The 41,552-nt window shown below is 40.3% G+C and carries 41 protein-coding genes and 1 pseudogene; 20 read left to right on the forward strand and 22 right to left on the reverse strand.

Translation table 11 applies throughout. The annotated features are described in order from the left end of the window. The first annotated feature begins 550 nt into the window (after nt 1–550). Nucleotides 551–691: a hypothetical protein gene (locus tag RRG12_RS31350; RefSeq protein WP_420761894.1), complete on the forward strand. Its 141-nt coding sequence runs from the start codon at nt 551–553 to the stop codon at nt 689–691. On the opposite strand, the gene RRG12_RS31355 is transcribed toward RRG12_RS31350, so the two are convergent. Beyond that, nucleotides 688–1,044 carry a hypothetical protein gene (locus tag RRG12_RS31355; RefSeq protein ID WP_420761929.1) on the reverse strand — a complete coding sequence of 119 codons (357 nt, stop codon included), beginning with the start codon at nt 1,042–1,044 and terminating at the stop codon, nt 688–690. The two genes, RRG12_RS31350 and RRG12_RS31355, sit on opposite strands and share 4 nt — an antisense overlap. 166 nt (nt 1,045–1,210) lie before the next feature. Here RRG12_RS31355 and RRG12_RS31360 point away from each other — a divergent pair, with 166 nt between their 5' ends. Continuing rightward, nucleotides 1,211–1,495, forward strand: coding sequence for a hypothetical protein (locus tag RRG12_RS31360; RefSeq protein ID WP_420761895.1), 285 nt, complete (start codon nt 1,211–1,213; stop codon nt 1,493–1,495). A gap of 81 nt (nt 1,496–1,576) precedes the next feature. Here the strand turns inward: RRG12_RS31360 and RRG12_RS31365 are convergent, their stop codons facing one another. After that, nucleotides 1,577–1,975: a hypothetical protein gene (locus RRG12_RS31365; RefSeq protein WP_420761896.1), complete on the reverse strand. Its 399-nt coding sequence runs from the start codon at nt 1,973–1,975 to the stop codon at nt 1,577–1,579. Nucleotides 1,976–2,617: 642 nt separating this feature from the next. On the opposite strand from RRG12_RS31365, the gene RRG12_RS31370 reads away from it, so the two are divergent. Continuing rightward, on the forward strand, nt 2,618–2,968 hold the full coding sequence (locus tag RRG12_RS31370; RefSeq protein ID WP_420761897.1) for a hypothetical protein: 351 nt from the start codon (nt 2,618–2,620) through the stop codon (nt 2,966–2,968). A 95-nt stretch (nt 2,969–3,063) separates the two neighbouring features. On the opposite strand, the gene mobV is transcribed toward RRG12_RS31370, so the two are convergent. Then, nucleotides 3,064–4,797, reverse strand: coding sequence for a MobV family relaxase (gene mobV, locus RRG12_RS31375; protein ID WP_420761898.1), 1,734 nt, complete (start codon nt 4,795–4,797; stop codon nt 3,064–3,066). A 440-nt stretch (nt 4,798–5,237) separates the two neighbouring features. Between mobV and RRG12_RS31380 the strand changes: the two genes are divergently transcribed. From RRG12_RS31380 to RRG12_RS31400, 5 genes are all read left to right on the forward strand, one after another. Continuing rightward, on the forward strand, nt 5,238–5,750 hold the full coding sequence (locus RRG12_RS31380; RefSeq protein ID WP_104902322.1) for a hypothetical protein: 513 nt from the start codon (nt 5,238–5,240) through the stop codon (nt 5,748–5,750). A gap of 1,277 nt (nt 5,751–7,027) precedes the next feature. Beyond that, nucleotides 7,028–7,204: a hypothetical protein gene (locus RRG12_RS31385; RefSeq protein WP_420761899.1), complete on the forward strand. Its 177-nt coding sequence runs from the start codon at nt 7,028–7,030 to the stop codon at nt 7,202–7,204. A gap of 732 nt (nt 7,205–7,936) precedes the next feature. Continuing rightward, a complete protein-coding gene (locus RRG12_RS31390) occupies nt 7,937–8,257 on the forward strand; it encodes a hypothetical protein (protein ID WP_420761900.1) in 321 nt (106 codons plus the stop codon). A 193-nt stretch (nt 8,258–8,450) separates the two neighbouring features. Beyond that, entirely contained in the window at nt 8,451–9,113 is a 663-nt protein-coding gene (locus RRG12_RS31395; RefSeq protein ID WP_420761901.1) for a hypothetical protein, read from the forward strand. 82 nt (nt 9,114–9,195) lie between these two features. Further along, nucleotides 9,196–9,885, forward strand: a complete 690-nt coding sequence (locus tag RRG12_RS31400) for a hypothetical protein (RefSeq protein ID WP_420761902.1) — start codon at nt 9,196–9,198, stop codon at nt 9,883–9,885. Nucleotides 9,886–10,011: 126 nt separating this feature from the next. Here RRG12_RS31400 and RRG12_RS31405 read toward each other — a convergent pair whose 3' ends face one another. After that, a complete protein-coding gene (locus tag RRG12_RS31405) occupies nt 10,012–10,389 on the reverse strand; it encodes a hypothetical protein (protein ID WP_420761903.1) in 378 nt (125 codons plus the stop codon). 333 nt (nt 10,390–10,722) lie between these two features. On the opposite strand from RRG12_RS31405, the gene RRG12_RS31410 reads away from it, so the two are divergent. Next, on the forward strand, nt 10,723–11,328 hold the full coding sequence (locus tag RRG12_RS31410; protein WP_420761904.1) for a GIY-YIG nuclease family protein: 606 nt from the start codon (nt 10,723–10,725) through the stop codon (nt 11,326–11,328). Nucleotides 11,329–11,459: 131 nt separating this feature from the next. Next, on the forward strand, nt 11,460–11,663 hold the full coding sequence (locus RRG12_RS31415; RefSeq protein ID WP_012409800.1) for a hypothetical protein: 204 nt from the start codon (nt 11,460–11,462) through the stop codon (nt 11,661–11,663). Nucleotides 11,664–11,738: 75 nt separating this feature from the next. Here the strand turns inward: RRG12_RS31415 and RRG12_RS31420 are convergent, their stop codons facing one another. Together RRG12_RS31420 and RRG12_RS31425 are read right to left on the reverse strand one after the other, a co-directional pair. Further along, the gene (locus RRG12_RS31420) at nt 11,739–12,530 is read right to left on the reverse strand and encodes a hypothetical protein (RefSeq protein WP_420761905.1); all 792 of its coding nucleotides are present in this window, start codon (nt 12,528–12,530) and stop codon (nt 11,739–11,741) included. A 17-nt stretch (nt 12,531–12,547) separates the two neighbouring features. Then, on the reverse strand, nt 12,548–13,291 hold the full coding sequence (locus RRG12_RS31425) for a ParA family protein (protein ID WP_420761906.1): 744 nt from the start codon (nt 13,289–13,291) through the stop codon (nt 12,548–12,550). Between the two features lie 148 nt (nt 13,292–13,439). On the opposite strand from RRG12_RS31425, the gene RRG12_RS31430 reads away from it, so the two are divergent. The 3 genes from RRG12_RS31430 to RRG12_RS31440 all read left to right on the forward strand — a co-directional run bounded on the left by RRG12_RS31430 (nt 13,440) and on the right by RRG12_RS31440 (nt 15,511). Continuing rightward, the gene (locus RRG12_RS31430; protein WP_420761907.1) at nt 13,440–13,835 is read left to right on the forward strand and encodes a hypothetical protein; all 396 of its coding nucleotides are present in this window, start codon (nt 13,440–13,442) and stop codon (nt 13,833–13,835) included. A gap of 36 nt (nt 13,836–13,871) precedes the next feature. Beyond that, nucleotides 13,872–14,300, forward strand: coding sequence for a type II toxin-antitoxin system VapC family toxin (locus RRG12_RS31435; RefSeq protein WP_373526006.1), 429 nt, complete (start codon nt 13,872–13,874; stop codon nt 14,298–14,300). A gap of 191 nt (nt 14,301–14,491) precedes the next feature. Further along, on the forward strand, nt 14,492–15,511 hold the full coding sequence (locus RRG12_RS31440; RefSeq protein ID WP_420761908.1) for a tyrosine-type recombinase/integrase: 1,020 nt from the start codon (nt 14,492–14,494) through the stop codon (nt 15,509–15,511). 230 nt (nt 15,512–15,741) lie between these two features. On the opposite strand, the gene RRG12_RS31445 is transcribed toward RRG12_RS31440, so the two are convergent. Continuing rightward, nucleotides 15,742–20,088 carry a hypothetical protein gene (locus RRG12_RS31445; RefSeq protein WP_420761909.1) on the reverse strand — a complete coding sequence of 1,449 codons (4,347 nt, stop codon included), beginning with the start codon at nt 20,086–20,088 and terminating at the stop codon, nt 15,742–15,744. A 136-nt stretch (nt 20,089–20,224) separates the two neighbouring features. Beyond that, nucleotides 20,225–21,862, reverse strand: coding sequence for a pentapeptide repeat-containing protein (locus tag RRG12_RS31450; protein ID WP_420761910.1), 1,638 nt, complete (start codon nt 21,860–21,862; stop codon nt 20,225–20,227). A gap of 112 nt (nt 21,863–21,974) precedes the next feature. Here RRG12_RS31450 and RRG12_RS31455 point away from each other — a divergent pair, with 112 nt between their 5' ends. From RRG12_RS31455 to RRG12_RS31465, 3 genes are read left to right on the forward strand one after another with little or no spacing between them, the layout of a single operon-like run. Continuing rightward, nucleotides 21,975–22,286: a transposase gene (locus RRG12_RS31455; protein ID WP_420761911.1), complete on the forward strand. Its 312-nt coding sequence runs from the start codon at nt 21,975–21,977 to the stop codon at nt 22,284–22,286. Between the two features lie 33 nt (nt 22,287–22,319). Then, the gene (locus RRG12_RS31460) at nt 22,320–24,074 is read left to right on the forward strand and encodes an ATP-dependent nuclease (protein WP_420761912.1); all 1,755 of its coding nucleotides are present in this window, start codon (nt 22,320–22,322) and stop codon (nt 24,072–24,074) included. Further along, nucleotides 24,031–25,824: a UvrD-helicase domain-containing protein gene (locus RRG12_RS31465; protein WP_420761913.1), complete on the forward strand. Its 1,794-nt coding sequence runs from the start codon at nt 24,031–24,033 to the stop codon at nt 25,822–25,824. The genes RRG12_RS31460 and RRG12_RS31465 overlap by 44 nt, the downstream gene beginning before the upstream one ends. A gap of 158 nt (nt 25,825–25,982) precedes the next feature. Here the strand turns inward: RRG12_RS31465 and RRG12_RS31470 are convergent, their stop codons facing one another. Further along, nucleotides 25,983–26,183 carry a hypothetical protein gene (locus tag RRG12_RS31470; RefSeq protein ID WP_420761914.1) on the reverse strand — a complete coding sequence of 67 codons (201 nt, stop codon included), beginning with the start codon at nt 26,181–26,183 and terminating at the stop codon, nt 25,983–25,985. A 554-nt stretch (nt 26,184–26,737) separates the two neighbouring features. Further along, nucleotides 26,738–27,031, reverse strand: a complete 294-nt coding sequence (locus RRG12_RS31475) for a TRADD-N-associated membrane domain-containing protein (RefSeq protein WP_420761915.1) — start codon at nt 27,029–27,031, stop codon at nt 26,738–26,740. Nucleotides 27,032–27,200: 169 nt separating this feature from the next. On the opposite strand from RRG12_RS31475, the pseudogene RRG12_RS31480 reads away from it, so the two are divergent. After that, nucleotides 27,201–28,052, forward strand: a pseudogene (locus RRG12_RS31480) (pentapeptide repeat-containing protein); the annotation flags it as partial. Between the two features lie 24 nt (nt 28,053–28,076). Further along, complete coding sequence (locus tag RRG12_RS31485) at nt 28,077–29,237, forward strand: sugar phosphate nucleotidyltransferase (protein WP_420761926.1); 1,161 nt, start codon at nt 28,077–28,079, stop codon at nt 29,235–29,237. A gap of 446 nt (nt 29,238–29,683) precedes the next feature. Here the strand turns inward: RRG12_RS31485 and RRG12_RS31490 are convergent, their stop codons facing one another. From RRG12_RS31490 to RRG12_RS31535, 10 genes are all read right to left on the reverse strand, one after another. Then, nucleotides 29,684–30,355, reverse strand: a complete 672-nt coding sequence (locus RRG12_RS31490; protein ID WP_420761916.1) for a response regulator — start codon at nt 30,353–30,355, stop codon at nt 29,684–29,686. Between the two features lie 208 nt (nt 30,356–30,563). Further along, the gene (locus RRG12_RS31495; protein WP_420761917.1) at nt 30,564–32,462 is read right to left on the reverse strand and encodes a hypothetical protein; all 1,899 of its coding nucleotides are present in this window, start codon (nt 32,460–32,462) and stop codon (nt 30,564–30,566) included. After that, nucleotides 32,459–33,007: a hypothetical protein gene (locus RRG12_RS31500; RefSeq protein WP_420761918.1), complete on the reverse strand. Its 549-nt coding sequence runs from the start codon at nt 33,005–33,007 to the stop codon at nt 32,459–32,461. Before RRG12_RS31500 ends, RRG12_RS31495 begins: the two co-directional genes overlap by 4 nt. A gap of 21 nt (nt 33,008–33,028) precedes the next feature. After that, a complete protein-coding gene (locus tag RRG12_RS31505; protein WP_420761919.1) occupies nt 33,029–33,745 on the reverse strand; it encodes a hypothetical protein in 717 nt (238 codons plus the stop codon). Between the two features lie 12 nt (nt 33,746–33,757). After that, on the reverse strand, nt 33,758–34,201 hold the full coding sequence (locus RRG12_RS31510; RefSeq protein WP_420761920.1) for a hypothetical protein: 444 nt from the start codon (nt 34,199–34,201) through the stop codon (nt 33,758–33,760). Nucleotides 34,202–34,297: 96 nt separating this feature from the next. After that, nucleotides 34,298–34,492, reverse strand: a complete 195-nt coding sequence (locus RRG12_RS31515; protein WP_179076066.1) for a hypothetical protein — start codon at nt 34,490–34,492, stop codon at nt 34,298–34,300. A gap of 7 nt (nt 34,493–34,499) precedes the next feature. Beyond that, nucleotides 34,500–34,736, reverse strand: coding sequence for a hypothetical protein (locus RRG12_RS31520; RefSeq protein WP_420761921.1), 237 nt, complete (start codon nt 34,734–34,736; stop codon nt 34,500–34,502). Beyond that, a complete protein-coding gene (locus RRG12_RS31525; protein WP_420761922.1) occupies nt 34,733–34,957 on the reverse strand; it encodes a hypothetical protein in 225 nt (74 codons plus the stop codon). Before RRG12_RS31525 ends, RRG12_RS31520 begins: the two co-directional genes overlap by 4 nt. Beyond that, nucleotides 34,954–35,187 carry a hypothetical protein gene (locus RRG12_RS31530; RefSeq protein ID WP_420761923.1) on the reverse strand — a complete coding sequence of 78 codons (234 nt, stop codon included), beginning with the start codon at nt 35,185–35,187 and terminating at the stop codon, nt 34,954–34,956. Before RRG12_RS31530 ends, RRG12_RS31525 begins: the two co-directional genes overlap by 4 nt. 3 nt (nt 35,188–35,190) lie before the next feature. Continuing rightward, nucleotides 35,191–36,306: a ParM/StbA family protein gene (locus RRG12_RS31535; protein ID WP_420761924.1), complete on the reverse strand. Its 1,116-nt coding sequence runs from the start codon at nt 36,304–36,306 to the stop codon at nt 35,191–35,193. A 231-nt stretch (nt 36,307–36,537) separates the two neighbouring features. Here RRG12_RS31535 and RRG12_RS31540 point away from each other — a divergent pair, with 231 nt between their 5' ends. Both RRG12_RS31540 and RRG12_RS31545 read left to right on the forward strand, forming a co-directional pair. After that, entirely contained in the window at nt 36,538–36,735 is a 198-nt protein-coding gene (locus tag RRG12_RS31540) for a ribbon-helix-helix domain-containing protein (RefSeq protein WP_190944420.1), read from the forward strand. Nucleotides 36,736–37,319: 584 nt separating this feature from the next. After that, nucleotides 37,320–40,598: a plasmid replication protein, CyRepA1 family gene (locus RRG12_RS31545; RefSeq protein WP_420761927.1), complete on the forward strand. Its 3,279-nt coding sequence runs from the start codon at nt 37,320–37,322 to the stop codon at nt 40,596–40,598. Between the two features lie 303 nt (nt 40,599–40,901). Here the strand turns inward: RRG12_RS31545 and RRG12_RS31550 are convergent, their stop codons facing one another. Continuing rightward, nucleotides 40,902–41,345: a hypothetical protein gene (locus tag RRG12_RS31550; protein ID WP_420761925.1), complete on the reverse strand. Its 444-nt coding sequence runs from the start codon at nt 41,343–41,345 to the stop codon at nt 40,902–40,904. A gap of 53 nt (nt 41,346–41,398) precedes the next feature. Beyond that, on the reverse strand, nt 41,399–41,552 hold a 154-nt coding region (locus RRG12_RS31555; RefSeq protein WP_420761928.1), incomplete at its 5' end, for an HNH endonuclease.

Consider the following 41,552-nt stretch of genomic DNA (forward strand, 5'->3'; position numbering starts at 1 on the left):
TCCCTGTTAGCGCCAGTGTCAACCCGCAACGGTCGTCTGATTGCGCCCTGTTCCCAGCTTCACTCTACAAGAACCGAGCTTGTTCGGTGTGGGCAGATAAGGAGTCAATTCTGAGTCTGAATGGCAAGACTTGCACTTGCATCTGACCGAGAGTTCAGCCCTTAGTGACAGTAATCTGCTGTCAGGCTGGTTTAGTTATGTACGGACTGGTTACCGTGATTCACTAAACAACGAATCGCACACGTCGTTTAGCCTCTCCCATTTTTTATACCCTTCGCCAAATATTTTGACCTCTTCCATCTATTGTTATCAGAAACAGGGAACTGTTCACCCAGCAGGTATTGGATGGAGTATTGGCATCCATAGCATCACCGTGCCAAAACGGTAAACTGTACGTCCTTGGCTGAAGCTTTGTCCAGCAAGCATCTTAGCTACTGATTTTTGATGCTTACGCTATCTTATTGACAAAAAAGCTCCAAAGTTACAGGAGAGGTCATAAAAAAGAAGCCAATTGGCTTCGCTTTTGGTAAACTTACTGATTTAGGAAGCTTTGACCCTTGTAATTCCTCCAGAATTAAAAGGGAGATGGGGTGCTTGGGGTGCGATCGCCTTAAGAAAAGAACTGGAAGCAATGCGATCGCACAGAACTAATAACCTGTTAAAAGTTATTTACCGTGGAGGAGCCAGCTAGTTTCCACCTCCTTTCGGCATCAGTAAGCCGATGTATGCCCCCACCGTAACTTTTGCTAAATCGGCAAAAGTTGAGCGGGCGCTTGGATCAATGAGTGCAAGCGTAAATAAGCCCAAAACCGATATGAGGACGACAATTGCGAGAATTTCATCTCTGGTGATTCGATGATTTGGTAACATAGTCTTTCTTGCTTCTAAATTAAGTGGAATTGATTTAGGAGAAATGTTTGAGTGCCTAACTGGTAGGTTGCAACTACCAGATGGGCATTTACTTTTTGTTTGCAGGGGATTAGCAGCCGGTGCAGTTTCGGGAAACTTTGCACTTTGGCGTTTTCTTTCGAGTTCTCGAACCATATACTAAGGGACTTGCGTGTGGATGAATTATGACTATACGCTAAGTAGTTTTAGTATTAAAGATTGTCAAATTGTCCACTTTACGCTAGCTCTAGCCCGTACTAATTACAACATAAATTTATGATGTATAATGTCCCTTCGTTCTGGTTGAAGGTTCTATACTGAGTTGCAATTTGCGATCGCCCCCCTTCCCTCAGAACTGGTATATACACTTTCTACCCAGGCAAGTACAACCCACTACTATTACTCGGCTTGGCGTGGGCATAGCGGCTGGTGGTATGCAGAGATGTATGTCCCAAGGTCTGCTAGGCATAGTCAGCGTTTCCGAGAACACCCAGGTTTTATTAAACCCCATTGCGGTGATGGGGTGTCGCTTCGCTTCTTAATTCGGCATCTCGATCGCTGCCAACACTCGCGCGATGCTTGCCGCCGCAGGCATCGCTTGCTTTGATGTGGACCTCCAGTCGGTAGTGTCGTCATAGCTAACTTTGAAAAGTTCAGCACCTAACCACACGCGACAAAATAACACGCATTACAAGTTGAAAAATCTAGCAATTAATACAACAAACCAAGAACAAATAAATATAAATGGAATGGATTTCCACGGAAGTATCATCAGAATAAGCTTTGCAATCTCTTGATCTTCTAGCCCAATAACTGGCGGACCATCATAATTGTTTTGTTTTTTCTCCCACCACTTTAATAATCTGGTAATAGCTTGATTTGATAACTGCAAATACCTCAGCAGCATAAAGGAGAAGAATAAACCGAGAAAAATAAGGAGGTAAGTCAATAAACGACTTTTATCCCAAGAAAAAGCAAGTGATGCAAACAATAAACCTTGAAGTGTAATTAACCAATTTAGGCGATTAATTGTTAAATTGTCTTCATGACGAATCATCTCCCTAATAATGTTGGCATCTTCATTCATATATTATTTTCCCTAAATTAAAGACCTCAACAGAGAAAAATAACCAAAACTAAAAACCTTCTATAAATCAGGAGGTTTCAAGGAATTTATGTTGAACTGGAAACTACTAAAATAGTAATGTACTTGAATCATTTTTACTAATAAAAATTAATTACCACCTTAACGGGTGGTTTCTCAAGGCTTACGTTAATCCAGCAGCGCCCTTTACCGTCCGAACTAACATATTATTACGACTGGAGGGGTTAGACACGCTGTATAGGCTTAAAGGTGATCGCCCAATCAAGACACGACTTCGCAATAGAGATACACCACATTGGCTCTCAAAACCATTGATACGGGGTATGAGAATCATTGGATACTGTTGGCGAAAGTGTTACAACTAAAAGCCGCAACCACAGATGAAGGTTTGAACTTACGTAATACTTAAAAATACAAGTATGTATTACATTCTCCATATCAGCATCGATTGCTCATTTACCCCCCTCAGCACCTGTTTTACCCCGATGTCGGGATTTGATAGTTTCACGACATTACAGCAAAATCACCAAATAACCCACGTACAAGCAAAAGTTCATGAATCGCTATTAATTCCGCTTAAGCATCTGGGAATACTAATATAAGCGGTTATTGGTTTTAAAACTAATGGGAATATTCGATATATTCAAGGATGCTAAAGATTTTGGGAAAGATTTTGACAATGTATTTAATGAAGTAATGCACAGTGGTAAGGAATACTTTGGAGAAGTTTGTGTACAAGACAGTTCAGGTAATTTATGGAAAATAAGAATACGTCACACAGGCGACCGTGGGAGATATCTTAAAATTGATTCAAAAACAAATAGCTCGCATCAGATACGAGCAACGGCTGACAATTATAAAGATTATGTACGAATAACGTCTGACGATTGGGAAGTTTTTCGCCTATTAGCAGGTAATCCAAACCATATAGACCTTTACTATAAAGCAAAATCTATTTTATCTCGAATAGTTTAATAAGCTGACAATTTTTAGTTTTCTTAACCATAGTTTGCACGGATCTAGAGAGCAGATGGAAGCAACTGTACAGTTCACTACTAGAACGCTGACTATTAAAGACTCAATTCACCATCCTGCTCCTGCTGGCGTTGCTGCTGTTGCTGTCGCCTCAACTGCTGCCTATAATCGAGTAGCTGCTGATTCCAATCATGTGCCTGAGATTTTTTGATTTGGGACTGTGGCAGTAGTTCTAATACACGCTGTGCTGCCGCATCAGTGCTTTTATCGTTACCAAACGCCACCAGTATATTAGGAACTTTCTGCAATCGCTCAAGTGGTAAGCTCTTGATGTCATCAATAGCCATATAGACTGTTCGTTCGGGTGGAACATCGCCCCTGATCAGATATTCCAGCATGGCTCTTGAAATAGCATCGATGGGGGACTTGCACAGAATCGCTGTTGAGGTTTTATCGGTAGCCTTTCCCCCCAAACTGAAGTAAAACCAGCTATCACTGCGTTTAGTGCCTTTAGAGTATCCAAGAAAGCTGTTGTTCTCTCCCCTAGTTCCTCGTAAGAATGCACCGTTACGTTTACCATCAAGATTCCGCATGACGAACACAGCATTTTGTTGCTGATCAGCGTAAACTAGCCCCTGGTTATGAAGCATTTGCACACAATCAGAGGGAATGCCCCGAAATTGATTGAGGTAACGCTCTACGGCAGTCCAATTGCTTTTATCTTCAACGGGTGGGGTGAATTGGGGACGGGGTTCAGTCTGGATAATGTCAGCCGCCCTGTTCTTAACGTGAGCGATCGCTGCACGTTCCACCGAGGCTGACCCAAAACGCTCATGTAACCAGACAACCGCCTGCCGAAAATTGCAATTGTTAACGTGCATCACTAAGTCAATCGCACCCCCTGATCCCTTTTGTTGATCGGGGGCAAAGTCGTAGAATTTGGGCCCATCTATATTAATGATGTGTCCGTGACCCCTCCAGCGTTGCTGATCATAATCTAGCCCCAACTCCCAGGCGACATCCTCTAAGTCCAAGTCGCGCAGTTGTTGAGTTTGCTGCTGCCAAAAAGCTACTTGTGCCTCTAATTCTTTGATGCGCTTGTCTTTGAGTTCATTTTCAAGCGCCAAAGCCTTGGCTGTAGCTTCCATCTGTTGTTTTTTGGCTTGCGCCCTATCTCGGTCAGCTGCTTTGGCTTGCAATTGCAACTGGGTGAGGCTGGTATCTGGTTCTATGCCAGCATTAACAATGCTGTAAAAGTCCTTGATTTCCTGGTGTTGCGCCCTACTGCCCTTAATGCCACGCTCTAACCCCAGATGTTCTGTAGCCTCGGAGTAGGAATCTTGAAACTGCCTCATCTTCAAGCGACCGTCGAAGAAGTGCTTGGCCCTCAATTGCCCTTTCTCATCGAGGGGGACAAAATAAGCGTGAATATGGGGTGTCGCTTCATCTAAATGTAATTCTGCCCTGACAATGCGCTCACCGTACCGCAAATCTAACCATTGTTTGGATGCAGTTAGCCAGGAATCAACTTTGTCCTGTTCATAGTATCCTGCTTGTGTTGGGCAGTTGGGACGGAAATATTCGGGGCTGGCAGTCAATAAAATCTCAGTGCAGTAAACCGCATCGGGGCGAATCTTCCGTTTCTGCTCCCCTATTTTTTCCATCACCAACTGGTCTAATGTCACAGTTGGGTTGTTAGTGCCGATGAATCTGATATTTTGTTTATCTGAATCAGCGTTGGGGGTTTCTCGCTGACGTGCGGTGTGCGCTTCACTGCCAGCCAAGTTACTGCGCTTGAGCTTTTTAATCCGTGCAATAGCGTAAGCCATGCCACTTTTGAGTGATTGAGTGCAATTGCGTCGCAGACCCCACGGAATCTTTTTGTTTCGACCGTCAGGGAGAAATGGCGCAAGCCACCCGTCAGGGCAAAAAGGTGTAGTGGGTACACCTAAATCATAGCCAACCAGCGCGAAATTTGGCGGACACAAAACCCCCTCTGCTGCTAAAAAGCCTGCTGTGTAGGTTTTTTAGCCCTCTGGGGCGCATTTAGGGAATTGTTTGATAGTTTGGCGTTATACACCACAATAGCACTCATTAATTGCACTATTGGGGGGAAACCTAACGCCAGTAACTTGACATTTTTTCGGCTAAAAACACCACATTTAGACACAATATTATCGCTATTATCGTTAAGGTAGACACATTTATACTCATGCTACATATTGATTTGTTTTTATACTAAAAAAACTTTTCATACTGAGGAGAAGATATGAGTCAACAACACAATTCCTATGTTGAGTTACCCAGAATAAAACGCAAGAGTAATTCATGGGAGGGGAAGGTGATTGATTATTTATTGAACCATCCTTCTAATAGATCAGCGACTGAGTTTGCCATAGAAGCGATAACAGCTTTTTGGTTGGCGGAAGCGTTAGAGGGTCAAGTCAATCAGCCTGAATTACAGTCCGCTTGTTGGTCAGCGATTGAACGTCTAGAAGCGAAACTGGCAACTATTAGGCGTATTGCTCGAATTGAGCCTCAGTCAATAGTTGTGTCTGGTGGCGCTAATGCAGCGACTACTGTGACAAGCAATAGTCAGCCTCAAAGTGGTGCTAATGCAGCGACCACTGTGACAAGAACTAGTCAGCCTCTTATTTCTGATGATGATGGCGATGATGTTGACTCTGATGAGGATTTTGATGAGGATGACTTAGGATTGATGAAACTGGAACTTTCAGAAGAACTCAAACTAGCTACTGAGTTGTTGGGTGGGTACGGTTAAATTCAAGAAAGAATTTTTGAAACACAATTGCAACACATCATGATTACGCATTGTCAATAAGACCCCAGCTTATTGACAATAAAAATAGCACCAAAAAGTGGCTGTAATTGAGACTGGATAAGAGTTACAGAAGATTTTTATCAAAAACACTGGACGGCCAAAAGGACAAGAAACCACTGTTTTTGATGTTTTGGACGGCCGTTGACAGGTGGGCATTTGTCAGCAGAGCATGACAATTGAGTAAGGTTGGCGCTCACTGGACGGCCAAAAGGACAAGAAAGCACTGTTTTTGTCCTTTTGGACGGCCAAAAATATTAGTGTCGGATGAGACTGACTTAGTACGGTTAAACTACACTAAGCTTACGGTGTTAAAGGTTTTTAGTAGAGTTGTTGTGTTAGACAAGTTTTTATTTCAGTTAACGCTAAATATATAGAGTGACGGCTGAACTCACAGGAGAAATTTCAGATTCACTTACTGAAGAAGTTGATCGATTGAGCGAAATTTTTGAAGTACAGTTGCAACACAAACGTATTATATGTTCTCAATAATTTTAAAGTTATTGAGAATGAGCCAGTTTGATAAAAATGGCTAAAAGCTAATTGGTGTATGTATTAGATACCAATTTTTTGGTCAAAGCGATGTTCTAAATAGCAGACATTTTGTAGTGAATAATCAAAGTTTCCTGACAGCTATAACAGTTAAAAGCGTGTATAAGCTGTGCAAAATGTCTGCTATTTTGCATAGGAATCGGGGTTTTAGGTGCAAAATGTCTGCTATTTGTAACTGTGATTAATCAGACAACTTCACTACTTAAAACAAGTTTCATCTCTATTAACTTAGTAGAGATTGTAAAATGAACAATTTCTATTCAGGCATGAAGAAAAAAAATCGGATGTTAAGTGGGCTGGCTTAAGTTAATGAAAGAATTATTGAAGCACAATTGCAACATAAGTGTATTATACATTCTCAATAATTTTGAAGTTATTGAGAATGAATCCAGCGATAAAAATTTCCTGTAAGTCATTGTCAGTCAGCATTACGCCAGAATTTTTCTCTAAATGTCTTATGCTCAACTGGTAGCAGTAGGGCTACTCTACTGCTACCAGTTGAGGAATCATCAAATTTTCAACAACTCGCTTTTTTACTACTCAACTGGTAGCTGTGTGTCACCAGTTGAGCTACCCAACAGCTACCAGTTGGGCAAGGTATTTAGAACTACTATTTCAATACTGGCAAACTACATAAAGCCTATGTAATAAGTGATGTTTACATTGTCTTGTCACAGCCAGCGTTGACTGCACCAGTTGTAACTGTCAATGCCCCAAGCTACAAGAGTAATGCTTTATCCGAGCCTGAGCTTTCAGGGGAAGCGGCTGATTCAATCAGACCTGCTTCAATAGTTCAAGGTCAGGCTTCGTCTCAAGAATTAGATGCGATTTTTGGAGGAGATTGAGCGAACAATATCTGAACAATAGCCGCCGCAGTTGTAGCTGTTAACTGTTAGGCGGCTTTTGTCGTGCTTATGTAGTTATTCCGTAGTCTTTTTTGAGGGCTATTTTTTTCTTTTTCGGTTTTGACCCTCAAAAACTTTCCGCCAAATATGGCGTACTGTGCGTCAAAAAAAGATGGATTACAGAGCTTATGCACTAATTAGCGTGTTTAAAACTCGTTGGCAAATATGGGGATAAATCGGGTGACTTTTGGGATTTATTGGGAATTATTGAGCTAATGAGAATTTGGTGACTGGAAGATGTTGAAGAGGTAAAAAAATCAGGGATGAATTTGAATTTGCGTTCTGTAGAATTGGGATATATTGAGTTTAATTGGTAAGAATTGGTAAGAATTGGTGAAAATCGAGAATTTGGGCGATTTTCGGTGTCATTCACAAAACAGCAAAATCAAAGCACAATTGTAATCTTTCACAAGATTTATTTACAAAGGCTGAAGGCATTACGGTATAAGCGTTTTAGCCTTTTCGGAAGAATTCTTAACAAGGGGTCAAAAACGGGGTAAATTTTTGTAGATTTAATGTTGAGTCTTGGTTCTGTTTCAAGGAGAATGCTCAACGTTTACTTTGAAAGTGATCAACTACGATAGTCAAGCGATCGCGCACCTTCTGGTCAACCTAATCCAAGATAAAATCAAGAGCGAAGAATTTTAATTGATGATGAGCCAGGGGTAAGCTATGGAAGCCAAAAGCGAAGTGACAATAAAATTTAGTGGCGAACTACCAACAGCTACACCTCTTGAGAATAAGAAAGTTGCAATCGAGTTCACTGATCAGAATGGTATAGTCTTCACTGCTCAAGTTAATGCCAAAAGTTGGCGTAAGGCGGAAACTAGCGCCTCAGAATTTGCAGACTGGGCTGGGGCTGTATCGGGCAAGCTTGGCGTGCGAACAGAAAACGGGTTTGAGATCATTGACGCGGGAATTCAGCTTTTTGAAAAGAAAGCGAAAGAGCCTAAACCAGATGTAGCGGCGGCTGAAGCTGGCGCTTCTTTATAGATGTGTCTCTTGCATTCATGTTCAATGAAAGGAAGAGCGTGGATGCTAAGGCATTTGTTCAGATGAGGGTATAAGCTCCCATTAAAGATACAAAATGCTTTTGAAGTAGATTGAAAGAAGAATATCTTAGTGGGAGCCGCAGTTTACAATCATAAAAGCAATTCAAAAAATTACAGATTTTAACTTTGTCCGCATGACAATTACGAACGATACACAGCAGTTATTAGTTAATAATCACCATATCAGACCGACAGAGCCACTAGAATCTCGTGCAATTGGTCGGCTCTGGGGGAAGTATGTTCCAAGTAGTGAGCTTATTTATCAAGGGCAACTAATAACTGCTGACGGTGTAATGCTTGAGACAAACCTTGCTAGGAGAGCATCGAAATTAGTTCAACAATCTCAACTTGATTTATCACTTGATTACCTGTGGACTGTTTACCCCAGAACACCATTCAAAGATTCTCCGACCCAACTTCGGGTGACTTTGATAAATGTTCGCAACGAAAAAAAATATACCGACTCAGTAAAAAGCGAATTGCAGTTAGTAGCTGATAACTTTTCTGTACAAGGATTAGTTGTATATCAAGACTTAGCACAAGGGATAGTAGAAGTTAAAATTCACCAAAAACCACAGAGAGACTTTGAGCTACCCAAAGATTTCCAACTAAGACTAATCGGATTTTTACCATCAAATTCGATTAAGAAATTCTGGAATTTTAATGTGCGACGTGTCGGGACTAGCTTAGTAATTCAATCAGGGGAGTGCATTAAATTACAGGAGCGTGAGCAATCTCCAACTTCAGATATATCAACCAACACGGCTGAATATACTACTGAGTTAACTGAAAGCTAAACCGACAGAAAACTGTAATCATTCCCTTCTTCATTACTGATTTAATCAACGTTTCAGAGTGCATTGCTGCCAAAAATTTCTTATGCCTAAACGTAAATCCCCCAAGACGAATAGTTCACCATCACCAGAAGATGCCGCGCCAAATAAATCTGCCATTTTGCGTGTCGTCAAGCAAAAATCTACTGCCACTGACGATAATAACTCTGCACAATCTGAATCACCATCAACTAGCGTACCAACAGAAAATCAACCAGTTGAGCCGGAATTAGAAGTAAGTAATAACCAGAGTAAAAGCATTGAAGTTTCAGAATTAAATAGTAGTCCTGTCCTGACTGATGATGCTATATCTCAAACAATAAAAGTAGATAATGAACAGTCAGATGTACCCCAAATCTTAGAGACAGCACCAGTTAATTCATCATCATCAACTGCTTTGATTGAAAATACCTCTGCTGAACATGAGCAATCAGAGATAGAAACAGAGCAACCGCAATTAGTGAAAAAACCAGCCTATAAAAAGTTATCAACAGCAACTAATAGTTCAGGACAGACCTTTACTGTTAAAGAAAAGATTGAGGTAACTACCTGTAATTTTGGTACACAAACGGTTTTTATTATCTCCTTATATTCAGCACCAGATGGAAGTATTTGGGCTTATTACCATCCTGTAGACGACACTCAAAGACAGCTATGGAAGCGGGGGTGCTGTCGGATTGAGGATTTGAAAAAGCTTTCAATGGGAGCAAATAGCGTTCTGATTGAGCAGTTGTAATGAACTAATCTTGAAAATTTAGTGATCACTCAAGACATCAAGACTTGCTAATTGTAAGATTGGCAATGCTTACAGCGCAATTCATTAAGCTCTTTACTACAAACCTGATTTCAGTAGAGGAAACAGTTAATCCCACCAAGCATATAACTGTTGAGAATTAATCTCTAATTCATCGCAACCCCAGACAAATTTTACAAATTCACCTGCAAAGTCTAAATCTTTCACCCCTTTAACTGTAATTGCATCAATCACCAAATTCGGGTCGTCTGTATCATTGATGACTACACCATCAAAAATTGCTGTCGCTTCTATACTTTTACAACGTTGCCCAAATTCAATAAATGAACCAACTGATGGAGCAGCATTAAAACTCGCATTTAGTGTAGTGTAGGCTGATTGAATAACTTGCTCCAATGATTCTAAAGATAGTCCGTGAAATTTGATTGCGTTGGGAGTATATTCTGTAATTGAGTTACCTAAAATTTCTTCAAGACGTTGAACCATATATTTATATCCATATTAAATAAATTTTCAGTATAAGCATATTCCTTAGTCTAGTAAATGCAGATGGTAATGAACTAAAGGAATACAACGTAAGTTTACCGGCGTTAGCTAAGACCAGAGATATTTACAAAGACTTCAATGGTAAACCTATTATTTTTAAGGATTAATTATGGGTAAACATTTCATTAAGCTAAGTGATTTACTTAATCAATCATAATTAATTTTAAAGCAAATCAAACAGCATCCCGACTACAAAAAGGTAAAATATTTACCAGATTTTACAGTTGCAGACGCGATTGCAGCTTTAGAAGAACTACGAACATAGATACAATAATGAAACCAGGGTACATTTATTTAATTCATAGTGTAGGCACATATAGATACAAAATAGGGCTAACTGTAGCACCACGGACACCAGAGGATAGATTAAAAGAACTGAATAGCCGTCAAAGTCCCTACCCATTGAAACTCATTCATTATGTCTTTGTTGCTGACGTTTACAAAGTAGAGAAAGAAATTCATCAAGCTTGTAAGTCATTTAATGTTTATAGGGAGTGGTTTGAATTTGCAAAGAAAGCATATTTGCAACAAGTTATTCAGTTAATGGAGCGTAGTAATGTAGCGCAAAAATCAAATAATAATTATCAGGATTTCGGTCAAATTCAGAAAAAAATAAATGTTTCTTTACCTATAATTCCTAGAGATATTGAACGTGCAAGTCAAGAGAGAGAGGAAATCCCAAAATATTTAATATCCAGAGGATATGAACCCCACAATCGTTTGAGACAAGGCATAGTCGGGGAGAAAAACAAGAAGAAGAAAATTAAGAAAAGGAAACCTACTGTTTTAGGTAAAGTTTTCAATAATAATTTTTTATTTTTAGTAGCAATAGTCATTTGTATTATTTTATTTTTATATGTTGTGAGTAGATTGATTTAAAAGGGTGTGATGGCGTAACCGCCCTTTCCGGTGGAGATCGCAGCAATTAACATGGCTTTCACTGAAGCTAAAAGGCATCTCAGCTTTATGCTTGCTATTGCTGCTGTTTCCTCTCTTGAAAATTTTGATCTATGTCAAACTTAATCGACGCTCAACCATTGCCATGTAAAACTATCTGTAATGACTGTGCCTTTCATGTTTTAGAGGGCGTTGTGCAATGTATTCACCCCGATGAAGCAGGTGTTAATTGTGCTACTGTAAATTTCTGCAATTCATTCCAACCGATGCAGGAAGTTGATAGTCCTTGTGTGACATACGGCAACGATCAGGAATAACGGCTTCTGGTTAGATGTCGCCTTAAGTGCGATCGCCACCGGCTCATGGCGGTTACGCCATCGCACACTCCTCTTTCAAAGTTTGTCCCTGCTTTTCTGCCTTGACATCAATATCTCTATCAAAGTCGCACGATCAGAGTTAAACGACTCTAAAAGTTGTACTAAAGCTTCTTCTACAATCACTTCTTTATAAGGAGCATTGGCTTTTCCTAGCTCTAACTGGAGTGTAAGGTGCAGTTTGTCTAGCTGATGCAGTACCTCTTCACTGATTTGAAATGTAGATTTACGCAATGAAACTTTTTCTAGGTTGACTTGTTGACTTGTTAGCAAGTTAGCTTTCTGGCTTGTTGAATTGCTGTTTAGTTGAATGATTGGCGTGTTATTTTGCTGACTTGTTGAAGCTTCAAATGTATGTTCACTTTTGGATTGCTGACTGGTTAACTTGTCAGCTTCCTTACTGGTTGACACTTCATCTTGCTGACTTGCTGACTTGTCAGATTTTCGACTGCTTAGTAATTTATCTGGTTGACTGGTTGACTTGTCAGCTTCCTTACTGGTTGACACTTCATCTTGCTGACTTGCTGACTTGTCAGATTTTCGACTGGTTAGTAATTTATCTGGTTGACTGGTTGACTTGTCAGCTTCCTTGCTGGTTGACACTTCCTCTTGCTGACTTGTTGGCTTGTCAGCTTCTTGACTTGTTAATAGTTTGTCTGGTTGATTGGTTAACTTATCAGCTTCTTGACTGGTTGACACTTCATCTTGCTGACTTGTTGACTTGCTAATTTGCTCAAACCCAGCTAAAACTTTATCGGTCGAGGACAACGGATCATTATCATCATTTAATCTGGCGCGTCGTTTTGTCATCTGTCTTTTCACCTTAATTAGATTGCAGCAATTAAATTAGCGATTAACTGGTAAGGCTGCACTAATTTGGGTTCTTTAGCATAGATGTGAATGGGTTCACCTGCCAGATTTGACTCAGAGAACTTGATTGACTTCGGAACGGCTTCAAATATCTGAATGTTTTGTAGTCTTTTATTTAAGGAGGCTAAGACATCTTGAGTCATGACCGTATTTTCAGCCATTGTTGGCAATACTCCCAGTATTTGTAATTGGGGATTAAGACGTTTTTGAACACTTGCAACTGTTTCCAACAGTGCAGCCAGCCCTTTTAAAGCGAAAAATTGACACTGCACTGGGATAAGAACTGCATCCGCAGCTGCCAAGGCATTAACCGTTAACAGTCCCAAAGAAGGTGGACAGTCAATTAAGATGTGATGGAATTGCTTGAGTACGGGAGCTAGTCGCTCTTTAAGGATGTAAAAGTTACCTACTTTCATGAGTATCTCCGTTTCTCCCTTAGCTAAGTTGATGTCAGCAGGCAGTAAGCTGAGTCCAAATTTAGTAGAAACTACTCCATCGATGACTTCTGCTTTTTCTGTAATTACGTCGTAGCAGCTAATCTGGTCGTCAGCCACTTCTACTCCCAGCCCTGTAGTGAGATTGCCTTGAGGGTCAAGGTCAACAGCGAGGACAGTATCCTTAAGAGCCAGTAGTCCCCCTAAAGATATAGTGGAGGTAGTTTTAGCTACCCCTCCTTTTTGATTTGCTAGTGCAATAATCATTGAATTTTAGGCTAAACATTTTGCCTATGAGCTTACTGGCAAGTCATTAATATAGCAAGTTAGGTTTACAACCAGGCAACTTGCTAAAAAGTTGGGTTGTCAACCAGCTAACTTGTTGGCAAGTTAGAAAGTTATACTCCTGCCCTGTATGCTAGATGTAGAAGAGTACATTATTGTTCAAGGCTTGTTAATAATTAAATATATGGTTATCAATTTCTCCTCCGTAACGTTACCTCAGTCTGAAAACTTGAAGTTACATATCCTACTGGAACGTAATCATGAAGGAAATGTAATAGCTTCTGTCCTGGAATTTCCCAACACTCAGGTTGAAGCACCTACTCAAGAACTTGCATTACTTGAATTGAAAAAACTTTTGTCAACTCGTCTTGAGAAGATAGAAATTATGAGTGTAGAAATTCAATTGTCTCAAAGCGAAGCAGAAAATCCTTGGATGAAATTTGCGGGTGTATTTAAAGACGATGCAGATTTTGCTGAAATTGCTAATAATCTCAGAGCAGAACGTAACGCAGTAGATGAAGATTAAAAGGTTGAGGATTAGATTCAGATTGAGAAATGCAGGATGAGTTTTTATATACTCGACACAGACCATGTTTCGCTTTTACTTCAAGGAAACCAAGCCGTTATATCTAAAGTTGCTCAAGTTTATCCCAATCTGGCTATCACCATTGTCACAGTTCAAGAAATTTTTAACGGATGGGTAGTCAAAATTAATGACCGGACTGAATCTGCCAACTTAGTAAACCTTTACACTAAACTGTGGACTACTCAAGAGTATTTCAAAGGAGTGAGAATACTCAACTTTGATACTGCTGCCTACACTTGTCACCAAGGTTTACTTAGAGAAAACCAGCAACTAAACAAAAAAAGACTACAGAAAGATTTGCGAATAGCTGCGATCGCTCTAAGGGCGAATGCAGTGATGGTTACTCGTAACCAAAAGGATTTTGCTCAAATTCCCGATTTGGTGCTGGAGGATTGGACACATTGACTACATCCTCTGCTATCAATTTTGATATCAAAGCCGGAAATTACAGAATTAGCATTACTAATTGACACCATTAAACTTCCGCAAGTAGTATTTTGCTCTCTACTCCATGTTTTGATTGATGCTCGCCCTTGCGGTTGTATGATGAACGTTATTGGAAACTTGTATTATCAATAACGAATTAGTGAGCATTTATGCCTAATCAGCCAGGTTGGGGGGAGATCGTCAAGGTAGAGTTAGAGGCGTGTTTAGATGCACCGATCGCTCGGTATTTTGATGCACAACTTGACAAAGACCCGGATGTGTTGGCGCAGCTGTTGGCAGATAAGCGCAACCCCAATACCAAAAGGGCTTACGAGAAAGATTTGAGGGATTTCTTTCTGAAGATGACTTTATTGCCGCCGACTGGTGATAGCGTGCTGGAGTTTCTGCACTTGCAGCGAGAACAAGCGGTGATGGTGGTGTTGAAATATAAGGCGATGTTGATTAAATCTGGGCTGCGGGAGGCAACCATCAATCGGCGGTTGGCGGCGATTAAGTCATTAGCGAAAATGGGGCGGAAGTTGGGAGTGTGCAACTATTCCCTGGAAGATGTTTCAGGGGAGAAGGTCAAGGCTTATCGAGATACGCGGGGTGTTGATAGCAAAGCGATAGCAGTTGTGATTCAGCAGTTTGATAGAGAAACTTTGATTGGTAAACGCAACTATGCGATTTTTCTGGTGCTGTGGGGTTTAGCGTTGCGTCGCCAGGAGGTATGCCATCTTAATGTGGGGGACTTTGATTTTTATGGACGCAAGTTGAGAGTTTTGGGGAAGGGTAAGGGAACGAATGAAGAATATTTGGATATGTCCAAGGATGTGGCTCATGCTCTTGCTGATTGGTTAATTGCCAGGGGTGATTTGAATGGCAATTTACCGATATTTACAGCGTTAGATTTTCATAATGAAGGACATCGCTTAACTACGGATGCCATCTATAAAATAGTGGCGACGGCTTTTAAGAAGGCGGGGGTTAAGAAACCCATGTCACCGCACAGGGTCAGGCATTCGGCGATTACGGCGGCGCTCGATGCCACTGATGGGAATATCAGAAAGGTGCAGAAATTGAGCCGTCATGCAGATCCGCGAACGTTGATGATTTATGATGATAACCGGAATAAAGACTTGTGGGAGATGTCGGAATTGTTAACGGGTATGTTGAAGAAGGATGATTAATGGTAATTGAAAAATTAACCATTTTAAAACTATTTTTTTGTTAGCTTACAAGATACACAGTATTAAATAGAAAATGTAAATGTCCGAAACGAGTACAAATATTAAGAGATTTGTGCGTAATTATTTATTAATGTCATAGCCGCTTATCTGCTAAAAAAACATACGTGCTTCTCAGAGGATAGCCTTTTTGTAACAGATAGTAAGCAATGATTTTAGTACTCAGCAATGCTTCAAAAATGAAAGTCTCTATATGCTTTTATCTCCTGAAAAACTTTATAGTATTCATGCTGACTTGCAAAACCACTGCGCCGACTTAAATCCCCGTGAAATTCTCTCTCACCCCAGATGGCCCAAATCAGCTCACTATCTGTTTCTGTTAGAAAACGTTCTAACAAATCTTTACGTAAGTAGGTAAAATATTGTGATGAACGCCCGTATTCTCCATAACGAAAAGTGATTGATGCCCGTCTACCATTTGTTTCAAACAGATCGTAAGTTTGAGGTTGACTGCATAAATTAAGGTGTTGTGTAATTTCTTTTGCAGGGATAGCGACACTTCTTCCTGGAGTAATTTCACTGTGGTAATCTTCCCAAGTATTCTCTCTCACAGGAATTAAAACCTCATATTTTTCCTCTCCTTTAAGATGTGTTTTGTCATCAACATCTTTTTCTACAAGTTCTAATCCATTCTTTCGCATTGCAACTTCTATAGCTTCAAAGTCGTTAGCTTCAAAAAGTTCTTCAATACTATCTAAAACTGTACTTGCTTCTTCCTCTGATATAGGTTGACCATTTCGCTGAAGGACAAACTTTAGCTCAAAGCTTAATTCAGTCTTCCCATTTGTCGGATAAGTCTCACACCAAGGTATCTCTCCTGCATAAGTGTAATAATCTTCTTTAATTTCTGGTAGCCACCTTCCTCCTAAAGTTTGTTTTTCTAACCTTTGTAATAAAGAACTAGCTTCTTCGGCTTGAACAATCAAACATCTCAAAAAAGTAAATATACCTCGATTAAATTTAGAATCTTCCTGATTAATATAACCATCTAATAGCACCCAACTCCCTTCCTCTCCCAAAAGTTCATCAACTATTAAATATGATTTAACATCTGGAACTCCACCCGACAAAATCCATTCATGAAGAGGCATATCACGATTTACCAAAAAATCTTCACAAACAAGGTTATGCTCTTGAAGCTTGACTGGAAAACTAGGGTCAATATCCGCTTGCGAAGTTCTTTCGTAAGGTTTATCCCATTCATCCTTTAGGAAATTACTATCGTCTCGATAGCCCATAAGTTCGTAAGTAGCAATTAAGCAGTATTTCCGACCATAATGGTCTGAATAGTGTTCCTTTTGAGAATAACTATTGATGTAGTTAAGATTAACTATCCATTTATCTATATCACCAAAAGTTTCCAACGAATAGCCAAGATTGTAAATGCGCCACCAAAGATTTGCTTTTGCTTGTAGGTATTCTGGAGTCTTTGTTTCATATTTCGAGATAGGTTTTCCTAACCATTGCATTGGGTCATCATCAGCAAAGCCAAATGGGCAATTTCCATCTCGATACTCTCGATAATTTCTATCTTCACTTTTACCCCATTCTCGAATACCACCATCTTGAAATGGTGGTGTAATTCTTTGCCTTTCTTCTGTAGTTAGCAACTCTGGATAATAAAGTAAAGCAATATCAATAGTACGCCTTGCATAGTCACGCACAAGTATGTGTGTTGTTGAGTGAGGCGCATTAGGTTTAAACATTGCCTCATATAATTCCCGTCCGTATAATGGAAGAAATTTTTGAGTAAAGCTGGCATCTTTAAAATCATATTGGCGTGCCATAGCAATGCCGTAAGCAGCAGCTAATATTCTTTCAGAAACATAAGGGTCATTGACCTTTAGTGATTGAAGCAAAAGCTCCAAAAACTTTTCTGGTTTTCTTTGTCCATACCAGTACAATGCCCGTGTGACTTTATCTCGCAAAGGTCTTACTGTAGATGTTAATATCCACATCATGTAGACTGCCAAAAGGTAAAGTCTCTCCTCCATCATTTCGGATAAATTTTCATCACTTTTGCAGATGCCTTCAAATTGACCTATATTTTTTTCAACACGTTCAATATTTTCTCGTATATACTCTGTCCAGCTAATATCTCTCTCTGGCATTGTTAATACCCGGAGTTGCCGAGACCAAAATGTAGCATTAAATGGGTGTTGGGCATATCCTATTGTGGAGGCTGATAAGTTTAGAAGTTTTTCGCGGTTATCAGACTTTTTAAATAAACTTTCTATGAAATTAAGGCATTCCTCACTAATATTTTCCGGTGGTATTTCAAATAGTGCTTGTACAGATAAATTAAAAGCTTTTGAGTCATCGATTATATTATGCAGATATAACCCTGTTTGTACTGGAATTAGCGCCGCTAAACAGCGTCCAATATCATTGTATAAAGGGTGTAGTAGTCTAAAACTATCACTGAAGAGTGCAGCTATTATCTCTTCGGATTGCACCATTGCTTGAATATTATTCTCAGCCTGTTTTATCAGATATTTTGCAATTAAATAACCTCCAAACAAGTCATAGGTGAAGAAAACAAACTCTCCATTAGTTCCCCAATCACGGCATACTAAAAGACCTTCATCTAGGATTGCATTCGTCTTAGATTGCTCCCAATTTAAAGTATCCAGAGGTTGACCATCAACAATTTCAGCTAGGTCAGTCAAAGGGATACTACGCTCCATTGGTTGCCAAAAGCGTTTGGCTATTTTGAGCAGAGCTTGTGTAACTACGGGTGTTCCACGACGAAGACCTAGCCTTTCACTGATAACGCGGTTACACAGGTTTAAATAATCATCAAAAACCTCGAAGAGCGTTTGTTCGCCAACATATATATGCTTTTCTTCTAAACGTTCAGCGTTTTTACTCTTACAAAATATCTGAAGATAAATAGGATGCTGAAATTGCTCTAAAGGAGTGGCTGTTAAATCACCTTTTATTTTATAAAAGTTAAAGTACTTTTCAACAGCTTTTTCTACATCTTCAACATGAAAACCATTAGCATATTTTATATTTGATGGTTTATTATCACTCCAAATAGCATCTTGATAGGTACTTCGACAGGTTGTAATTAAAATAACATTTTTTAATTGCCCAATCTCTTGAATTAAACCAGGTAATCCTTGCCAAACACTCGAAAATTTCCCATTACAAGTTGCTTCATTTAAACCATCAATTGCCAATGGAATACGCGTGCGATATGCCTCGGCAGCAGCATCTAGAGCTTGAATAAAATCATTCCAGCTATAGATAGGAGGAATATCGAGAATTCCTCGAAGTTGTTCTTCTAAAGAACGGTCACTTGTGAAACGACTTCCTAAAACTAATAAAGCAGGTAAACTAGAATTTAAACGCTCATGGCATATGTTGCTAACAATGTGAGTTTTCCCAAAACCCGCATCACCCAATATATGTAATTCTGTTTGGTTGATAGAATTAATTCGAGCAAATATTTCTAAAATCTCAGCCATTAAGCTATATGATAATCTTAAAGGCTGAAATGCTATGTTTTTAACTCGCTGAACCTTGTGAAATATTCTATCTTCTTCTTTCTCTTTCCCAATATAGGGAAGTTCTTTATTATAAAGCTTTCGTTCTAATTCTCCACATATAGCTTGATTGGTTTCTAAGTCAATTTTTATTGTGTTCAAATCTAAGTTTAAACTGCGTATTTCGTTATGTTGATTTTCACTTAAAAAATCTCTAGCAAGATTTATCTGAGAATAAGCATGAGTTAGTAAACTATCTACAGAGTTATTAAAGTCGATAATTTCTGATTTGATAGTATTCCAAGTATTATGTTCAACAATCTCATGACAACTGCTGGTTTCAATTTCTCTGATGGATTTCTTATATTCGTTAATTCTATCTTGAATATTATCCATGATTTGGCCAATTTTTAAGGTAAAAACCTTATCACATAAAACTTCATGAATACAATCGTCAAGATTTGTTTCTATATGTAATATTGGATTGAATTTATTGCTAATTCCTGCTATCTGTTTGGCAACCTGATTGCGAAACCAGTCAATATTTAGCTCTAAGTCACTAAAAAAATAGTTTTTCTTACCACTAAAACGTGGTTCACTCAGCCAGTTGTTAAAATCACTATCACCCCAATGAATAATCTCCACTTCCATATTTTTTGGCACTGATTTCGGAAGTGTTTTATCAAACCAAGCTTGCTCATCAGGTGTGAAGTTAGCTGGAGTGCATAAAAACCATTTCTTTAAAGTTGGATGCACCTTGCAAGCTTTTGCCAATGAGCCTTGTATTGACGATTTACGGTTACTGACACTGAGGCGAGATTCAGGATAATAAAACTTTGCCTGCCATCCCCATACGTCACTATTAGGCAAAGTCATGTAAAACTCTACTCCATCTCCACCACCGCTATCGTCTACCGATGTGAAACGCCCTTCATATCCATGCAAACCTTTGGCAATTTGAAAGCATAATTCTTCAAAGCTCCCATACTTGTCACTTTTATAAGGTTGTAACTTTGACCAATCAATCATGCTTTTACTATTAGAGAAATGGAGTACGGAAAATTACTACAAATTTATACGAGTTTAGCTTGTGATCGGCTATATGATAAAAATATCTGCAAGAATTAATAATACTGAGAGCTTAGTATCAAATATAGAATGTTGACTATGTTTCTCTATATCTTCCCAGATGGGTGTGATCCTTATACAGTTCCCCGTTATCCAAATTTTGAGCATTGTCAAAGTGTTCGATAAAAGTTGCAACAGTTAAGGGATTATCAATACGTACCCCTAACTCTCGTTCACGACTTTTGGCATCTGAGGCTAAAAGGTTGTGACTGCCTATGATAACAAAAGAGTGATCACACACTAAATATTTTTCATGAGTTCCTAATAGTTTTAACTTAAACTTACCTGAGTATTTATGTTCTAAATGCTCTAGAGCCTGTAAAGCACTATATCCATCCCAGTTTCTTTGTTTTTGTTTTGCTAATGAAATAAACTGTGAACGGCTCATTTTCTTAACTTCACAGGGAAATATATCACTTAGATGTCCCCAACCTATATCAATAAAACCATTTCGTTCAAGGATATTAGTAAACTTTTGCAACACCTCAGAATCAATCCCATACTTAGTAAGCCAAGGACTGACAATAATTACTCGTTCTCTAGTTTTGTCCAACGCTTCCATCAACATGGCACGACTAGCGGCACGATCAATTACTAACTGGATGTTTCCAGTATGTTGATATCCATACATTTTAATAGAATCTAACTTAGAGTTTTTTAAGTTAGCTCCAGATAAGTTGACATTAGTTAAGTCAGCATTTTGTAAATCAGTTTTAGTTAAATTAGAATTACTCAAATCAGCAGTACTTAGATTAGCATAATTAAATTTACAAGTAGTAATATTAGACCAATTTAACTTGGCTCCAACTAAGTTCGCTTCAGTGAAGTTTGCTCCATTCAAGTAAGCACCTATTAGATTAGCATTAGTCAAATTTGCATTACTCAAATTTGCATTACTCAAGTTAGAAAAATTTAAAGTCTCAAACTTTGCCACATCCAGGTTAGAAGGACTCAAGTTGGGAATATCCCATTTTTCAAAAAATATTTCCCATACATTGTCAGTAATACTTAAGTCAGCATTAGTAAGGTTGGCATTACTTAGATTGGCATTTTCTAAATTGACACCGTTTAGATAAGCAGATGTCAGATCGGCATAACTCAAGTTAGCTCCATCCAAATTAGCAAAACTGAGGTTAGCACTCCGCATACTTAGACCTTCTAAATTAATATGGGCTAAATAGGCATTAGTTAGATTAGTATTTTCTAAGTTAGCTTGAGTAAGATTTGAACCTCTCAAGTTCGCACCGCTTAGATCGGCATTACTTAAATCAGCACCAATCAGATTAGCTCCATCTAAGTTGGCACGTTCCAAACTGGCAAATTTTAAACAAGCACCACTTAAGTTTACGTTACTTAAATTGGCACCCTTTAAATAACATCCATTTAAAATAGCTTCATTTAAATCAGAATTACTTAAGTCTACGTGCAATAGATAAGTATTAATTAACTTTGCACGTCGCAAACGGACAGATTGCAACTTTGCGTATGCTAGATTGGCTAAACTTAAATCGGCATTCCACAAATCAGATCCGCTCAAGTTAGCACAGCGCAGATTGGCATTTATAAATATAATGCGTCGTAATTTACATTTTACTAAATTAATGCGATATAGTTTAGCACTATAAAAATCTCTTTTTCCTGCTGCATAAAGCTCCAGAAATTTGTGAGCATCCATACTGTGTTTGATATTTGGAAACTATCTATAATTAAGTATTCCCAAAACCTTGCAACTAGTTCCTTTTTACATGAACCTATCCCACTAATGCCAGATTGTAGTAATCTATTTTTTGGCAAGAGGTTGGGTGTATCAGTTGATGGCTGGACGTTTTGAGGGATTGAGCGATCTGGAATGGAAGCTATTTGAGGATATATTTTCTAAGCAAGCATCCAAGCGTGGTAAAGCAATGCCTCATGCACCGTATCGCTATGTATTAAATAGTCTGTTATACATTATGATAACTGGATGTCGATGGTGTGACCTTCCGCGAGGGGATATATGGGCATCGAAAAGCTCATCCCACCGATGGTTAAAGCGATGGCGTTCTGATGGGACATTTGAATATAGTCCCAGTCCCAGATTTTCAACTTTATCAAGTTAGAATATACAGCAGTTTACATAGAAACTAGGCTATATGAAAATTTCTACACTTGAGATCAAAAACTATCGAAACTTAGATGGTGTGAAAATAAATTTTCATCCTACAACAAACTTTATTATTGGAGAAAATAATCTAGGCAAATCCAATTTACTTTATTTATTAAATATCCTATTCACCAGAAATAGTTTTAGCGAATCAGACTTTCTAAATCTAGATAATCCAATTCATATCTCTTTTTCATTGAGATTATCAGATATTGAGCAAGGTTTCTTTGATGACCTATTTGATCCTAGCGATAGAGAAAAAATTAATATAGTCGCTATCCAAGAATCTCCTGATGAAGGAATTAAATTTCAACATAAAGAGTCAGGAACAACTATCTTAAGCAGCATAGTTAGATGTGTTAATTACATAAACTATGACTCACTTAGAAATCCATCATCAGAACTAAATTTTTCTAATAATCGAGGTGTTGGAAAGTTTCTGAATCACATCATAATAAAATATCTACAAGATGGAAGCTTACAAGACTCTGATTTTGTAATTACAGAAAAGATTGATGAAGTTCTAACCGAAGTTAATCAAACCTTGCAAAAACTAAAGTCTTTTAAAGACTTCTCTATACAGGCTATCAGAGAAGAGAATAAAGAGGATTTGTTGGCAAAACTCATACTATTGACTGATGATAACAAGCGAACTTTAGAAAACGTAGGTTACGGCGTACAATTTTCAATAATTATCACTTTGTCAATTCTTGAGAGGCTGTTAAGTCTAAACAAGCATCGGTTAGATAGATGTATTGTTGAAGATAGCTCAAGCTCAAAAAAATGTATTCCAATTCTAATAGGTTTGGATGAGCCTGAGATTCATTTGCATCCTTATGCACAGAGAACTTTAATCAAATACCTTGTGCGAGTAGTAAACAATGATGATCCGGATTTTAGTTCCTTGCTTTCGGATATATTTCAAATAGATAGGCTACTTGGACAAATTTTAGTTGTTTCACATTCGCCTAATATTTTGCTTAATGACTACAGGAAGTTTTTGAGATTTTGTAAAGATGAAAATGGTCATCTGATTGTTAAAAGTGGGTTTGATATAAAACTTGATGAAGCTACAGAAAAGCAATTACTTAAAAATTTACCTTATATTAAAGAAGCGTTCTTTTCAAAAGTAGTGATTTTAGTAGAGGGTGACACAGAACTTGGCGCTCTCCCCATTTTTAGTGAGAGGATGAATATTGACCTGGATGAATTTGGAATTAGTATTATTCAAGCGGGAGGTGCAAAGTCAATTCCATCTTTAATGAAATTATTAGATGAGTTCGGCATCAAAAATATCGGATTAATGGATCGGGATCAAGAATCAAGATACAGCGATCTTATAGGTTTGTCTTTTACTCAAGGACAAGACTTTGAAGAGGATATATATGAAAGCTTCAGCTTAATAGGCTACGTAAAATACTTAGAACAAGAATTTCCTAATGAAAGAAAGACTAACTTCTTCATTGGCAAAGCTAAAAGTATAGGTGTTCCTCTCGATCCTCAGAATCTTATTTATCCACAGTTAGAGTTGTTATCGCCAGATAAAATTCAAGAGCTTAAGGATTTATCAAAGGAAGATATTCTTAAGAGCATGAGAAATAGTAAGAGTATTTTGGATGGAGGAGACTTGGGTAATTATGTTACTAGTATTCCTCAAGTTTATAAAGATTTAATTCAAAACGCAGTTAATTTATCAAAAAATGCTGGATCAATCGGAACAAAACCAACTATTCCAGAAGCTTAGAACCTTGCATTCTGGTGATCAAAAGCAGCTTGAGGTTGTTTTCTCGGAATCTAAGAGACTAATTGTTGAGGCTCCTGCTGGTTATGGAAAAACAAAAACCATGATCAGCAAAGTAGCTTATCTACTGGCTACTGGGCGAATTTTTAATCCTAAGAAAATTCTTGCATTAACATATAGCGTTAATGCAGCATATAAGATTAAAAAAGAGCTTTCTGAACAATTGCCTCACCTGATTCAGGTCAACAATTCAAATAAACTCAGAATTAGCGAAAAATTATTTGTCTCAAATTATCATGGATTTTGTAGACATATTCTAAAAAGGTATGGGTATCTACTACATCCCAATCTTGCCAATTTAGATTTACTGAAATCTGTAGATGACTCCAAGACTGAACAAATTACTGAGCTTTTAGGAATATCCTCTGAAAAAGCTTTATTTTTTGCTAAATATAGTGATGCTATTAAGTCTGTAGACAAGCAACATCTATCAAAATTCTTCAATTTATACACGGATGGAATTATAAAAAGCTTTCTCGAAAAGGATTGTATAAGTTTTAATGGAATCCTTGCGCTCACGCTAAGGTTATTTGTCAATTACACTGAGTTACTTAAATTTTATCAAGGCTACTTTCCTGTGATTATTGTAGATGAATTTCAGGATACTAATATTCTCAGTTGGACTTTGTTGAAAAAATTAGTTTCTGAAGAATCACAATTAGTTTTTATGGGAGACTCTTTACAAAGAATATATGGCTTTATAGGCGCTATACCCAATTTAATAGTTGAAGCAGAGCAATTGTTATCTATGGATAGGATAGTCCTAGAAAAAAACTATAGATTTATGTCTAATCCACAGATGCTTCAACTGGATAAAAACATCAGATTAAATGGAGAACATCCTGCTAATCCAACTATTAAAATAAACGCAGAAGTTTCACTTATATCCGTTAACAATCAATTACAGGAGGCAGAAAAGATTGTGCAAAAAATAAATTATTTATTAGCTTTTGAGCCAGAAAAACCGAGCAAAATTGCAATTCTAGTTAGAGGTGGAGGAACAAATATTAATATGATTATTCATTGGATGCTAAAAAAAAATCTTTCCTATTTTTATGGTATTTTTAATGAAGATTCACCGGAATATTTGAGATTTCATCGAGAGTGTACTTCTCAATTTACCGAACATATACGAAGTGATATGAGAATTTCAAAAGGGACGCTGAATAACTTTTATTCTAAGGTAGAAAAAATATTTCAGGACAAAAAAACGCCAGTAGTAACATCTCTGCTGAATTTATTAAAGGTATTTTTGTATAGAATTTTAGGCGATTATTCGTTTCTAAGTGTTGAAGATAAATTGGTTTTGATAAGAGACACTTTTGAGAATAGAAATTTGAAGCAAAATATGGAATACGTTAGTGAAAATATCATTATTTCAACTATTCATGGGGCTAAAGGGTTGGAATGGGATTATGTCTTAATGCCAGACATGGAGCAATATTCTATGCCAAATTGGTATGGACTTTGTGGATCTTGCAAACACAAAAGCAACTGCAATTTAAAGGTAAATAGTATAAATGAAAAAAAATTCTTAGAAGAATTAAGCGTGTTTTATGTAGGAGTAACTAGGGCAAGAAAACAGATTTTTTTCTCGGCTAGCAAGACTCGGTTGAAAGCAGATGGAACTACGCAAAAAGCAAATTTAACTTGTATGCTAAAACTTCCTGGCATAACTCTTGTAGAGGAATAAATTGTGTAGAGCTTCTTTAAGTTCAGAGAACAACCTAACAAATCTAAATTATCTAATAATAACTGGCTATTTATTGGCTAATTTATTATATGATTGCAGCCTGCCCTTGTGTTTGCAGGTATGATCCTTAGTGACTTAGCTTTTTACTCAATCAGCAATTAAACATCAAAACAAATCGGCTTACCGTTGAAATGATTATAAATATCCTCTGGATTAAACCAGCTAGGCAGTGTACGCTCTGCCTCCTTTAATTCATCGCCATTATCATCAAGTAAGCCACGAATAATTTTGACTCTGGACAGTGGTGTTTTACCGTTAGCTGAGAATTTTTGAATGAGGATTGTACCCGCCTCCCTCATTGCTTGTGTCCCTTCGGGATAGCTTGAATTAGTGTCATTCTGGGTGATACCAGTAACATAAACTTTAGCTTTTCTGGTGTCTGTCAGATGCAGTTTGTAAAACTTTTCTGCGGGTTCACCAATCAGTGATTTCAGGTTGGTGTATTCATCAATAAAGCTCTAATAAACGCGGGGTTATCATCGCTCAGAGAGAGGGTTGAGGACATACCCAGAGGCAAAATAAAATTCTCACATTCTGATCATGATGCTAAACAGGGGCTAACTAAGACTGACCTGTGTGAGCGGATAAATATCAACGGCAGTCAAATCAATCAATGGGCTACGATGCTTAACCTTGAAGAAAGATGAGTAACTGTTTGAGTTGACTGGGTGGAAGAAACCCCTTAACGCTCGGCGGTACTTCCCGGTGGTGGAGAACGAGCAGAAACAACCAGCAAAAACTAGCCAGTAGTCCTGCTCACCTTGTTTTAGTAGACAGCAGTTAGTCTTAAACAACTTTTTACAGGTAAAAACAGAAGGCAGAGGTTGTCAACGGTTTCCTATGCCTGGGAAATTTATCCTACTTGGTCTTTATCATTTAGCTCAGTCAGGATTTTGTCGAGCCTGTCATTAGCATCTTTTGCAAATTGGATGCAGCGAACGCTAGAAACCAAACCTCCAGCGGCGATAACACTTCCTTCTGGAAGTTTGTTGGACAAAAGTAATCCCGCACCTGTGAGGCCAATGAAGAAAGAAGCTGTGATTGCAACCTGGGCTAGGTTAAAACTATAACGAGCTTGGCGTAAGCGTTCTTGAGCAATGCACAATTCAATTGCGGAGTGATAAGCAGGGAATGGTTTTTTATTCATGGATTTTGCAGAGCAAGTAAACTTCATACTCCTAATGTCGAGCTAAAAACCTAAAACTTTGACTAAGCAATGATTGTGTTGTAAATTACTTGTGCATTTCATATGATTCTCGTATGCCCTAGTTGTGACTGTGCAAATAATTGTTTATTAAAGAAAAATTAGCCAAACTATGACTGAAACTGAACTTAGCCTTGGCATAAAAAAAAAGAAAATAACTTATAAAGCTTGCCCACAAGGTATAGAGAAAGCAGAAAAAGCGTTGAGCAGGCTAGGGTTTGAGTCAAAAAGCAACTTTGCAACAACTCAACTTGTATCTCGTAGTACAGTTACAAAATTTTTTCAGTGTCAGCCAATTCAACTTGATTGCTTTAAAAGAATATGTAAGGCACTGACATTGAATTGGACAGAAATAGCGGGGATAAGAGAAGAACAACTGGAGCGGTTAGAAATAAATGATTGCAGTAGCCCAGATACTAATGAGCGGGTGGGGCAAGTACAAACACTTCGCCGTCAAGTGAGCATAATAGATAAAAAAAGTCAAAAAATTAAAACCATTATCACTTTAGAAGGCGATATAAATTCAGTTCAAAACTGGAAGATTATTCAATCTGCTGTGCGAGAATATTCAGGTGACTCTATAAATATTATTGATATCAAACAAGGCAGTATTAAATTAACTATTGAGGGTTATCAAGAGGATATCGAACGGCTTTTATCCCTCATCAACTTGGGAGAATTAACAGAAATAGGCGGTTTTCCTATTAAAGATATTCAAATTTTGAGTGAAAGTTTAGATGACGAAGAAAATAATGAATTAGATGATAAATGGCGTTTAGTGCAAGAGATTGTCAGTCAATCAGTCAAAGGGCGAAACCTGAGTGGTGCTGACCTAAGTGGTGCTGACCTGAGCGGTGCTGACCTGAGCGGTGCTGACCTGAGCGGTGCTGACCTAAGTGGTGCTGACCTGAGTGGTGCTGACTTGCGTGATACTAAACTAAGTGGCGCTGACCTAAGTAGTGCCAACCTAAGAAAGCATAGGAAAGCTATGATTTTGGCAGCTGGGAAAGGCACCCGTGTTCGCCCCATTACTTACACAATTCCAAAACCAATGATTCCCATCCTACAAAAGCCAGTGATGGAATTTTTACTGGAACTTCTACGCCAACATGGGTTTGACCAGATTATGGTCAACGTTAGTCATTTGGCTGAGGAAATTGAAAACTATTTCCGTGACGGTCAACGATTTGGTGTACAGATTGCCTATTCTTTTGAAGGGAAAATTGATGACGACGGTAAACTGGTGGGGGAAGCAATTGGTTCGGCTGGAGGGATGCGTCGGATTCAAGATTTTTCACCGTTTTTCGATGATACCTTTGTGGTATTGTGCGGTGACGCTTTGATTGACCTAGATTTGACTGCGGCGGTACGGTGGCATAAATCCAAAGGGTCGATCGCTACTATCATTACAAAAACTGTTCCCCGCGAAGAAGTTTCTAGTTACGGTGTTGTCATTACTGATGAAAATAGTCGTGTTAAAGCCTTCCAAGAAAAACCATCGGTAGAGGAGGCACCCAGCACCAATATCAATACAGGTATCTACATTTTTGAGCCAGAGATATTTAATTACATACCTTCTGGCGTAGAATATGACATTGGTAGCCAGCTATTCCCTAACTTGGTAGAAATCGGTGCGCCCTTCTATGCCTTTGCGATGGATTTTGAATGGGTGGATATCGGTAAAGTGCCAGATTACTGGCGGGCAATTCGTGGCGTGCTACTAGGCGAAATCAAAAATGTCCAAATCCCTGGCCATGAAGTTGCACCTGGTATCTACACGGGTTTAAATGTGGCAGTGAATTGGGACAAAGTGGATATCACAGGCCCCGTTTATATTGGTGGCATGACTCGCATCGAAGACGGAGCCAAAATCGTCGGCCCAGCGATGATTGGCCCCAACTGCTGGATATGCAGTGGGGCGACTGTCGATAACAGCGTCATCTTTGAATGGTCACGATTGGGGCCAGGAGTTAGACTCGTTGATAAGCTGGTATTCGGGCGTTACTGCGTAGATAAAACTGGAGCAGCAATTGATGTGCAAGCTGCCGCCTTAGATTGGTTAATTACTGATGCTCGTCAGATACTACCATCCCATAATTCTGTTGAGCGGCAAGCTATTCGAGAACTCCTTGGTAAGGATGCAAGTTAGCTGGATTAGGGTAACTACTTGTCTATTTCTCTCTCACACCCTTGTTTGCAGGTCGTTACAGCTACAGCTAGGGTTTTCTGTCGTGCTTGAAAGAGAGTCTGTCTGCTACTATGTCGCGTCTGTCCCTTGCTGTGAAGCTTTTCTGTCTACTTCTATCCATTCTGTCCGTTTGGATGAAAATCGCTGATTTCGATAGTATTAGCATCTAGCCAGACGGACAGACTGTTCTCAACCAACTCATTAAACAATCGCTTCAACTCCTCCGAACTGAACCGTTGACCTTTGACCTTAAAGTTGGGCTGTATCTCAATAATGACTGCTGATGTTCTTCCGGTGCGTTGGAGGTATTGCAGCAACGATTGGGCTAGTTAGGGATATAGAGATTTTGTACAAAAATAAACCCCACCAATACCCGACTTAATACCTTCCGTCTCCTCACCAATACATCATTCATTCACAATCAAGTTATAGTCAATGTAACCGAGCATCGCGCCTCTTTTTATAGCCTCATAACTGTTCTTGACGTGCCATTTACTGTACAAATCACTGGCATAACGTTTGACTGTACTAACAGAGAGAAACATTTCTTTGGCAATCTGTTCAAAACCTAAACCCTGAGCCAGTAAACGCAGGACTTGTATTTGTCGTTCGGTGGGAGAGTCAAGCAAGTTTTTATCAGCAAAACTAGGGTCAATATATCTATTTTTATCAAGGTTTTTTAACAGTTTTTTAGCCAGCTTCGGGTCAAGCAGGCATTCATCAAAGTAAGCTCTCTTGATGGCTAGCTCAATCAATTCTACATCAGCACTTTTGAGCATATAAGAATCAGCACCATGACGAAAAGCTGACTTAATAAAGTCGGAATGAGTCTGATTAGTAAAAATCACCACTTTACTATTAGTTTTACTTTTGATTGAGCGAGTCAGTTCTAAACCACTCATGTCGGGTAATAGTAAATCAACTAACACAACATCAGGGTTGGTCTGTTCAATTAATTTAAAACCTATCTTACCACTGGAGGCATCACCAGTTACTTCTATATCTGGAGATTGTTCAATAGCAGCTTTGATGCCCAAGAGCGTGAATGTTTCTGGTTCAACAATTACTATTTTCAGCATGATATTGATAATCCTCTAATAATAAATGGCTGTTTATTGGCAGACTTATTATTGATGCTTCTGCCGTGGGTGTCCGTGCTGCCGTAGCAGTGCCGTAGGCTACGACCTATACAGGGTATGGATTGCCGTGATTGTGCCGTATGCCGTGGACACTCAGAAAAGCCTGTAAAACATCCCTTTTTATGACCACGGCATCACGGCAGGACTTTCACCAATCAGGCAGGGAATAGCTATCATTCCCGTCAGAATTTATCTGATCAGTCTTAACTAATTCAGCTAAACCATTAATTAATTCTGGCTCTGAATAACCAGATAACCTGTCTGCCTTCTTCAAATCGCGTAATGTTTTTGGGGTTTTAGTCTTGACATTCTGGAAGTATTCATAAATCTTCTTAGCCACCTCAGATAATGGTTTGGGATGTATCTGGTGAGTCGGACTTAAATTAAATTCCAGGTCAAATACTCTATCTAGATATTCCTGCTCCGAAGCAATCGGCTTGACTTGATTAGATAATTGAGGCATTAATGCCACAACAAAACCACCAACGGAAGCAATCATAACTGGACGGAGGTTTTGATAAGAGACTGCTTTAATATCCAGATATTTAGATTTAATTTGTTCTCTCTCTTGTTTACCTGGAATAATGTCACCTCTATTTAAAATCAACTCCAGTACCCCATAAGATTCTTGTTCCCTTCCATTCTTGATATACCTGTTACCTAACAGCAGCAAGTTGAGGCACATACGAGTTTGAGCATCCATCTTTTCAATGCCCAAAGCCGCCAAATTAAAAGACTGTAGGGAGGCAATAAACTTAGTGTTAAACTCTCGACCAATCAGCAGAACATCAAGCAATTTACTCCCATAATTCCAATCAGAGTAATGCTTGCTTAATTGGTCAGCAATCACTAACCAGTCATCCAGAATTAGAATCAATGGTGGTAACGATTCGCGCTTTGATTCTGGTAGCTGTTTACGCTTTTTGTAGTCCGTGTAAAAGCTATCAATTACCTCTTTCGCTAGGTCTGGGTTTTCCCCGTCAAAGACAATTACTCTCTCTTTCTCCCGTAAACCGCAAAAACTATCATTCTTAGCACTAATTACCCAAATATCCGCGTTGGGGGAATCTGCAAGGATTTTCTCAATCAAATAATTGAGGGTGACTGATTTACCGCTTCCCGGTGCGGCAACTAAAGCAGTAGAACTATCTGCTCTGGCTAGGGCTTGCAAAGTATTTAGGGCAAGAGATTCTGATGGGTGAAGGTAATCACCTGTTGGGGTTGCTCCCGGTGCGATTGCGCCCTGTTCATCTCCAGTAACCTTGTCGTTGGGGTCAATCGTCCCTTGTAAAGTCTGACTCCCTTGCAGATAGGGCGTTTTCATCTCACGCAACTGCTTGATGTAATCTGCCTTCTGTTCCTCGGTCATCCCCGCCGTTTGCGCCTCAAAGATTGCGTCAGATGCTTCCAACTGCGTCACTTCTATTTCCGTGTGGGCGTAAATCTCGGCTTTTTGGATATCCACAGTGCGGTCATTGGCGATTAGATCCAGGTCAGCTTGTAGTTGAACTTCTGCGATCGCAACATCTCGGCAACTCTCTAGTAACTCGGAACGTGCAGCCATCTCAGCTTTTGCAGCATCCCGTTTTTGGGCGATGTCTTCAAAAACTGCTCTCTGCTTCTCCTCATCCTGGCAGTGGCGGAGCATCCACCCAGCAAGGGCAAACCCCAGGAATCCCCCAAACGCCCAAAAAGGCTTATATGGGTTAGTCGCTTTTACCAGTCCATTAACGCCCATAGCTGGGTCACGTACTACTTGGCGCGGCATTCCTTCTAACTGCCACTGTGACCAATAAAATGGGGTCATGCGAAATGGTCTGTTATTCTTGTCCTGACATACCAATTTTTTCTGGGGAGTCCGAAGGCAGAAATAAATGCGGTCGCTTGACTCCCCTTTCCACGCCATCGCCGCCGAGCTAATACCCACAGTTAAACTTAGCCCAATTGCAACAGCTTTTTTATCCATCGGTAACTGTCCGAACCACTTCATTAAACCCGATTGTTGTGACTCGGATAACTGTTTATGTTTGTCGGTTAAATAATTCATTTCCTCTGACTACCACCAAATAGAAAAATCATTAATATCGCTAGAAATATGCCCACTCCTGCACCATCCATCCAACTTGAAGATTCAGCAGTTTTTGGCTTATAAACCGACTCAATTGAAGTATTAGCTGTACTTGTAGAAGTTCTCGCTTCATTCCATTCACTAATCGGTTCGGAAAGCGCACACAATAACGCCAGTGATGCACTGCAACCAGTCATTAAATTAGTGACAAAATTGTTAAACCCTTCACCTGTTGCAGTGGCAGTAAAATACAGGTGTGCAGTGCCAACTGCTAGGAACATTCCAACGGGGTGAACTTGCAATAGATGAAAAGTGAAAATAACTGCACTGTTTAAACAACTGCCAGCGACAATCTCACAGGCATTACCAGCACGTCTAAATGTCCGACCTCTATTATTTTCTGGCAGTGGTGGTAACTGTTCGGGTTGTTTCTGTTGCTTAGTTGATTGTGGTGTTTGTGCCAGCCCTTCATGCAAAAAAGGGCTGACGCTATGAGGATCTTCATTTCGTTTCCTTACTAGCATCAGCCTTACCTAATTAATTGATTATCTATCGCCTAATTTCTGCCACAAGTTACCCAACATCGCACCCCAACCGCGAACTGTTCCTGTTGCAGAAACACTAGAAGATGGCGCATGATTTTGGGATTGAATTGGTATGACTTCTTGAGGGGTTTGGTTTGGCTCTAGCGCCCGTGAACCATACCGCGCACGGGCTAAAAGTTGTTGGCGTTTCTCTCTTAATCCTGTTGTGATGGCTTGACGTTCAGCTTGCACAACTTGCCTGTTTTCGATGCCGCTAATCTTGTTTTCATGCCGCCACAATTCTGCTTGTAAATCATGGTGTAATTGTGCTGCAACTTCGGTTAAAGCGTGTTTACGCTTCTGGTCAATTCGCAACAAGTCGGCTCTATCTTGGGCATCTATCTTACTCATCTCGCTGTCAAATTCAGCGTTAAGTTTACGGATTTTACCAATTGCACCCGCAACATGAGAGCCGTATTGTTTACGAAGTTCAGTCCAAGTTACCTGACCTTTTGTTAGCTTCTCCATCGCCTCAAAGACCACCTTGGCATTGTCCAAAAATGGTTCTAATCGGTCAGATAATTCTTGGGCATTATTCGCATAATCGGCAAACTGTTCGAGCTTATTTATATCCGAAAGATAGCCCAGAATATCAGACTCAAACCCTCCCCATGCTTGCCCTTTTTCGTCAATGTGAGAACTATGACCAACTACCGGATTACGTATTGCAAAGTCCATTGCGTTATTCTCCTAATAAGGTATTAAGTCGTAGTCGATATCGCTCGACTCTTGGGGCAATTTATCCCAGTAACCCATCTCTTCAAATCGGCTATAAATTCTCGTTGCCAGTTGCCTTAAGGGGTCGTCAAAATCTTCAGAGATTAAATCAAATCGGTTAGAGCCAAATGCCAGAATATTTGCAATGTCCGCGTCAATCCCGTTACCCAAGAATTGACCAAATGCAGCAGAGTATGGATGGTCATCAATGGTTTCATGAGTTGCTAGAAATTCCGTTCCGGTGAAGGGTGGGTAATCTTCACTCTCTTCCAATGGTGTGGAAAGTGCCTCAATATCTGCCGAAATCATTGCTGCCCATTGTTCAGGATTTTCTACTTTGAATTGCTGCTTTCTTAGGGCAGAGTCGGTCAAGGGTGAACGTCCCCAATCGTTGGGATTTCTATAATCGAGTGCCATGCTGTTAAGATCCTTATGTACTTTTCGTTTTGCGGCGAGAGATACATCCTGATTAGGCGATCGCCAAGCTTGCCGGCAGGTGCGATCGCTTCATCATCAGTTCTCACAAAACTCAACAAGTTCAAAAACCTCCCTCTGCACTTGGTTTTGACTTAATTCTTTTCGTTTGCCTTTCGAGTCAATGAATATGAAAGGGGCATTGACTCGACAATTAGACCGATGGCTGTAGCGCAATTGTTGACCACGGAATTCGTAGAGGTGGTTACGCTGTAAGGCTGTCGTTTCTAACATAAGTTCCTCAAACTTGCGAATAAAACTCGATATTTAGGATTGCTTCGTGAATCTCCATCAAAGCTTGCACAGCATCCCCCATTTTTAGGTCATTAGATGTACTGAACCGCTCGGACGCTTCAATTTGCTTGTAATTGGGAGATGCTTGCACAAACCTTAAAGTCTGTTCGCAACCAAGGATGATGGTCATGATTTCGGTAGTTGTTAGGCTTGGCTGTGTCTTTTGGGTGTCGGGGTCGCTCATGACTTCTTTCCTTTTCTTTGGGTTTTCATCGGTGCGGTTGGCGCTTCTGGCTGGTTCGGCTTTTGAAGTACATAGCTGATTGCCCCTGCACCTCCCACGGCTGCGGCGATAGTGAACATATTGTTTCTGCCAAGCTGCTGCACTCCGAAATAGCCAAGGGCTAATGCTGCTGCTGTTGCACCAATGCCTAAAACCGTGTTTCTAAATGTGGTTCTGTTCATGCTGCCCCTTTAAAATTAGTGACCATTGCGCTAAGTGCCGATTTATTGGGCTGTGTAGATGGCGCTGTTTCAACTTTTGGTGATGTTTGCACATTGCCATGTTGAAAAATCAGCTTCTCTACACCTGCTGATAATGCCTGTGTCGGTGCATCTTGGGGTAAATCAAAAATCTTGCACAATTCAATTACTGCTAGGTAGGAGATGGTTATACGCCGAGATTCGTAATTCATTGATTAAGCTCCTCTTGCAATTTGAGTTAATAGCTTTAACCCCAAGGCATTGATGAATTGGGGATTATTTAAGACCACAAAGCCTAAACCGGCTAGGTTTTGATCCACCACTGGCAAGGAAACACCCCCACCCCAGGCGACAAGGTATTTAGCGCGGTCTAGATAATTGCCAGCAGTCACAAAGTTGGCGAATTTCTCAATCCTGGTACTCCACCATTCATCTAGACATTGGCTGTACTCAGTTTCAAACTTCTTGCCCGTGAGGTGGTTGCCTCCATAAGTGAAAGTGCCTTCGATAATTCCCTGGTTCACCAAGCTGGGTGAGTGCTTCACATCCTTGGACAGCAGACTTACTTTGTCGTTTCGCTTGTCGAGCGCTTCTGCAATCATGCTGTGCAGTTCACCGGCTCCACCCTCAATTAGATGGCGGTCAATCACTGCACCACTGCCGTTGAACACGGTAATCAACCAAGTGGATGAACCGATATCGAGAGCGATCGCTAATTCTGAGGGGTCAAGTACCAGGGATGCTTCACCGAATAAACAATGGGCAATGCTTCCGAATCCTTCGGGGTAAATGCCTGTAACCGTTATTTCAACTGTTTTACTGACAATGGAACGGGTTACAGGGTGCAGATGTTCAAAGGTGTGAGTCCCTTCAACTCTGCACTTAATCTCACTTGCCCAGCGTTCGGGGTTGTGATTGCTCAAACTAATCGAAAGCTTGACCCCATTGGGAATATTCAGAACGGCTAAGTCTGCAAGGATGCTTTCTAACGCCAGTTCTGCTTTTTTGGCTTTATCCTCGTGTAGCAGGGTGTGGTCACTTTGAGCTAGAGCCGCACTGCCCCAGAAGAATTGAACATCTTTTAAGTCCAGGCGTGAACCTTCTACATATCGCAGCCATGCCCCATCTTTTGAGATGGTTTCGTGGTGCATGATGTTTCGGTTGCGAACAAGTGAGTATGCGGCTGGCATCATGATCGAAAAATCACCGATGATTGCCTTGCCATACCCTGCACCTGAGTCTTTTCCGGCGATAAGGTCAGTTAGCCCAGATTTGGCTAACAAGTCTGTTTGAACGAGCCAATTTTTGGCATTGGAATATATAGCTGTCATGGTTCAGATGATTGTTAAAGTCTTGATTTTTCTGGCTTGGCGTTGATTTTTAGTGAAATCTAGACAAATCCAGATATCCAGTGATGGGTTAGCCAAAGCATCACTTTCTGGCTTCTGTTGCCTTTGTTGGGTGGCGTTTTTTGGCTGATACTGCTATAGTACCTATAGGTAATGAACTTTGTCAACTAGTAATGCACTAAGATGACAAACGTTATGAAGCGAGGGACAATAATGAACTGTAACTACTTTCAAATTTATGAAGTGCCTACAAAAAAGCCTAGAACCACGATTTATCTTGAGCCAGAGCTAATGCAGGCTCTTGAAGAGAGAGCGAAAGAGGAGAAGCGCACGGTTAGTAACTTATGCAATTTATTAATTGAACAAGCAATGAATGAGTGGTTAAACCAAAGGAAGAAGACAATCGGCTGACACAGCAGCCTTGAAGAAAACTTCCTTCCTTGAACAATGATCAATCTTTATTGAGTAATTTCAAGTAAAAAATCACAGTCTTATTTTATAGAAGAGAGCCAAAAGTTCTGTAAAATCAGCGAATAGTGAAATGAAGCGTGAAACGGAGGTAAACAACAGCACCAAAAACTAAAAAGACAAAGCGAAACTAAGTAGTGAACGCTTTGCCTGATGTATAAAATTAAAGATTTCAAATATTGGGAAGCGGGGTTTATCTCTCGAAGACCAAAGAAGTGGACGGAAATTGAGAAGTCTAACCACTAATTGGCAAAAGAGATTAGTCCGCGCTGCTTACTCATATTATATTAGCTGCTGTGGCAATTTATAAATTTCTGCTGGCAGATTTTGGCAGAAAAATTCATCAAATTGTGATTTAATCGTCCAAAAATTGGCAAATTAAAGCAATACAGCGAATTATGTAGATATTAGGGTTTAGCAGCGCGATAACCCCCTCCAGATACTGAAAACCAAAGTATTTGAGGGAAAAATCCGTGATTAATAGCAACCGCGTACTTCAACCACATGAAGTTATAGGTGGGTTCGAGATGATGTCTCGCCCCTCTCACATAGAAGCCAACCATTGGAATGAATGGTTAGCCAGTGCTGTTGACCCAAAGTTAACAGCTTTGAATGTCCGCTCTCTTAGTGGCCCCTCAGTGTATGAATATCTGCTATGCGCCCTACCTCAAACTGCCAGACGTAACGATGGGCGACTGCGTGATGGGTACTTGAAACGATATGCCCACGCGGAAGCCGGTGCATGGTGGGTTAGCGGACTTGACCCCCTTAATGATTGGTTGGCGATGGACTGGGGACGGATGAAACCAGATTACCCCCGCCTTGAATGGGATAAGGCTACACAGCAGCAAACTCAAAAGCCAGTCAAGTACGAATCACCACCCAAAACTCCCAACCGTGTCACATATCTGAGAATGCCCCTACATTTATGGCGGTTGGTATCACTTCGCTATAACGTGCCGATGCCAGAACATATTACCATTACCGACCAGGGAGAGGCGTTAGGTTTTTGGGCTTGGGTAATGGCACATCCCGAAATCCCTGTAATCCTTACAGAGGGTGAGAAGAAGGGTGGTTGTCTCCTAACTTTGGGCTTTGTGGCGATCGCACTGCCTGGAATCTGGAATGGTCGAGTGGGCAAGGAGGATTTAGAAAGACTTCACCCTGATTTAGTCCCAATGACTCAAAAGGGGCGTAAATTCGTTGTTCTATTCGACTACGAAAGCAAACCCAAAACCAAACAGCAGATTTTTCAAGCTACACGCCGCACAGCAGGAGCTATTATACAACAATGCTTGCAATGTGAAGTAGCGCTGCTGCCAGGGCCAGAGAAAGGAATTGACGATTGGGTTGTGGCTTTGGGTAAAAGAGCGGATAAAGCCGTGACCACAATGATTGCTGATGCCTTGAGAATCAGCGAGTACCAGCAGAGATTTTTCATTAACCGTGCTAGGGGACTTCGCAAATTCAAACCCAATGTGACAGTTAATACCCGTTATCTCTCACTCGCGATCCACTCCCTACCTCAATCGGGGTTAGTTGGTTTGGTTTCCGACATGGGAACAGGAAAGACTGAAATTTTGGCAGTTCTCAGAAGAGAGAACCCAAACTTGAGTTTTTTGAACAATGGGCATCGGGTTACTTTGCTCAAGAATCTCAGCGATCGCTTACAAACAGCAATGTACTCCGCGATTTCTTGCGGGGATTGGGGTCAGGTAAAAGCTCTCAGCATTACCGTGGATTCTCTGTATAAAATGGCAAATGATTTACAGGCTTACGATATTCTATTTATTGATGAAGCCTGCCAGTATCTCGCTCACTTGCTAAAGTCCAAAACCTGCAAAGAACACAGGGGGGCGATTCTGGAAGTGCTTGAGTATCTAGTTTACAACGCCAAGCTGGTTGTTTTAGCTGATGCTCACTTGGATGATTTGACCATTGAGTTTTTCATGAATTTGCGACCGACTGGTGAAAAACCCTACATCATCAAAAACCTGTATCGCTCAGGTGGTCGTCAAGTTCATTGGTACGAGGGGAAAAACAGCAGCGCAATCGTTGCCGAGTTTCACGCTCAACTGATGTTGGGTAAAAAGTTGATGATGGTCAGCGACAGTAAGCGGTTTATTAAAAAGCTAGAAAGAGCGCTCAATGATGGTTCAGCAATTGATGACGCTGATGATACACCGGAATCAGCCGAAGACCGCAAGTTACGGGTGTGGGCTATTCACTCCGAGAACAGTGGTAGTGAAGAGAATGTCATCTTTATCCGAGAGATTAACATTGCCATTAAGGATCTTGACGCTTTTTTAATTACTCCCAGTCTCAGTTCAGGGGTTGACATTTCCAGCTATCATTTTGATGCCGTGTTTGGCGTGTTTCATGCTGTCTCGCAGTCGGCTACAGAATGCGCTCAACAGTTATGGCGGTATCGTCCAGATGTCCCCATGTACGTTTGGGTTGCACCGCGCCCTCCCTTTGGTTACGCCGAAACCAATGCCCGTCGCATCAAGGAAAGGATTCTTCAAACGAATGAAATGACCGCGTTTCTGATTCGCATTAACCGGGAAACGGGCAAACGTGGGGCTGAGAAGGATTGGGCATTAGATGCCAGTTGTCAGATTGAAGGGCAACGGAATTGGTCGATTAATAATTTACGGGCTGATCTGCGATCGCTCTTAGAGGAAATGGGCAATACGATTATTCCTTTGGGCGACGGTGGTGATGAAGCGACTTCGCGGTGGATGAAGGCGGCTGGTATTGCTATCGATGAAGAACATTATCGCAAGGTGGCGAATGCTAAAGATATTGACAGGAGGACTTACACCAGTAGGCAACATCAAGATTACCTGAAGCCCGAAGAAGTTTTGGAATGTGAGAAGTTCCGCATACAGGACACTTACGGCATGAGCGTAACCCCGGAACTGGTTGAGCAAGATGACGGGGGACGCTTAATTAAAAAGATTGTCGCACTTGAAGCGATATTGGCCGCACCGGGGGAAATGGTCGCTGATGATCAGGGGCGCGAGTTTATTCCACCGCCAGCTATTGTTGCCGAACGTGATAAATCGGAACGGGAGCGATTAGCTATCTGCACAGACTGGAGCAATCATTCTACCGCTTGGTTGATGCGTCATCGGCTGGGACTCAGGGCAGTCCTAATGGATCTGATGGCTGGGGTTGAGATTAAAGGGGACGAGGCGATGATTCAGGCTTTGGCTGAGTTCTCAAAACGCAACGCATTTCACGTTAAAGGCATTCTCAACCTGACCATTCCCCTCGATGAATCTCCTATGTGGATTTTGGGGCAGTATCTTTCTCAACTCGGACTGTCCACTGAATCACGACGACCGCTTGAAGATGGTAAGCGGGTTCGGTATTACCGCTTGAATACTGAGGATGTCGTGTTTATCCAGAACATACTGGATTATCGTCAGAGGCAGCGAGAGGAGAAGGAAAAGAAACGTCAGGAGTCACAGGAGAAGAATGCAGCTTACGCGGCTATAATGCAGTCTCAGTATGGGATTAACCCGCCGTCCACACCCCCCATTAATGAAGATGGAAGTAATAATCGGGGGGGTGTGGACGCAGATTCAGAATCCAGTGATTCTTGGTGGGAGCGGGTCAAATATTATGCTCAGTTGGCGATTGAGCGGGTTGAATATGGGGTGGAGCCAGTTAAAGAATTACTCAGTACACTAACGATTGATGAGCGGTGGGGCGTGATCTTCAAGTTTGAGGATATTGACCCTCAAAAGTTTGCTCAACTGGTGGCATCTGCCCCCGATTGGGTGGAGTGGATGGCGTGAATCATCCCCTGATTGAGTTGAATACAAGTAGGTGGACAAAAATATTTACTGGAGTTGTGAGCGTAATCAAATGAAGCGTACCCCCTGAAGGGGATCTTGCTACGCGCAGTGTTAGAAGAGAAGCAATCCCAAAGGCTTGCGATTGCTTCATTTGGCAACTTTTGGAGACGCGCTAGCGTTCGCGTCTGCTTTGGCTTTACGCTTCATTCGCAATGACGTTGTGTAATTAATTCTGTCCAATTACTTATCGAATGAACTGTCAGGCTTTTGATGTATGTCCCATACACCAATTTCAGCACGCCGTTATTCGGTGGGTACTTGCATGGACGAAAGTTCTGATTCTGCGATTAAGACGCAGATCAATGTATTGATATAAAGTTTAACCACTACTTTTATGTCTTCACCACTGAAAGGGCTATAGTTTTTAAAGCTAAAATTTTTATCTTTGTGAAAAATTAGCCACAACCCTTGCATCAGGTAAATCAGAGTTTCATCCTTTGTACTAGCGCATAATTGCTCAAAATTGCTAATGGCTTTGGTGTATCCGCCCTGTTCAAGCTCTTCCTTAATAATGCTGCCTGGATATTCATTTATAATTCGATGAAGCGTATCAAGCCAGATCACACCTAGTCGATTTTTTTGTAGATATGCCAATTCTTTTTCGACTGCCCTCTCTAAGTTAAAGTTTCCGAATCCGTTGCCGTTAGACTGCTTGGTTGAGTCGATGGGGGATATTATTCCCCGCACCTCTCAGTTAGATCCGTGCGTACCCGTTTCCGTGTACACGGCTCCCGATGTTCTTAGCTTGCGCTTTTGCTCATGTGTTTGTAATCGTGACAACTCTCGTGAATTGCCTCTAGATTATTTTCCTTCCAGTTGGTGTGATTTCCGTCGATGTGATGCAGGTGAACCTTTTCTTCACCGATGAATTTCAGACCACAGGAAGCACATCTA

It is taken from the genome of Nostoc sp. CALU 546 (assembly GCF_048836525.1).

Bases quoted from the DNA above. Each gene is read 5' to 3' on its own strand.
- RRG12_RS31355 (WP_420761929.1), bottom strand. From the start codon at position 1,044: ATGGTTCGAGAACTCGAAAGAAAACGCCAAAGTGCAAAGTTTCCCGAA.
- RRG12_RS31365 (WP_420761896.1), bottom strand. From the start codon at position 1,975: ATGAATGAAGATGCCAACATTATTAGGGAGATGATTCGTCATGAAGAC.
- RRG12_RS31370 (WP_420761897.1), top strand. From the start codon at position 2,618: ATGGGAATATTCGATATATTCAAGGATGCTAAAGATTTTGGGAAAGAT.
- mobV (WP_420761898.1), bottom strand. From the start codon at position 4,797: ATGGCTTACGCTATTGCACGGATTAAAAAGCTCAAGCGCAGTAACTTG.
- RRG12_RS31380 (WP_104902322.1), top strand. From the start codon at position 5,238: ATGAGTCAACAACACAATTCCTATGTTGAGTTACCCAGAATAAAACGC.
- RRG12_RS31390 (WP_420761900.1), top strand. From the start codon at position 7,937: ATGGAAGCCAAAAGCGAAGTGACAATAAAATTTAGTGGCGAACTACCA.
- RRG12_RS31395 (WP_420761901.1), top strand. From the start codon at position 8,451: ATGACAATTACGAACGATACACAGCAGTTATTAGTTAATAATCACCAT.
- RRG12_RS31400 (WP_420761902.1), top strand. From the start codon at position 9,196: ATGCCTAAACGTAAATCCCCCAAGACGAATAGTTCACCATCACCAGAA.
- RRG12_RS31405 (WP_420761903.1), bottom strand. From the start codon at position 10,389: ATGGTTCAACGTCTTGAAGAAATTTTAGGTAACTCAATTACAGAATAT.
- RRG12_RS31410 (WP_420761904.1), top strand. From the start codon at position 10,723: ATGAAACCAGGGTACATTTATTTAATTCATAGTGTAGGCACATATAGA.
- RRG12_RS31415 (WP_012409800.1), top strand. From the start codon at position 11,460: ATGTCAAACTTAATCGACGCTCAACCATTGCCATGTAAAACTATCTGT.
- RRG12_RS31420 (WP_420761905.1), bottom strand. From the start codon at position 12,530: ATGACAAAACGACGCGCCAGATTAAATGATGATAATGATCCGTTGTCC.
- RRG12_RS31425 (WP_420761906.1), bottom strand. From the start codon at position 13,291: ATGATTATTGCACTAGCAAATCAAAAAGGAGGGGTAGCTAAAACTACC.
- RRG12_RS31430 (WP_420761907.1), top strand. From the start codon at position 13,440: ATGCTAGATGTAGAAGAGTACATTATTGTTCAAGGCTTGTTAATAATT.
- RRG12_RS31435 (WP_373526006.1), top strand. From the start codon at position 13,872: ATGAGTTTTTATATACTCGACACAGACCATGTTTCGCTTTTACTTCAA.
- RRG12_RS31440 (WP_420761908.1), top strand. From the start codon at position 14,492: ATGCCTAATCAGCCAGGTTGGGGGGAGATCGTCAAGGTAGAGTTAGAG.
- RRG12_RS31445 (WP_420761909.1), bottom strand. From the start codon at position 20,088: ATGATTGATTGGTCAAAGTTACAACCTTATAAAAGTGACAAGTATGGG.
- RRG12_RS31450 (WP_420761910.1), bottom strand. From the start codon at position 21,862: ATGGATGCTCACAAATTTCTGGAGCTTTATGCAGCAGGAAAAAGAGAT.
- RRG12_RS31460 (WP_420761912.1), top strand. From the start codon at position 22,320: ATGAAAATTTCTACACTTGAGATCAAAAACTATCGAAACTTAGATGGT.
- RRG12_RS31465 (WP_420761913.1), top strand. From the start codon at position 24,031: ATGCTGGATCAATCGGAACAAAACCAACTATTCCAGAAGCTTAGAACC.
- RRG12_RS31470 (WP_420761914.1), bottom strand. From the start codon at position 26,183: ATGAGGGAGGCGGGTACAATCCTCATTCAAAAATTCTCAGCTAACGGT.
- RRG12_RS31475 (WP_420761915.1), bottom strand. From the start codon at position 27,031: ATGAATAAAAAACCATTCCCTGCTTATCACTCCGCAATTGAATTGTGC.
- RRG12_RS31485 (WP_420761926.1), top strand. From the start codon at position 28,077: ATGATTTTGGCAGCTGGGAAAGGCACCCGTGTTCGCCCCATTACTTAC.
- RRG12_RS31490 (WP_420761916.1), bottom strand. From the start codon at position 30,355: ATGCTGAAAATAGTAATTGTTGAACCAGAAACATTCACGCTCTTGGGC.
- RRG12_RS31495 (WP_420761917.1), bottom strand. From the start codon at position 32,462: ATGAATTATTTAACCGACAAACATAAACAGTTATCCGAGTCACAACAA.
- RRG12_RS31500 (WP_420761918.1), bottom strand. From the start codon at position 33,007: ATGCTAGTAAGGAAACGAAATGAAGATCCTCATAGCGTCAGCCCTTTT.
- RRG12_RS31505 (WP_420761919.1), bottom strand. From the start codon at position 33,745: ATGGACTTTGCAATACGTAATCCGGTAGTTGGTCATAGTTCTCACATT.
- RRG12_RS31510 (WP_420761920.1), bottom strand. From the start codon at position 34,201: ATGGCACTCGATTATAGAAATCCCAACGATTGGGGACGTTCACCCTTG.
- RRG12_RS31515 (WP_179076066.1), bottom strand. From the start codon at position 34,492: ATGTTAGAAACGACAGCCTTACAGCGTAACCACCTCTACGAATTCCGT.
- RRG12_RS31520 (WP_420761921.1), bottom strand. From the start codon at position 34,736: ATGAGCGACCCCGACACCCAAAAGACACAGCCAAGCCTAACAACTACC.
- RRG12_RS31525 (WP_420761922.1), bottom strand. From the start codon at position 34,957: ATGAACAGAACCACATTTAGAAACACGGTTTTAGGCATTGGTGCAACA.
- RRG12_RS31530 (WP_420761923.1), bottom strand. From the start codon at position 35,187: ATGAATTACGAATCTCGGCGTATAACCATCTCCTACCTAGCAGTAATT.
- RRG12_RS31535 (WP_420761924.1), bottom strand. From the start codon at position 36,306: ATGACAGCTATATATTCCAATGCCAAAAATTGGCTCGTTCAAACAGAC.
- RRG12_RS31540 (WP_190944420.1), top strand. From the start codon at position 36,538: ATGAACTGTAACTACTTTCAAATTTATGAAGTGCCTACAAAAAAGCCT.
- RRG12_RS31545 (WP_420761927.1), top strand. From the start codon at position 37,320: ATGATGTCTCGCCCCTCTCACATAGAAGCCAACCATTGGAATGAATGG.